We start from the raw sequence: 55088 nt of genomic DNA, 5'->3' as shown, positions 1-55088 counted from the left end.
CGCAATCGCATCAAACGCCAGATTCGGGAAAGCTTTCGCCTTCATCAGGCCGAGCTGAGTGGCTGGGATCTGGTCATCGTCGCTCGCAAGGGGCTCGCCGACCTGGATAATCAGGAGTTGGCCCGGCAGTTCGCCAAGCTCTGGCGCAAGCTGCTCAAGCAGCAATCGCGAGCCGCTGACGGAGCGGATAAAGCCAATGACTCCAATGCGTAAATTGGCCACCGCCCCCATCAAGCTCTATCGCTATGCCATCAGCCCGATGATGGCCAGCCACTGTCGCTTCTATCCCACTTGCTCCTGTTACGCACTCGAAGCCATCGAACAACATGGCCTCATGCGTGGTGGATGGCTTGCGCTATGCCGGTTGGGGCGTTGCCATCCCTGGAACCCCGGCGGTTACGACCCGGTTCCTCCTCCCAAAACTTCCAATTCCTCTTCGATGGCCGAGTAACCATGGATATCAAACGCTCGATCCTGCTCGTCGCCCTGGCAGTCGTCGCCTATCTCCTGGTTCTGCAATGGAACCAGGACTACGGCCAGACCGCACTGCCGAGCACGACGTCTACGACCCAGTCATCCACGCCGGCACTGCCCGAAACGTCCTCGAGCCCTGCCGCGGCGACCGATGTTCCGTCGGTCGCCAACAGCCAGCCGGAACAGAGCCTGGCCGCCGCGCAGCCAAGCCAGCAGTTGATCCGTGTGCGTACCGACGTGCTGGAGGTCGCCATCGACCCTCGCGGTGGCGATATCGTCGAGCTGCTGCTGACGCAGTATCCGCGCCGTCAGGATCGTCCGGACGTTCCGTTCCAGCTGTTCGAGCGCAGTGGCGAGCGTACCTATGAAGCGCAGAGCGGACTGATCGGCGATGGCCCGGATCAGGCCAACGGTCGGCCGTTGTACAGCAGTGCCAAAACGCAGTACACGCTGGACGAAGGCCAGGAACAGCTTGTCGTTGACCTGACCTACAGTGCCGACGGGGTCAACTACACCAAGCGCTTTACCTTCGAGCGCGGTGAATACGACCTGGGCGTGCGTTACCTGATCGATAACCAGAGCAACGAGCCCTGGACCGGCTACCTGTTCGGGCAGCTCAAGCGTGACAACAGCAGCGATCCGTCGTCGAGCACCGCGACCGGCACCGCGACCTATCTTGGCGCGGCGATGTGGACCAAGGAAGACTCCTACCGCAAGATTTCCCGCGGCGACATGGACGACAAGAGTCTGCGTGAAACCGTTCAGGGCGGTTGGATCGCCTGGTTGCAGCACTATTTCGTCACCGCCTGGATTCCGCAGCCTGACGACACCACCCAGGTGCAGACGCGCAAGGACAGCCAGGGCAACTACATCATTGGTTTTACCGGTCCCGCGGTGACAGTTGCCCCTGGCACCCAGGGCGAAACCGCCGCAACCCTGTACGCCGGTCCGAAGATTCAGGGCAAGCTCGAAGAACTTGCACCCGGCCTGCGCCTGACCGTCGACTACGGCATCCTCTGGTTCATCGCTCAGCCGATCTTCTGGCTGCTCAGCACCATCCACTCGCTGCTGGGTAATTGGGGCTGGTCGATCATCGTGCTGACCCTGATCATCAAGCTGGCATTCTTCCCGCTGTCGGCGGCCAGCTACAAGTCGATGGCGCGCATGCGAGCCGTATCGCCCAAGATGCAGGCGTTGAAGGAGCAGTTCGGCGACGACCGTCAGAAGATGTCGCAGGCGATGATGGAGCTCTACAAGAAGGAGCGCATCAACCCGTTGGGTGGTTGCCTGCCGATCCTTGTACAGATGCCGGTGTTCCTTGCACTCTACTGGGTGCTGCTGGAAAGCGTGGAAATGCGCCAGGCGCCGTGGATGTTCTGGATCACCGACCTGTCGATCAAGGATCCCTACTTCATCCTGCCGATCATCATGGGCGTGACCATGTTCCTGCAGCAGCAGTTGAACCCGACGCCGCCGGATCCGATGCAAGCCAAGGTGATGAAGCTGTTGCCGATCATCTTCACCTTCTTCTTCCTCTGGTTCCCGGCCGGTCTGGTGCTGTACTGGGTGGTCAACAACGTCCTGTCGATCGCACAGCAGTGGTACATTACCCGGCGGATCGAGGCGTCCGGCAAGACTGCCTGACCGTACCGAAAGCCAGCAAAACGCCCCTTGATTGGGGCGTTTTGCTATCCAGCCCTTTTTTGGAGGAGCGTCATGAGCCACGTTCGCGAAACCATTGCCGCCGTCGCCACCGCGCCTGGCCGAGGTGGTGTGGGCATCGTTCGGGTCTCAGGCCCGCGGGCGAAGCCGATCGCCATTACCCTCACCGGCAAGGAACCCATCGCGCGACATGCGCACTACGGCCCCTTCCACGATGACGTAGGCGAAGTCATCGACGAGGGAATCATGCTGTTCTTCCCGGGGCCGCATTCGTTCACCGGCGAAGATGTACTCGAGCTACAGGGGCATGGCGGCCCGGTAGTCCTGGACATGCTCCTGCAGCGCTGCCTGGAGCTAGGCGCTCGGCCTGCCAGGCCCGGCGAATTCAGCGAACGCGCATTTCTAAATGACAAACTGGACCTGGCACAGGCCGAAGCCATCGCAGACTTGATCGAGGCCAGCTCGGCACAGGCTGCGCGCAACGCGGTGCGCTCGTTGCAAGGTGAGTTCTCCCGACGGGTGCACCAGCTGGTCGAGCAGCTGATCGCCTTGCGGATATACGTCGAAGCCGCCATCGATTTTCCGGAAGAAGAAATAGACTTTCTCGCCGACGGCCATGTGCTGACCGAACTGCAGGAACTGCAACGATCACTGTCGCAGGTGCTGCGCGAAGCGGGACAGGGCGCGTTGCTGCGCGACGGCATGACGGTGGTCATCGCCGGCCGGCCCAATGCGGGCAAATCGAGCCTGCTCAATGCGCTGGCAGGCCGTGAGGCAGCCATTGTCACTGACATCGCCGGCACCACCCGCGACGTGTTGCGCGAGCACATTGTGATCGACGGTATGCCGCTGCACGTGATCGATACGGCCGGCCTGCGTGAAACGGACGACCAGGTCGAGCGGATCGGGGTGCAGCGAGCACTGGGCGCGATCGAGCAGGCCGACCGCGTGTTGCTGGTCGTCGACGCAAGCGCTCCGGAGGCCGCCGATCCGGCTTCCCTCTGGCCCGAGTTCCTCGACTGCCAGCCGCCGCACGGCAAGGTCACCGTGATCCGCAACAAGATCGATCTGACCGGGGAGTCGGCACTGCTACGCCTGGCTGACGACGGCCAGGCTACGGTCGCCATGTCGGTACGCGAGGGAGAGGGGTTGGAGCTGCTGCGCGAGCACCTGAAGGCCTGCATGGGCTTCGACCAGACGGCGGAAAGCAGCTTCAGCGCACGCCGCCGGCACCTGCAGGCATTGCATCTGGCCGACGAGCACCTGCGGCATGGCGGCGAGCAACTGGTTGGCGCGGGCGCCGGTGAGCTGCTGGCCGAGGATCTGCGATTGGCGCAGCAGGCGCTTGGCGAAATCACCGGAGCCTTCAGCTCGGATGATTTGCTTGGCCGGATCTTCTCGAGTTTTTGCATCGGCAAATAGCCGGTTGCCCGGGTGAGCGGGGCCGGGCAACGGCCCGCCGCTCCTGCAGGAGCCTTGTAGATAACTGGCCCTGAACACCGTCGATAAGCCTGTTGGCAACATGGTCGCCCACCTGCTTGTGGATAACGAGGTGTTTTACCCACAAGCCGTCAACCGGCTCCCCCCAATTCCCACGCAGATACCGCACAGAGTTTCTGAATGCTGGAAACCTTGTCCTGCGTGGTCTGTAATAGGTTATCCACAGAACGGGGGTTCAGTATAAGTAAACATATAAACAAGCTTTTCTTCTCTCTGACTTGTTTATTCATTTTGGGCCACAGCCCGTCCTTTGGTCATTTTTTGTGCAGAGCCCTTCATTCGAGCCTGCTAACTCCCTATACTTCGCGGCCTTCCCAGATCCCAACTCAACAGGCACGAGGTGCGTGTGGATTTCCCTTCCCGGTTCGACGTGATCGTCATAGGCGGTGGCCATGCCGGCACCGAGGCAGCCCTGGCCGCTGCGCGCATGGGCGTGAAGACCCTGCTGTTGACGCACAACGTCGAGACACTCGGACAGATGAGCTGCAACCCCGCGATCGGCGGTATCGGCAAGAGTCATCTGGTCAAGGAAATCGATGCGCTCGGCGGCGCCATGGCGACAGCCACCGACAAGGGCGGTATCCAGTTCCGCATCCTCAACAGCCGCAAGGGCCCGGCTGTGCGCGCCACGCGTGCGCAGGCCGATCGGATCCTGTACAAGGCTGCCGTGCGGGAAATCCTGGAAAACCAGACCAACCTGTGGATATTTCAGCAGGCGGCGGACGACCTGGTTGTCGAGCAGGACCAGGTCAAGGGTGTCGTGACACAGATGGGCCTGCGTTTCCTCGCGGACAACGTTGTTCTGACGACCGGGACCTTTCTCGGCGGACTTATCCACATCGGGTTGCAGAACTATTCGGGAGGACGCGCCGGTGATCCCCCTTCGCTCGCCCTGGCACGTCGCTTGCGGGAGCTGCCGCTGCGTGTCGGTCGTTTGAAGACCGGTACACCACCGCGCATCGACGGGCGCAGCGTGGATTTTTCGCAGATGACCGAGCAGCCGGGCGACACGCCACTACCGGTGATGTCGTTCCTCGGCTCGCGCGAGCAGCATCCGCCGCAGGTCAGCTGCTGGATCACCCATACCAACGCGCGCACCCACGAGATCATCGCCAGCAACCTGGATCGGTCGCCCATGTATTCCGGGGTGATCGAAGGCATTGGCCCGCGTTATTGCCCATCGATCGAAGACAAGATCCATCGCTTCGCCGACAAGGACAGCCATCAGGTTTTCCTCGAACCCGAAGGACTGACGACGCACGAGCTGTATCCCAATGGCATCTCCACTTCGCTGCCGTTCGACGTGCAGCTTGAGATCGTCCGCAGCATTCGTGGCATGGAGAACGCGCATATCGTTCGTCCGGGCTACGCCATCGAATATGACTTTTTCGATCCGCGAGACCTGAAGTACAGCCTGGAAACCAAGGTCATTGGCGGGCTTTTCTTCGCCGGGCAGATCAATGGCACCACCGGCTACGAAGAGGCTGGCGCTCAGGGGCTGCTGGCCGGTGCCAATGCAGCGCTGCGGGCGCAGGGGCGTGAAGCCTGGTGCCCGCGTCGTGACGAGGCCTACCTCGGTGTGCTGGTCGATGACCTGATCACGCTCGGCACGCAAGAGCCCTATCGCATGTTCACCTCGCGCGCCGAGTACCGCCTGATCCTGCGCGAGGACAATGCCGATCTGCGCCTGACCGAAAAGGGACGCGAACTGGGTCTCGTGGATGACACCCGCTGGGCGGCGTTCTGCGCCAAGCGCGAAGGCATCGAGCGTGAGGAGCAGCGACTGAAGAGCACTTGGGTGCGGCCCGGCAGCGCGGAGGGCACCGCGATCGCCGAGCGTTTCGGTAGCCCCCTGGTGCGTGAGTACAACCTGCTCAACCTGCTGGCGCGGCCGGAAATCGACTACGCCAGCCTCATCGAACTGACCGGCGATGCCGGCGCCGATCCGCAGGTGGCCGAGCAGGTGGAGATCAGCACCAAGTACGCCGGCTACATCGAGCGCCAGCGCGACGAGATCGAGCGTTTGCGCGCCAGCGAGAACATCGCACTGCCGGTCGACCTGGACTACCCCTCGATCTCCGGCCTGTCGAAGGAAATCCAGCACAAGCTTTCGCAGGCCCGCCCGCAGACGCTGGGCCAGGCCTCGCGTATCCCAGGGGTGACCCCGGCGGCAGTTTCACTGCTGATGATCCACCTGAAAAAGCGTGGTGCCGGACAACAGCTGGAGCAGAGCGCGTGAGCGAGGCGGTGACCCGAAGCCATGCCGAAGAGCTGGTCGCCGGTGCCCATGAACTGGGCATAGCGCTGTCCGAGCAACAGCAGCGGCAGTTGCTCGACTACCTGGCGCTGCTGATCAAGTGGAACAAGGCCTACAACCTGACGGCCGTCCGTGATCCGGACGAGATGGTTTCGCGCCACTTGCTCGACAGCCTGAGCGTGGTCCGCTATGTCGCCGAAGGTGGCGATCGCTGGCTAGATGTTGGCAGTGGCGGCGGCATGCCAGGTATACCGCTGGCCATCATGTTTCCCGAGCGGCGCTTCGTGCTGCTCGACTCCAACGGCAAGAAGACGCGCTTTCTCACCCAGGTAAAGCTGGAGCTTGGGCTGGGCAATCTCGAAGTGGTCCATGAGCGGGTCGAACGCTACCGTCCGGAGCAACCGTTCGTGGGGATCAGCTCACGGGCCTTCAGCGCGCTGGCCGATTTCGCTGACTGGACTCGCCACTTGGGCGACACCGACACGCGCTGGCTGGCGATGAAGGGCGTGCATCCGGAGGACGAACTGCAGGCGCTACCCGCGGACTTCGAACTGGAGCGTTGTCATGTGCTGCAGGTTCCAGGTTGCCAAGGCCAGCGCCATCTGCTGATACTGCGCCGCATTTCATGACCCTGGACAGACGCTGACATGGCCCGTGTATTCGCCATCGCCAACCAGAAGGGTGGTGTCGCCAAGACCACCACCTGCATCAACCTGGCGGCCTCGCTGGTAGCCACGCGTCGTCGTGTCCTGCTGATCGACCTCGACCCGCAGGGCAACGCCACCACTGGCAGTGGTGTGGACAAGCTCAACCTGGAGCACTCGATCTACGACGTGCTCATCGGCGACTGCAGCCTGGTCGATGCGATGCAGTTCTCCGAGCATGGCGGCTACCAGCTGTTGCCGGCCAACCGCGATCTCACCGCGGCCGAGGTCGATCTGCTCAAACTGCCGACCAAGGAGCATCGCCTGCGCGAGGCGCTGGCGCCGGTGCGCGAAAACTACGATTACATCCTCATCGACTGCCCGCCTTCGCTGTCGATGCTGACGGTCAACGCGCTGGCCGCCGCCGACGGGGTGATCATTCCGATGCAATGCGAGTATTACGCGCTCGAAGGGCTGACCGATCTGGTCGACTCGATTCAGCGCATCGGTCGGGCACTCAATCCGAGCCTGACGATCGAAGGCCTGCTGCGTACCATGTACGACCCGCGCAGCAGCCTGACCAACGATGTTTCCGAGCAGCTGCGCACGCATTTCGGCGACAAACTCTACGACACCGTCATCCCGCGCAATGTGCGCCTGGCCGAAGCGCCCAGCCATGGCATGCCGGCGCTGGTGTACGACAAGCAATCGAAGGGCGCACAGGCCTATCTGGCGCTCGCCGGCGAGTTGTCCCGTCGCCAGCGCAAGGCAGCACGCAGCGCCCTCGCATAAGGAATTTTCATGGCGACCAAGAAAAGAGGCCTGGGACGCGGACTGGACGCCTTGCTTGGCGGTGCCAGCGTCACGACGCTACAGGAACAAGCGGTCAAGGCCGATAGCCGAGAACTGCAGCATCTGCCGCTGGAACTGATCCAGCGCGGCAAGTACCAGCCGCGACGCGACATGGATCCGGCCGCGCTGGAGGAGCTGGCCAGCTCGATCCGTGCCCAGGGCGTGATGCAACCGATCGTCGTGCGCGCGATCGACGGCGGCCGCTTCGAGATCATCGCGGGCGAACGTCGTTGGCGCGCCAGCCAGCAGGCAGGCCTGGAAAAGATCCCGGCGATGGTGCGTGACGTTCCTGACGAAGCGGCGATCGCCATGGCGCTGATTGAAAACATCCAGCGCGAGGACCTCAATCCGATCGAAGAGGCCATTGCCCTGCAGCGCTTGCAGCAGGAATTCCAGCTGACCCAGCAACAGGTCGCCGACGCCGTGGGTAAATCGCGGGTTTCGGTAAGCAACCTGTTGCGCCTGATCGGCCTGCCCGAAGAGATCAAGACCCTGCTCGCCCATGGCGATCTGGAAATGGGCCACGCCCGGGCGCTGCTCGGCCTGCCAGCCGAGCAGCAGGTGGAAGGGGCGCGGCACGTTGTCGCACGCGGCCTGACGGTACGTCAGACCGAAGCGCTGGTCCGCCAGTGGCTCAACGGCAAGGAAGCACCAAAGGAGGCGCCGAAGGCGGATCCCGACATCAGCCGTCTGGAACAGCGGCTGGCCGAGCGGCTGGGCTCTCCGGTGCAGATTCGCCACGGAGCCAAGGGCAAGGGGCAGCTGGTGATTCGCTATAGCTCGCTCGACGAGCTGCAGGGCGTGCTGGCTCACATTCGTTGATACAAAATTTTTGTAGTGCCGGTCGGAAATAACTACCGGATAGTTGAACCGGTGGGGCCCTGCTCCTATACTCGCCGCGCTTTTTTGGGACTGCAGCCAGCAGCCAGGCGCATCTCGATACCGCGGTGGAATGCCGGTGAACATACGTAACAGGACACCCTTCCACCGTCAGCCAGCATTTCGAGGACTGCTCGTCCAGGCCGTTGCGGCCTTGGTCGGCACGCTGGCTTGCGGTGTTGTGTTTGGAGTCGTCGCCGGATACTCGGCGCTGCTCGGCGGCCTGATCGCCCTGTCGGCGAATGCGTATTTTGCGTACAAGGCCTTTCGTTACTTTGGCGCGCGTTCGACCCGGGCGATCGTCCAGTCCTTCTGGGCTGGAGAGATGGGAAAACAGATTCTGGCAGCAGCGCTCTTTGCGCTGGTGTTCGTGGGAGTACGACCGCTGGAGCCGGTTGCCTTGTTTGCCGGCTACGTGCTGGTGCTGGGCACCTCCGCGAGCGCACTCCTGCTGCTGAAAAACAATCCGAAGCATTGAGTATTGAGGCGCGCATATGGCGAGTACCCCGGCTGAATATATCCAGCATCACCTGCAGAACCTGACCTACGGCAAACTGCCTGCCGGTTACGAACGCGCTGATGGCTCCGTGCTCGACCAGGCTACCTGGACGATCGCCCAGACCGGCGCCGAGGCTCGTGAAATGGGCTTCATGGCGGTGCACCTGGACACTCTGGGCTGGTCGGTCCTGATGGGCCTGATCTTCATCCTGGTGTTTCGCTCCGCGGCCAAGTCCGCCACCGCCGGTGTGCCCGGCAAGCTGCAGAATCTCGTCGAGATGTGCGTCGAGTTCGTCGAGGGCGTGGTCAAGGACACCTTCCACGGTCGCAACCCGGTGATCGCACCGCTGGCGCTGACCATCTTCGTCTGGGTGTTCCTGATGAACAGCCTGAAGTGGATTCCGGTCGACTATATCCCGGGCATCGCCCATCTGGCTGGCCTGCCGGCCTTCAAGATCGTTCCGACCGCCGACCCGAACGGCACCTTCGGCCTGTCGCTCGGCGTGTTCATTCTGATTCTGTTCTACAGCTTCAAGGTCAAGGGCTTTGGCGGCTTCACCAAGGAACTGGCTTTCACCCCGTTCAACCACTGGTCGCTGGTGCCGTTCAACCTGTTCCTCGAGATCCTCGGTCTGCTGACCAAGCCGCTGAGCCTGGCTCTGCGACTGTTCGGCAACATGTACGCTGGTGAGGTGGTATTCATCCTCATCGCGCTGCTGCCGTTCTACGTGCAGTGGACCCTGAACGTACCGTGGGCGATCTTCCATATCCTGGTGATCCCGCTGCAGGCGTTCATCTTCATGGTCCTGACCGTGGTGTACCTCAGCTCTGCGCATGAAGACCACAGTCATGCCGAGTTGACCCCGTAAGGAACGTCCGGCCAACGCTAGTCCGCTTTACCCAACAAACCTTAAACCCCCCTTAGCTTCAGGAGCTTTACATGGAACTCGTCTACATCGCCGCTTCCCTCATGATCGGTCTGGGTGCTCTGGGCACCGGCATCGGCTTCGCCCTGCTGGGTGGCAAGCTGCTGGAATCCACTGCTCGTCAGCCTGAGCTGGCTCCGCAGCTGCAAACCAAGACCTTCCTGATGGCCGGCCTGCTCGACGCCGTACCGATGATCGGCGTTGGTATCGCGATGTACCTCATCTTCGTTGTCGCCGGTTAATCATTTTTCCGGTTTGAGATGGGGTTCGCCGGGCGAGCCCCGTCGCCGTGGAATGACTCCCGCGTTGAACGAGATAGCACGAGGTAAATCGCTGTGAACATTAACTTGACGCTGTTCGGTCAAACGCTCGCCTTCGCTATCTTCGTCTGGTTCTGCATGAAGTTCGTCTGGCCGCCTATCACGGCCGCCATGAACGCACGCCAGAAGAAGATCGCCGAGGGGCTGGATGCGGCAGGCCGTGCGCAGCAAGACCTGAAACTGGCTCAGGAAAAGGTGTCCAACACCCTCCGTGAGACCAAGGAGCAGGCTGCCCAGATCCTCGAGCAGGCGAACAAGCACGCCAATGCGATCATCGAGGAAGCCAAGCAGCAAGCCCGTGCCGAGGGTGAGCGGCTGGTAGCCGGCGCCCGCGCCGAGATCGAACAGGAAGTGAACCGTGCCAGGGACCAACTGCGCAGTCAGGTCGCGGCGCTTGCCGTAGCCGGTGCGGAGAAGATCCTGGAGTCCCAGGTGGACGCCAAGGTACACAACGAACTGGTCGAAAAACTGGCCTCCCAACTCTAAGCGAGGCAAGCGATGATCAATACCCAGACGCTTGCTCGGCCTTACGCGAAAGCCGCTTTCGAGTTTGCCAGCTCGGTCGACCAGACTCAGGCCTGGTCGAAAATGCTGAATCTGGCCGCCGTCGCTGTAGAAGTCCCCGAAGTCGATGCATTGCTCAACGATCCGCGCCTGACCAGCGATAGCAAGGTCGAGGCGCTGGTACGTGTGCTGGGCAACGACGCGGACGAAGCGTTCCGCAATTTCGTCAGGACCCTGGGCGAGAACGATCGCCTGGCCGTTCTGCCGACTGTGTGGGAGCTGTACGAGGACATCAAGGCGCAAGCCGAGAAAACGCTCGATGCAGAAGTCGAAACTGCCTACGAGCTCAGCAACGAGCAACTCCAAACCTTGGCTGCCGCCCTGTCCAAGCGGCTAGATCGCACCGTCAACCTCCAGCAGGCCGTGAATCCTGCATTGATCGGCGGCGTGGTCATCCGCGCTGGCGACGTGGTTGTCGACGGTTCGGTTCGCGGCAAACTGAGCCAGTTGGCCGAATCGTTGAAATCCTGATTTGAGGGTCATGGCATGCAGCAACTGAATCCTTCCGAGATTAGTGAAATCATCAAGCAGCGCATCGATAGCTCGAATGTCGCCGCTCAAGCCCGTAACGAGGGCACCGTCGTCAGCGTGTCTGACGGCATCGTACGTATCTACGGTCTGGCCGACGTCATGTACGGCGAAATGATCGAGTTCCCTGGTGGCATCTACGGCATGGCGCTGAACCTGGAGCAGGACTCCGTCGGTGCCGTGGTTCTGGGTAACTACCTGGGCCTGACCGAAGGCATGAGCGCCAAGTGCACCGGCCGTATCCTCGAGGTTCCGGTCGGTCCGGAGCTGCTGGGTCGTGTCGTCGACGCACTGGGCAACCCGATCGACGGCAAAGGTCCGATCAACGCCAAGCTCACCGATGCGGTCGAGAAGGTCGCGCCGGGCGTGATCTGGCGTAAGTCGGTCGACCAGCCGGTACAGACTGGTTACAAGTCGGTCGACGCCATGATCCCGGTCGGCCGTGGTCAGCGCGAGCTGATCATCGGTGACCGTCAGATCGGTAAGACCGCTCTGGCGATCGACGCGATCATCAACCAGAAGAACAGCGGCATCCGCTGCGTCTACGTGGCCATCGGTCAGAAGCAGTCGACCATCGCCAACGTCGTACGCAAGCTGGAAGAGCATGGCGCCCTGGCCAATACCATCATCGTTGCCGCCTCGGCTTCCGAGTCCGCCGCGCTGCAGTACCTGGCACCCTATGCCGGTTGCACCATGGGCGAGTACTTCCGCGACCGCGGTGAAGACGCGCTGATCGTCTATGACGATCTGTCCAAGCAGGCCGTGGCCTACCGCCAGATCTCCCTGCTGCTGCGCCGTCCGCCGGGACGTGAAGCCTACCCGGGCGACGTGTTCTATCTCCACAGCCGTCTGCTGGAGCGTGCTTCGCGCGTATCCGAAGAGTACGTCGAGAAGTTCACCAATGGCGCCGTGACGGGCAAGACCGGTTCGCTGACCGCGCTGCCGATCATCGAGACCCAGGCCGGCGACGTGTCCGCGTTCGTTCCGACCAACGTGATCTCGATCACCGACGGCCAGATCTTCCTCGAGTCCGCCATGTTCAACTCGGGTATCCGTCCGGCGGTCAACGCCGGTATCTCGGTATCCCGTGTCGGTGGTGCGGCGCAGACCAAGATCATCAAGAAGCTGTCCGGCGGGATTCGTACCGCACTGGCCCAGTACCGTGAACTGGCTGCGTTCGCGCAGTTCGCATCGGACCTGGACGAGGCGACCCGCAAGCAGCTCGAGCATGGTCAACGCGTCACCGAGCTGATGAAGCAGAAGCAATACGCGCCGATGTCCATTGCCGACATGTCCGTGTCGCTGTACGCCGCCGAGCGTGGTTTCCTGACCGACGTGCCGGTAGCCAAGGTTGGCGCCTTCGAGCAGGCCCTGATCGCCTACTTCAACCGCGAGTTCGCCGACCTGATGGCGAAGATCAACGTGAAGGGCGACTTCAACGACGAAATCGATGCAGGCCTGAAGGCCGGCGTCGAGAAGTTCAAGGCCACGCAGAGCTGGTAAGCCGCAGCGGGAGCCTCAGGGCTCCCGCCTGCTAACCCGAAAGGTGTCAAATGGCAGGCGCAAAAGAGATTCGCAGCAAGATTGCGAGCATCAAAAGCACGCAGAAGATCACCAGCGCCATGGAAAAGGTGGCGGTCAGCAAGATGCGCAAGGCACAGATGCGCATGGCTGCCAGCCGTCCCTACGCGGAGCGGATCCGGCAGGTGATTGGCCATCTGGCCAACGCCAACCCCGAGTACCGTCATCCGTTCATGGTGGAGCGTCCGGTCAAGCGTGTCGGTTACATCGTCGTGTCGTCCGATCGCGGTCTGTGCGGTGGCCTGAACATCAACCTGTTCAAGGCACTGATTCGCAGCATGAAGGAATGGCACGACCAGAAGGTCGAGGCCGACCTGTGCGTCATCGGCAACAAGGGTGCGAGCTTTTTCCGTAGCTTCGGTGGCAACGTCGTCGCGGCGATCGGCAACCTGGGCGAAGAGCCGTCGGTCAACGACCTGGTCGGCAGCGTCAAGGTCATGCTGGACGCCTTCAACGAGGGCCGGCTGGACCGCTTGTACCTGGTCTCCAACAAGTTCATCAACACCATGACCCAGAAGCCGACGATCGATCAGCTTCTGCCACTGGCTGAAGTCGAAGACGCACAGGCAGTGAAGAAGGGTCAGTGGGACTACCTCTACGAGCCGGATGCCCAGCAGCTGCTGGATGCCCTGCTGGTTCGCTTCATCGAGTCCCAGGTCTACCAGGCGGTAGTTGAGAACGGCGCAGCCGAGCAGGCCGCGCGGATGATCGCCATGAAGAACGCAACCGACAACGCCGGTGATCTGATCAGCGATTTGCAGCTGGTCTACAACAAGGCCCGTCAGGCTGCGATCACTCAGGAAATCTCGGAAATCGTCGGCGGCGCTGCCGCGGTTTAAGAACGGTTCAAATATTCAGAGGAACCAAACATGAGTAGCGGACGTATCGTTCAAATCATCGGCGCCGTTATCGACGTGGAGTTTCCGCGCGATCAGGTGCCGAACGTCTATGACGCGCTGAAAGTACAAGGCGCGGAAACCACCCTGGAAGTCCAGCAGCAGCTGGGCGACGGCATCGTCCGTTCCATCGCGATGGGTTCGACCGAAGGCCTCAAGCGTGGCCTGGACGTCACCAACACCGGCGAAGCCATCTCCGTCCCGGTCGGCAAGGCGACCCTGGGCCGTATCATGGACGTGCTGGGCAACCCGATCGACGAAGCCGGTCCCATCGGTGAAGAAGAGCGCTGGACCATCCACCGCGCTGCCCCTTCCTATGCCGAACAAGCCGGCGGTAACGACCTGCTGGAAACCGGTATCAAGGTAATCGACCTGGTCTGCCCGTTCGCCAAGGGCGGTAAGGTCGGTCTGTTCGGTGGTGCCGGTGTCGGCAAGACCGTGAACATGATGGAACTGATCCGTAACATCGCCATGGAGCACAGCGGTTATTCCGTGTTCGCTGGTGTGGGTGAGCGTACTCGTGAGGGTAACGACTTCTACCACGAGATGAAGGACTCCAACGTTCTCGACAAGGTTGCCTTGGTCTACGGCCAGATGAACGAGCCGCCAGGAAACCGTCTGCGCGTGGCGCTGACCGGCCTGACCATGGCCGAGAAGTTCCGTGACGAAGGCCGTGACGTTCTGCTGTTCGTCGACAACATCTACCGTTACACCCTGGCCGGTACCGAAGTGTCGGCACTGCTGGGCCGTATGCCGTCCGCGGTGGGTTACCAGCCGACGCTGGCCGAAGAGATGGGCGTTCTGCAGGAGCGCATCACGTCGACCAAGACCGGTTCGATCACCTCCGTGCAGGCTGTCTACGTTCCCGCGGACGACCTGACCGACCCGAGCCCGGCGACCACCTTCGCCCACCTCGACGCCACCGTCGTACTGTCGCGTGACATCGCCTCCCTGGGTATCTACCCGGCGGTCGACCCGCTCGACTCGACTTCCCGTCAGCTGGATCCGCTGGTCATCGGCCAGGAGCACTACGACACCGCTCGCGGCGTTCAGTACGTGCTGCAGCGCTACAAGGAACTGAAGGACATCATCGCCATCCTCGGTATGGACGAACTGTCCGAGCAGGACAAGCAGCTGGTATCCCGCGCGCGTAAGATCCAGCGTTTCCTGTCCCAGCCGTTCTTCGTGGCCGAAGTCTTCACCGGTTCGCCGGGCAAGTACGTGCCGCTGAAGGAAACCATTCGTGGTTTCGCCGGCATCCTCAATGGCGACTACGATCACCTGCCCGAGCAGGCGTTCTACATGGTCGGTTCCATTGACGAAGCCATCGAGAAGGCCAAGAAACTGTAACTGGCGCGCCCGTTCACGGGCGCTGTCCCAGCCTGACTGGCGTATGCCGGCCAGGCTGACTACCGAGGCATGAATATGGCTATGACAGTCCATTGCGACATCGTCAGTGCGGAAGAAGAGCTGTTCTCGGGGCTGGTGGAAATGGTCATCGCCCACGGGAACCTCGGTGACATCGGTATCCTGCCGGGCCACGCGCCGCTGCTGACCGATCTCAAGCCCGGTCCGGTGCGAGTGATCAAGCAGGGTGGCGAGGAAGAGATCTTCTACATCTCCGGCGGCTTCATCGAAGTGCAGCCGAACATGGTGAAGGTGCTCGCCGACACCGCGACGCGCGCCAAGGACCTCGACGAAGCGGCCGCCCAGGCTGCCGTCAAGGCTGCCGAGAAAGCGCTGCACGAGAAAGGTGCCGAGTTCGACTACGGCTCCGCGGCCGCACGTCTGGCCGAGGCCGCTGCCCAGCTGCGGACCATCGAGGCACTGCGCAAGAAGTACGGCCGTCACTGATCGGTCAGCGACTTCATCGCGTTCGAGTAAAAGGGTAGCCTTGGCTACCCTTTTTCTTTTTCTGTCACCCATGAAGCCGGCCTGGCTTCGTCGATTCAGGAATCCTTCATGTCGCTCGATATCGTCATTCTGGCCGCCGGCCAGGGCACCCGCATGCGTTCCGCCCTGCCCAAGGTCCTGCATCCCGTGGCCGGCAAGAGCATGCTGGCGCATGTCATCGATACCGCCCGGGCGCTGCAGCCGCGCAGCATCCAGGTGGTGATCGGGCACGGTGCCGAGCAGGTGCGCGAGCAACTTGGCGCCGATGACCTCAATTTCGTCCTCCAGGCCGAGCAGCTCGGCACCGGCCACGCCGTGGCCCAGGCGCTACCCCAGCTTGGCGCCGAGCGCGTGCTGATCCTCTACGGCGACGTACCGCTGATCCAGGCGCAAACCCTGGAGCGACTGCTGGCCAAGGTCTGCACCGACCAGCTGGCACTGCTGACCGTCGAACTGGCCGACCCTACCGGCTACGGGCGCATCGTGCGCGACGCGGCGGGCAAGGTGCAGGCGATCGTCGAGCACAAGGATGCCAGCGCCGAGCAGCGCGCGATCCGCGAGGGCAACACCGGCATTCTCGCCGTGCCAGGCCAGCGCCTGGGTGACTGGTTGGGACGTTTGTCCAACGGCAACGCGCAGGGCGAGTACTACCTCACCGACGTGATCGCCATGGCCGTTGCCGAAGGTCTGAGCGTGGCGACCGAGCAGGCATCCGATGCAATGGAAGTGCAGGGCGCCAACGACCGCATTCAGCTCGCCGAACTCGAGCGGCACTACCAGTGGCGCGCTGCGCGACAGCTGATGGCGCAGGGGGTCACGCTGCGCGACCCGGCGCGCTTTGACGTACGCGGCGAAGTCAGCGTTGGCCGCGATGTCAGCATTGACGTCAACGTGTTGCTCGAAGGCCGGGTGGTCATCGAGGACGGTGTGCAGATCGGCCCCAATTGCGTGATCAAGGACAGCACCTTGCGCCGCGGGGCCCAGGTCAAGGCCAACTCGCACCTGGAAGGCGCCGAGCTGGGCGAAGGCGCCGATTGCGGGCCTTTCGCCCGCTTGCGCCCCGGCACCCGGCTGGGGGCCAAGGCGCACGTCGGCAATTTCGTCGAGCTGAAGAATGCGACGCTGGGCGAGGGCGCCAAGGCCGGTCACCTGAGCTACCTGGGCGATGCCGACATCGGCGCCCGCACCAACATCGGGGCTGGCACCATCACCTGCAATTACGACGGCGCCAACAAGCACCGCACGGTCATGGGCGAGGACGTCTTCATCGGCTCCAACAGTTCTCTGGTAGCGCCCCTGGTTCTGGGTGAGGGGGCGACCACCGGCGCCGGCTCGACCATCACCGAGGACGTGCCGGCGCATAACCTCGCCCTCGGCCGCGGCCGCCAGCGCAATATCCAGGGCTGGCAGCGACCGGTGAAAGCCAAGCCCTGAGCCGACCAGCGCCGGCGGCCTGACGGTTGCGTCAGAAAGCGCCTTATGTTTTGATTCGCGCCATTAAATTTCGAATCGAAACTTAGCGATGTCGAAGCGCAACACACCGCAGCGCCGCCATGCCATTCTCGCCCTGCTCGACGAACAGGGCGAAGTCGGCGTCGACCAGCTCGCCCGGCGCTTCGAGACCTCCGAGGTCACCATCCGCAAGGATCTCGCCGCGCTGGAAAAGAATGGCCTGTTGCTGCGCCGCTATGGCGGCGCCGTCCCGCTGCCGCAGGAATTCATTGCCGATACCAGCCAGCCGGTTTCGCCCTGGAAGCAGGCCATCGCCCGTGCGGCGGTCGGCTGCATCCGCGAGCATGCGCGGATCATCATCGATTCCGGTACCACCACGGCGGCGATGATTCCGCAGCTCGGCCACAAGCACGGCCTGGTGGTGATGACCAACTCGCTGAATGTCGCCACGGCGCTGCGCGAGCTGGAGCACGAACCGGTCCTGCTGATGACCGGCGGTACCTGGGACCCGCACTCGGAGTCCTTCCAGGGGCAGGTCGCCGAGCAGGTCCTCAGGTCCTACGATTTCGACCAGCTGTTCATCGGTGCCGATGGCATCGACCTGGCGCGCGGCACCACGACCTTCAACGAGCTGCTCGGCCTATCGAGGGTCATGGCCGAGGTCGCACGCGAAGTCATCGTTCTCGCCGAGGCGGACAAGGTCGGCCGGCGTATTCCGAATCTGGAGCTGCCGTGGAGCAGCATCCACACGCTCATTACCGACGAGCGCCTCAGCGAAGAGGCGCGCACCAGCATTCAGGCCCGCGGCGTCAGACTGATCTGCGCGGCCCCAGAGCACCAGCAGGAGAATTGATCATGTGTGGCATCGTGGGCGCCATCGCCGAACGCAACATCACCGCCATCCTTCTCGAAGGCCTCAAGCGCCTGGAGTACCGCGGTTACGACAGCGCCGGCCTGGCCGTGCTGGACAGCCATGGCGAGCTGCAGCGCCTGCGGCGCTCGGGCAAGGTTGCCGAACTCGAGCAGGCGCAGCAGCAGGCTCCGCTGGTCGGCCGGCTGGGCATCGCGCATACCCGCTGGGCCACCCACGGCGCGCCGTGCGAGCGCAATGCCCACCCGCATGTGTCCGGCAGTGACCTGGCCGTGGTGCACAACGGCATCATCGAAAACCATGAAGCGCTGCGCAGCGAGCTCAAGGCGCTGGGCTACGTATTCGTGTCCGATACCGATACCGAGGTCATCGTCCATCTGCTCAATCACAAGCTGAAGACCTGCGCCGACCTGGCCACGGCGTTGAAGGATGCCGTCAAGGAACTGCATGGCGCCTACGGTCTGGCGGTGATCAATGCGCGCCAGCCGGACCGCCTGCTCGCTGCCCGCAGTGGCAGCCCGCTGGTGATCGGTCTCGGCCTGGGCGAGAACTTCCTGGCCTCCGACCAGCTGGCGCTACGCCAGGTCACCGATCGTTTCATGTACCTGGAAGAGGGCGACATCGCCGAGATCCACCGCGACAGCGTGCAGATCTGGGATATCGACGGCGAGCCGGTGCAGCGCGAGGTGGTGCAGTACCACGAGGGCGCCGAGGCGGCCGACAAGGGTGAGTACCGTCACTTCATGCTCAAGGAGATCCATGAGCAGCCGAAGGTCGTGCAGCGCACCCTCGAAGGTCGCCTGGGCGATCGGCAGGTACTGGTGCAGGCGTTCGGCCCGCAGGCCGCCGAGCTGTTCGCCAAGGTGCGCAACGTGCAGATCGTCGCCTGCGGCACCAGCTACCACGCCGGCATGGTGGCGCGTTACTGGCTGGAGGAGTTCGCCGGTATTCCCTGCCAGGTCGAGGTGGCCAGCGAGTTCCGCTACCGCAAGGTCGTCGTGCAGCCGGACACCCTGTTCGTCACCATCTCGCAGTCCGGCGAAACCGCAGACACCCTGGCCGCCCTGCGCAACGCCAAGGTTGCCGGCTACCTGGCGAGCCTGGCGATCTGCAATGTCGGCATCAGCTCTCTTGTGCGCGAATCCGACCTGACGCTGCTGACCCAGGCTGGTCCGGAGATCGGCGTGGCCTCGACCAAGGCCTTCACTACCCAGTTGGTCGGGTTGATGCTGCTGACCCTTGCCCTGGGCCAGGTGCACAACAGCCTGCCGCCGGGTGTCGAGGCCACGCTGGTCGAAGAGCTGCGGCGCCTGCCCACGCGGCTGGGCGAGGCGCTGGCGATGGACACGACGGTGGAGAAGATCGCCGAGCATTTCGTCGAGAAGCACCACACGCTGTTCCTCGGTCGCGGCACCCAGTATCCGGTGGCGATGGAAGGTGCGCTCAAGCTCAAGGAAATCTCCTACATCCATGCCGAAGCCTATCCGGCCGGCGAGCTCAAGCACGGCCCGCTCGCCCTGGTCGACGCGGACATGCCGGTGGTCACCGTGGCGCCGAGCAACGAGCTGCTGGAAAAGCTCAAGTCCAACCTGCAGGAAGTGCGCGCCCGCGGCGGTGAGCTGATCGTCTTCGCCGATGGCGAGGCCGGCTTCGACAATGGCGAGGGCATCTTCCTGGTGAAGATGCCGCATATTCACGACGCCTTGGCGCCGATCCTCTACACCGTGCCGCTGCAGCTGCTGTCGTACCACGTCGCCGTGCAGCGTGGCACTGATGTCGACCAGCCACGCAACCTGGCCAAGTCGGTAACCGTGGAGTAAGGCGCTCGCTTCAGCAGAGGGCCGTTTGATGCTCAGCTGCGCACCAAGATCGCCTACAACGGGGAGCGTGCCAACGGTCATGGCAAGAAGGTCGACGACGAGCAATGCCCGAGCAGAGAAAGCCAACTCTTCGGCGTGGCTGATCCTGTGAGCGAGGGCAGCATAGCGTCAGGAGAATTCCAACAATTGGGTGAGGGAGAGGGTGATGGGGACGAGCATGAGCGGCTTGCAGATCGCTTCTCGCTGCTCCGAGAGATTCTTGAACAAATCACCCAAGAGTCTGGAGTTGCGCTGGTAGCACTGGAAGTGAGGCCTCTGCCGCCCGTTCCACGTTGCAGCTACCACATGATTGATCACGAAAAATCACGCTGCTATCTGCTGGCAAGGTTCAAGCTGCAAAACGGCGATCAACGCTACCTTCTAGAAATAGATACCTCAGACAACCGGAAGACCATGTCAACGCGGATCATGGGCTTCAAAGCAGGTGTTGAGGCAGGAAAATGCATAGACAGGATCTTGAGGGAGACAGTGAAAGGCTCGTTGCGTTGGCCAGGCACCATGGCGAAGTACTGTGAGCCTTTGCACTCTGTGCATCACCCGAAAGAAAGCTCATCTGGGGCCAACCATGCCCGGGTGTTCGACTGGAAGCAGCGGATACGCGCGGCCCTAGGCTGATTGCAGAATACACCGCAGTTCGGCTGCGATACATCTTGTCGCGCACTGCGTGCAGCCTCCCCGAAACTGCCCGGAGCCGTGCCAAGGCGATATAGGCCCCTTGGGAGTCGGCAAGACGCATCTGGCCATCGCACTGCGCTATCGGGCGGCGCAGTGCGGCATCAAGACCCGCTTCATCACTGCGGCCGACCTTGGTGCCGCAACTGGGCGCGGACCAGCGTAACCGTCCGGGCATCCCGGCTGGCTTGACCCCGCCAAGCTAAGAGATGGTGGCAGTTCGTGGATGCCGTTTCCCGGGTGCACGCGATCCGAGACCACGCGATCAAGCAGGAAAACGAGCACCTGGGCTTGCCTGACTGACCGCAGGCCGGCGACGACAAGGTGGAAAAGTTCGGCGTGTGGCTCTGGCGGCAACGATCCCGCGAAGGGCGGACGGTGCTTGAGCTGTTGAACGTAAGCGTGCGGGCAAACCGTCTTGCGCGACTATGCCGGATGCCACCTATGCGGCAGCAGCTCTGCAATCTCACTCGCCCGCTGCGTCGGCAACCGTGTCAGCACATCCTTGAGATAGGCATACGGATCGTGCCCATTATTACGGGCGGACCGGATCAAACTCATGATCGCAGCAGCGCACTTGAGCATGCGATCCCGCGCCGAGCATTTGAGAAGGCAACGGGATGAACGCTAGCTGGATAGCCGTGGTTTTCTGGGTATGTAGCCGAATCCATTTGTGGACGAGGTTGGCATTGAGGCTGTAGCCCAAGGCGATGTTTGCGATGGAGGCACCGGGTTCAGAACACTCCTGAATGACCTGGGCCTTGAAAGATTTGCTGTAGGTACGGCGCTGAGGGGGCATGGAAAATCCGCTTGATGGGCCATGGCCTTCGGCGGCGGTGTCGGGAAGGTGTGTTGGCCGGACGGATACTGTTGAACTACGTTGTCTGGGGCAACGGAAGTGTTTCGGCCCGACTCTGGAACGCGATCCGCAGCGACGACTGGGCAATTCCGCACATTGGCCTGAGCAGCCTCGGGGAAATCGTCGGCTGGGCGCGCCCAGACGAGTTTCCGCCAAGGAACATGCAGACGAGCAAGGGGCTGCGGGCACTCGGCTATAACGTGAGGATCGGTGTTTGATCGAGGCGCCTGTGGCACACGCAGGCTAGCCAAGCTAGGCTCTGTCCATGGCCGGATCGGGCCGCCCCGCTGCGCCTTGCCTGAGCATTTGACCTGCATCAATGGGGCGGCAGAACGCTGTGCATTGACCCTTGAGTTTTTCCTGAAAGGCGCAATGTCTTGCAAGAATTTCCTTGGCCGGAACCGCAAAGCGGCGCGGTTGGAGAGGGTGAAATGAAAGCGCACCTGCAGGTGATTTTCACGCTCGATGAATTGGCAGCGTACTTGAAAGTCGGCAAGCGGACGCTTTATCGGCTCGCGCGCACGGGGAAATTCCGGCTTTCAAGGCGGGCGCGGCGTGGCGGTTTCGTCAAAGCGAAATCGATCAGTGGATCAATGATCAGACCCAAGCCGGGGAAAAGAAGGAGGTGGTGCGCAGAGATGAGCAGCAGTCATCGGAACATCCCGTATCGCCTGGGCGCGCTGTCCGTCGCAGCAGGCGAAAGGATTGAGTGATTCTTCATTTTTCTTTTTTCTGGAGGTGTGACATGGATATTGATTTCAAGAAGTTGGCTCCCTGGAACTGGTTCAAAAAAGAGCAGGAGGAGCAGCAAACCGTCTCTTCACTGCCAGTGCAACGCAATGACCTACCGGCGGCGAGCGGGCCAGTCAGCCCGATCCTGCAACTGCATCGCGAGATCGACCGGCTGTTCGATGATGCGTTCCGGGGCTTCGGCTTTCCGGCGCTGGCCATGCCGCGGCTGCCATCCGATTGGTCGGGCATGCTGAAGCCGGCCCTGGACATCCAGGAAACCGACAAGCAGTACAAGATTGCCCTGGAAGTGCCCGGTGTCGAGGAGAAGGACATCCAGATCACCCTCGACAACGACGTGCTGATGGTGCGTGGCGAGAAGCGCCAGGAACAGGAGAAGAAGGAAGGTGGCTTCCACCGTGTGGAGCGCTCCTACGGCAGCTTTCAGCGTGCCTTGAACCTGCCTGACGACGCCAACCAGGATTCGATCAAGGCATCGTTCAAGAACGGGGTGCTCACGGTCACGATCGACAAGCGCGAGGTCAGCGCGCCGAAGCAGGGACGCTCGATCCCGATCAACGGCTGACGTCGCCGGCTCGTTCGTCACAAGAAAAACCCGGCACGAGACGAGGTGTCGCGGCTCGCGATGCCTCGTGCCTCAACCTTCTCAGGAGCATCAGCATGGCCAGAAAACAATGCCAGGTCTGCGGCCAACCCGCCACCGTGCGGGTGGAAGCCAATCTCAACGGTCGTCACAGCACCATGCTGTTGTGCGACGACCATTACCGCCAACTGGTGCGCCAGCAAAAGCGCACCGTCTCGCCGCTGGAAGCCTTGTTCGGCTCGCGCAGCGGCCTGTTCGAGGACTTCCTCGGCAGTGACTTCTTCCGCATCGGCGACGACGCGACGCCCTTTGCCGCCGATACCGATGACGTGGTCGATTCCGTGTTTGGCGAACCCGCCGCCGCAGGTTCGGGTGCACCGCGCCGGCGCGGCAGTGGGCTGGCCAGCCGCATCAGCGAACAGTCGGAAGCCCTGCTGCAAGAGGCCGCCAAACACGCTGCCGAATTTGGCCGCTCCGAGGTGGATACCGAACATCTGCTGCTGGCGCTGGCCGACAGCGACGTGGTCAAGACCATCCTGGGTCAGTTCAAAATCAAGGTCGATGACCTCAAGCGGCAGATCGAGTCCGAGGCCAAGCGCGGGGACAAGCCGTTCGAGGGCGAGATCGGCGTGTCGCCGCGCGTGAAGGATGCGCTCAGCCGCGCCTTCGTGGCCTCCAATGAACTCGGCCATTCCTATGTCGGTCCGGAGCATTTCCTGATCGGTCTGACCGAGGAAGGCGAAGGGCTGGCCGCCAACCTGCTACGCCGCTACGGCCTGACGCCGCAGGCGCTGCGCCAGCAGGTAAGCAAGGTGGTCGGCAAAGGGGCCGAGGATGGCCGCGCCGAGACGCCGACCAACACGCCCGAGCTGGATAAATACTCGCGCGACCTCACCAAGATGGCGCGCGACGGCAAGCTCGACCCGGTGATCGGCCGCGCGCAGGAGATCGAGACCACCATCGAGGTGCTGGCCCGGCGCAAGAAGAACAACCCGGTGCTGATCGGCGAGCCGGGCGTGGGCAAGACCGCCATCGTCGAGGGGCTGGCGCAGCGCATGGTGGCGGGCGAAGTGCCCGAGACGTTGCGCGACAAGCGCCTGGTGGAACTCAACATCAACGCCATGGTGGCTGGCGCCAAGTACCGCGGCGAGTTCGAGGAGCGCGTGCAGAAGGTGCTCAAGGAAGTGACCGAGCACCAGGGCGAGATGATTCTCTTCATCGATGAGGTGCATACCATCGTCGGTGCCGGCCAGGGTGGCGGCGAAGGCGGGCTGGACGTGGCCAACGTGTTCAAGCCGATGATGGCGCGCGGCGAACTGAACCTGATCGGCGCCACCACGCTTAACGAGTATCAGAAGTACATCGAGAAGGACGCCGCGCTGGAGCGTCGCTTCCAGCCGGTGATGGTGCCCGAGCCGACGGTAGCGCAGACCATGATGATCCTGCGCGGCCTGCGCGACACCTTCGAGGCGCACCACAAGGTCAGCATCACCGAGGATGCGATCATCGCCGCCGCCGAGTTGTCGGACCGCTACATCACCGCGCGCTTTTTGCCTGACAAGGCCATCGACTTGCTCGACCAGGCGGCCGCACGCGTGAAACTGTCGGCCACAGCCCGCCCGGTGGCGGTGCAAGAGCTGGAGTCCGAACTGCACCAACTGCGGCGTGAGCAGGACTATATGGCCTCGCGCAAGCAGTACGACAAGGCCGCAGAGCTCGGCAAGCGCATCGAAGCCAAGGAGGCCGAGCTCAAGAAGCTGATCGAGGACTGGGAGCGGGAGCGGGCCTCCGGCAGTGCCGAAGTCAAGGCCGAGCACGTGGCCCAGATCGTTTCGCGCCTGACCGGTATCCCGGTCAACGAGTTGACGGTGGAAGAGCGCGAAAAGCTGCTGCACTTGGAGCAACGGCTGCACGAGCGCCTGGTGGGACAAGACGAGGCGGTACGCGCGGTGGCGGATGCGGTGCGGCTGTCGCGCGCGGGGCTGCGCGAAGGCAGCAAGCCCGTGGCCACGTTCCTGTTCCTGGGCCCCACCGGCGTCGGCAAGACCGAGCTCGCCAAGGCGCTGGCCGAATCGGTCTACGGCGATGAGCACGCCCTGTTGCGCATCGACATGTCGGAATATGGTGAACGCCACACCGTGGCGCGGCTGGTGGGCGCGCCTCCGGGCTATGTCGGTTACGACGAAGGCGGTCAGCTCACCGAGAAGGTCCGTCGCAAGCCCTACAGCGTGCTGCTGCTCGACGAGATCGAGAAGGCACACCCCGACGTCTACAACATCCTGCTGCAGGTGTTCGATGATGGCCGCCTCACCGACGGCAAGGGCCGGGTGGTGGATTTCACCAACACCATCATCATCGCCACGTCCAACCTGGGTTCGGACATCATCCAGCGACGGCTGAAGGCGCGCGGGGCGGCCGGCGAGGAGTACGAAAAGACCAAGGCCGAGGTGATGGACGTGCTGCGCGGCCACTTCCGTCCCGAGTTCATCAACCGCATCGACGAGATCATCGTCTTCCATGCGCTGGGCAAGGAGGAGATTCGCCACATCGTCGGCCTGCAGCTCGATCGCGTGGCACGCAGCGCCGCCAGCCAGGGCGTGACGCTGACCTTCGATCAGACCCTGATCGATCATTTCGCGGAAGAAGGCTACAAGCCGGAGTTCGGTGCGCGTGAACTCAAGCGCCTGATCCGCAGCGAGCTGGAAACCGCGCTGGCACGCGAGATGCTCGGCGGCGGAATCGGCAAGGGCGATCACGCCAGCGCACGCTGGGACGACAAGGCCGAACGCGTGGTGTTCGAACGCCATGAGTCACCGCAGACTCCGGCCGAGCCAGAGCAGCCGGATGCCGCGAAGGCGGCCGAGGCGCCGCATGGCGACGCGGGTAAGGGCTCTCGCAAGAAGAAGTCGGCGAGCGACGCGTCTTAATGTTGGGAGAGGCTGCCGTGTCCGATCCCATCGGCCTGGCATGGGCAGCCTCCCTGGCCTCGATCGCGGTGGCGGTCGTGTCCGCGGGTCACGCGGTCGTCTACAAGCGTGATCCGCGGTCGGCCACGCCGTGGGGGCTGCTCATCAGCGGCTGCACTGCCCTCCCGCTCGCTGGCCATCCGTTTGCGTGACGGCGCGGCCCGTCTGTTCACCTGATCCTCTGGCGACTCGACTTTCGAGGAACACGGCCCATGGAAAAAAAGAATCAATGGAATACCGGCTACTGGATCGTTGCCCTCCTGCTGTTGTTGAGTTTGCAGAGCTACTGGCAGACGGCGAAAACCGTCGAGCCGGTGCCCTACAGCGAGTTCGAGAAGGCGCTGGCCGAGGGTCGCGTGGCCGAAGTGCTGGTGTCGGATCGTACGGTGACCGGGCGCCTGAAGTCGCCGGACAGCCGGGGCAAGACGACGATCGTGGCAACGAGGGTCGAACCCGATCTTGCCGATCGCCTGTCGAAGTACGACGTGCCCTATGCCCGCGTGGTGGAGAGCACCTGGCTGCGCGATGTGCTGTCGTGGATCCTGCCAGCGGTAGCCTTCTTTGGCGTCTGGTTCTTCCTGTTCCGCCGCTTCGCCGAGAAGCAGGGCATGGGCGGGTTTCTCAACATCGGTAAGAGCCGCGCCAAGGTGTTCGTGGAAAAGAACACCGGTGTGACGTTCGCCGATGTCGCGGGGGTGGATGAGGCCAAGGCGGAGCTGGTCGAGATCGTCGATTTCCTGAAGAATCCGCAGGACTATGGCCGTCTCGGGGCGCGCATCCCCAAGGGTGTGCTGCTGGTGGGGCCGCCCGGCACCGGCAAGACCTTGCTGGCCAAGGCGGTCGCCGGTGAAGCGGGCGTACCGTTTTTCTCCATCTCGGGTTCGGAATTCGTCGAGATGTTCGTCGGCGTGGGCGCGGCGCGGGTGCGCGACCTTTTCGAGCAGGCCCGCGGCCAGGCGCCGGCCATCATCTTCATCGACGAGCTCGACGCGCTGGGCCGTGCGCGCGGCGTCGGCAGCCCGATCGGCGGTCATGACGAACGCGAGCAGACGCTCAACCAGTTGCTGACCGAGTTAGACGGTTTCGATGCCTCCGTGGGGCTCATCATTCTGGCCGCGACCAACCGGCCCGAAATCCTCGATCAGGCGCTCTTGCGCGCCGGCCGCTTCGACCGTCAGGTGCTGGTGGACCGCCCCGACAAGAAGGGCCGGCTCGACATCCTGAAGGTGCATGTCAAGAAAGTCACGCTGGCACCCGAGGTCGACCTCGAGCAGGTGGCCGCGCTGACCACCGGCTTCTCGGGGGCGGATCTGGCCAATCTGGTCAACGAGGCGGCGCTGGCCGCGACGCGCCGCCGCTCGCAGGCCGTGGAGCTGCAGGACTTCACCGCCGCCATCGAGCGCATCGTGGCGGGGCTGGAAAAGAAAAACCGCGTGCTCAACCCCAAGGAGCGCGAGACCGTGGCCTATCACGAGATGGGCCATGCGCTGGTGGCGCTGGCGCTGCCGGGCACTGACCCGGTGCACAAGATTTCCATCATCCCGCGTGGCATCGGTGCCTTGGGCTACACCCTGCAGCGCCCGACCGAAGACCGTTTCCTGATGACGCGCAGCGATCTGGAACACAAGATCGCCGTGCTCCTGGGCGGACGCGCGGCCGAGAAGCTGGTGTTTGGCGAACTCTCCACGGGGGCGGCCGACGACCTGGCGCGGGCCACCGACATCGCCCGCGACATGATCACCCGCTTCGGTATGGACGAAGGCTTGGGCTACATCGCCTTCGAGGCGCAGCGGCCGCGCTTCCTCGACACGCCCGAGTTGGCCAGCGGCGGCTGCCGGGTGGCGGAATCGACCCAGGCGCGCATCGATCAGGCCATCCGCGACATCGTGATGGGCGTGTTCGAGCGCGCCTACGGGATTCTCGACGCCAACCGCGCGGTGCTGGAGCGCTGTGCCCGCGAGCTCCTGGCGCGGGAAACCCTGGATGAAGCCGATATCCGCCGCCTGACCGAGGGGCTCCAGCGCGCCACCCCGGCCACGGCGGCCGAGGCGGCGCTCCCCTCATCCTCAACACCTTCAGGAGCCTCGACATGAGCGACAGCCTGCACATCGTTTGCCCGCATTGCCAATCCGTCAACCGCGTACCGGCGGGCAAACTCGCCGACCAGCCTAACTGCGGCCGTTGCCAGCAGCCGTTGTTCACGGGCGCGCCCATTGAGCTGACCACGGCGACATTCACGCGCCACGTGGAGCGCAGCGACATTCCTCTGCTGGTCGATTTCTGGGCCCCCTGGTGCGGCCCCTGCAAGATGATGGCGCCGCAGTTCCAGCAGGCCGCGCGCCTGCTGGAACCCAAGGTACGGCTGGCCAAGGTCGACACCGAGGCAGAGCCTCAATTGGCCACCCGCTTCGGCATCCGCAGCATTCCGACCCTGGCGCTGTTCCGGGGCGGGCGGGAGATCGCGCGTCAGGCCGGCGCCATGGGGGCACAGGACATCGTGCGCTGGGCATCCTCGGCTGTGGTGAGTTGAGGGCCGATGCAGGACTTGCTCGGTACGACGCTGATTCTGCTGGTCGCCTGCAGTCTGGCGGCTGCGTTGACGGCCAGGCTGAATATCCCGACCTTGCTGGGTTATCTGCTGGTCGGTGTCTTGCTGGGCCCTCCGGCCACGGCCTGGATCATGCCGGGACCGGCGCTGAATTTCCTGTCCGAGCTGGGGGTGGCGCTGCTGCTGTTCATGGTCGGGCTGGAGTTCTCGCTCGGTCATTTCTGGCTCACCCGCAAGACCGTGCTGGTGGCCGGGACACTGCAGCTGGCGATGGTCGCCGCACCGGTGGCGTTGGCTTTGCTGTGGCTGGGGCTGCCGCTCGACAGCGCCGCACTGCTGGGCGCGGCGGCGGCCATGTCGTCGACAGCGCTGGTCAGCCGGCAGCTGGCCGATCAGGGCGAGTTGACCACACGCCACGGCCGCGGCGCCATTGCCGTGCTGGTGTTCCAGGATCTGGCCAGTGTGCCCTTGCTGGCGCTGCTGGCGATCTGGGCGCGCGGCGATGCTCCCGGGCTTGGCCGTGTGCTTGGGGAGGTGGCGGGCGTGCTGTTGCTGTTTGCCGTCTCGGCGGTTGCGTCGCGCCGCCTGTTGCATGGCTTGCTGGGCTGGGTGGCGCGGCAGGGGCACGAAGAGTCCTTCGTGCTGGTCTCGCTGAGTCTGGTGGTGGCGGCTGCGGCAGCGGCCCATGCACTGGGTGTGTCGGCTGCGCTCGGTGCCTTTCTTGCCGGCATGGTGCTGGGGGAGAGCGATTTCCGGCACCACATGGAAAACCACCTCAAGCCCTTTCGTGATGTGCTGTCGGGCCTGTTCTTCGTGACCATTGGCCTGCAGCTGGACACCGCGCAGATCGTGGCCGCACCGCTGGCGGTACTGGGTTGGCTGTTGGCCTTGGTGCCTCTCAAGATGGGGCTGAACTTTCTGGCGCTGCGCGCAACCCGCCTGTCGGCGCTCGACGCCTGGCGCGCAGGCATCGTGCTGGGTCATGGCGGCGAGTTTGCGCTGCTGCTCCTGGGCATGGTCATGCAGCAGCACCTGATCGCCGCCACCATGGTGCAACCGATGCTGGTGGCGCTGGTGTTGAGCATGGGGTTGGCACCGCTCCTGATCCGACACCATGACCGATGGGCGCGGGCTTTCAGCCGCTCGGGCGCACTCGGTCAGCCACCGCAGGCCGAAGAAGGCGAAGTCGCCGAGCGGGCGCGGTCGTTGCGCGACCATGTGATCATCTGTGGGGCGGATGACGTCGGGCTGCTGCTGAGCCGAACGCTGCGCCTGGCAGGCATACCGCATTTGCTGCTGGAATCGGACCGCCAACGGGTCGAAGCGGGGCGTGCGATGGGGGTGCCGGTGTCGTATGGCGATGCCAGTCGGCTCGACACCCTGGCCGCCGCCGGATTGGCCCATGCCCGCCTGGTGGTGCTGACGTTTGCCCGTCCGCAGACGGCCCTGCGTATCGCTCAGGCGGTTCTCGACCGCCGCCTGAGCTTGTCCGTGGTGGTGGCCACTGAGCGCGTAACGGATGCCCAGCTTTTGCGTAATCTGCCCAATGTCAGACTGTACCCGTTGTACCTGGCTGCGGGACTCGGACTGGCCGAGCAGGTACTGTTGATGTTGGGCATCAACGCCGACCAAGTCGACCACCGGATCGAGGAATTACGGCAGACACTCAGTGAGTCAGGTGGGGATAGACCATGAACGGGCCGACCATTTGGCTGATGGTGTCGCTACTTGCCAATATTGGCATGGCGGTTGCGCTATGGCGTTTTGTTCGTACCAATCGCCAGAGGCGTGACGAGCTGAAGCATCGCAAATCGATGACAAGGAACGGATCGCCATCGCCCTGGAGGGCGCAGGGCTGGGATTCTGGGAGTGGGATATCGCTACCGACAGCTTCAGGCTTTCTGCCCGCAGTCTGGCGATGTTCGGCTTGACCTCCGACGAGGAGGTTGGCGCCACCCATGCCGCATGGCAAGCGCGTATTCACCCGGAGGATTTGCCGGTCGTTCTGGCAAAGGTGCGCGCTTACCAAGAAAACCCGTCGGAGCGATTGGAGTGCGAGTACCGCGTTCGTCATCGATCTGGCGTTTGGATTTGGGTGCTGGATCGCGGCCGTTGGCTGGGTGACGCGGGCAGGCAACTGATAGTCGGCACTCTGCTCGACATCTCTTCTCGCAAGGAAATGGAGCAGCAGTTGCTGCGTATGGCGATCACCGACCCCTTGACCGGCTTGTCGAACCGGCGGGCTTTTAACGAACGATTACAGCTGGAATGGGAGCGCCTCAAACGCAGCCCCGAGATACAAACAGCACTTGTGCTCTGCGACATCGATCACTTCAAGCGTATCAATGACACCTATGGACACGGATGCAGCGATGAGGTGCTTAAGCACTTTGCTTCACGGTTGAGGGAACATGTTCGCGCAACCGACATGGCTGCCCGGATTGGGGGGGAGGAATTCGCTGTGTTGTTGGAAGCGGCATCGATAGAAGACGCCCAAGTATGGGCGGAGCGATTTCGTCAGGACACTGCGGCGACAGCGGTGGTGTGTGGAGAGGTGTCGATCAGCTATAGCGCCAGCATGGGGGGGGCTCTCCTTGACCCCCGTTTGCACTCTGTCGAGCAGGTGATGCAGCAGGCGGACAGCGCGCTCTACCAGGCAAAAAGACAAGGGCGCAACCAAGTTGTGGGTGCACAAGTATTTCAGAATTGAGAGGAGTGGCGATGAAGGAAAAGCAAGCAGACCCGATCAAAACATTTCGCGCCCAATGGGCAGTGATGACGTTCTACGAGCGCTTCGAACAGGTGATCGCGCTCGCGCTGTCCGCAATCATTGCCGTGATCATCGTGGTCTCGCTGCTGCAGCTGATCTCGATCGTCTTCAGCCTGCTGATCATTGATGCGTTCAATCCGCTCGATCACAAGGTCTTCCAGACCGTGTTCGGCATGATCATGACGCTGCTCATCGCCATGGAGTTCAAGCATTCCATCGTGCGGGTGACCTTGCGGCGCGACAGCATCATCCAGGTCAAGACGGTGATCCTGATCGGGCTGATCGCCCTGGCGCGTAAATTCGTGATCCTCGACCCGGAGACCGGCCCCGCCAAGGTCGCGGCGCTCGCAGGCGCGACACTGGCCCTCGGGGCGACTTACTGGCTGCTGCGCGAGCGCGATGACCGGACAGCCGGGGAAAGCTCAGATGATCAGTCGTGATCTGCGCCACGCGCAGAATGTCGGCGCGCGGCATCGCTGGCTCAATCGCCTGCAAACCGCGCTGTTGGTGCTGACCCTGCTCGGGATTGCCGCCGTCGCTGGCAGCCTGCTGTTGGGTGACGGCGGGCTTTGGCTGGCGCTTGCGGCCGCGGGGTTCACCCTGCTGCTCGAACCGGCGGCCGCCTCCGGGCTGACCTTGCGGCTGTATGGCGCACGCCCCCTGCACCCGGATGAAGCGCCCGATCTTTGGGCTGTGTTGCGCGAACTGGCGGCGCGGGCCGGGCTGCCTGCCGTGCCGGTACCGCACTACGTGCCCAGCGGGGTCGTCAACGCCTTCGCCACCGGTTCGAAGCATCACGCGGCCATCGCGCTGACCGACGGCCTACTGCGTAGCCTCACGCCCCGCGAGTTGACCGGCGTGCTCGGCCACGAAATCGCGCATATTGCGAACGAGGATTTGCGTGTCATGGGCTTGGCCGATTCGATCAGCCGGCTCACCCATCTTCTGGCCTTGTTGGGGCAGCTTGCGATCGTGCTCAGCTTGCCAGCGTTATTGCTTGGAGTCACGGAAGTCAATTGGCCCGCGTTGCTTCTACTGGCGGTCGCGCCACAGCTGGCCTTGCTGGCTCAGTTGGGCTTGTCCAGGGTGCGCGAATTCGACGCCGACCGGCTCGCTGCCGAATTGACCGGCGACCCGCACGGGCTGGCCTCGGCGCTCGCCAAGATCGAGCGGGTGAGCCGCTCCTGGCGCGCCTGGCTGCTGCCCGGATGGGGCAATCCGGAACCCTCCTGGTTGCGCACGCATCCGGCGACGGCTGAACGCATTGAGCGCTTGCTGGAACTTGCTCCGCCGCCCGCGATGCCGCCGTTTCCATCGGCCCGTTTCGTCCCCGAGGTGACCGTATCACCACGTCCGCCACGCTGGCGCACCGGCGGCCTTTGGCGCTGATTTCAACATGGAGAATGACGTGACCTACCCCGACCCCTACAGCCGCCCGGCGCCGGATCGATTCATCCGGCGCTGGCTCGTCATCACTGGCTGCATCGCCGCACTCATGCTGCTGTGGCAGTTCCTGCCCGCCATCGAAGCCTGGTTCAGTCCCCACGAAACGCAGGAGCGCACGGTGACGCCGCGCGGCGACCTGGCCGCCGACGAAAAAACCACCATCGAGCTGTTCGAGAAATCGCGCGGGTCGGTGGTTTACATCACCACGGCGCAACTAGTGCGTGACGTCTGGTCCCGCAATGTCTTTTCCGTGCCGCGCGGCACCGGCTCCGGCTTCATCTGGGACGATGCCGGCCACGTGGTGACCAACTTCCACGTGATCCAGGGGGCATCGTCTGCCACGGTCAAACTGGCCGACGGTCGCGATTATCAGGCCGCGCTCGTTGGCGCCAGTCCTGCGCACGACATCGCGGTACTCAAGATTGGCGTCGGCTTCAAGCGCCCGCCGGCGGTGCCGGTGGGCACCAGTGCCGATCTCAAGGTGGGGCAAAAGGTCTTTGCCATTGGCAATCCCTTCGGGCTCGACTGGACGCTCACCACCGGCATCGTCTCGGCGCTTGACCGCACCCTTTCCGGCGACGCCAGTGGCCCGGCCATTGACCACCTGATCCAGACCGACGCCGCTATCAACCCCGGCAATTCCGGTGGCCCGCTGCTCGATTCGGCTGGGCGGCTGATCGGCATCAATACCGCCATCTACAGTCCGTCTGGCGCCTCGGCCGGCATCGGCTTTGCGGTGCCGGTCGATACCGTCATGCGCGTGGTGCCGCAACTCATAAAGACCGGCAAGTACATCCGTCCGGCGCTGGGCATCGAGGTGGATGAGCAGCTCAACGCGCGTCTGCAGGCGCTGACCGGCAGTAAGGGCGTATTCGTATTGCGCGTGACGCCGGGCTCGGCGGCGCACAGGGCCGGGCTCGTCGGCGTCGAGGTCACCGCAGGCGGCATCGTGCCCGGCGATCGCGTTATCAGCATCGACGGTATCGCCGTCGACGACGTCACCACATTACAGGCCCGGCTAGACGACAAGAACGTTGGAGATGTTGTTGTCTTGTTAGTGGAGCGGGCCGGCAAGACTCGCGAGATGCTTGTGGAACTACAACCGGGAGTTTGATGGAAAGTGGGTCATGGATCTGCACAGCGAAGCAGCCAAGCGACTTCAGCCTTGCGCCGAACTACGAGCCCTAGCTAGTGCAGTGGGGGGAAGGCTGTTTAGGTTAAATGGATATAAGGGAGTCATTTTTGATTGTGTTTTTAAAAGAAGGTGTTGATTTTTTTGGGTAAGCATTTAGGGCGTCCAAGGGTTGGAGCAGTTGGCACGGATGAGAGAGCTCAATGCTCGCTAGGGATTGGATCTATGTGTTTTTTCTGACTGACTGCTTACGTGTTGGAACGGGCAACATCGGAAAAGGATGAATCTTTATTTTCACCATTTACCGTATTTTTCGAGCCTGGGCGAAAATTAGGATGATACTTTAGCGCCCTTAATCATTCTCCCATGAAAGGCAAAACGATCCAGTCTCGGGTGTAAGTGCTCACAACATACTGATATAAAAGGGATTTTTTATGAATAGGAGAGCGCGCGACGTTTCTCTCTGTTTTTAGGGTTAGGATGAAACTTTATTTGCATCCCACAGCCGCTGCCGTCGCCGCGCTCGCCTGTTCCTGGCGGGCGGCCTCGGCGAAGCGGGCGAACAGGACGACTGCGGCGGCCTGCATGCTCGCCATGTCGCAGGCCGCGGCGCGGCGCTGCAGGCTTTCCAGAAAACGGGGCCACAGCGGCGCCGTATTGCCATGGCTGAGGTAGCGAAGCGGCTGGTCGGGATCGGCCCGACGAACCCGTTCGGTCAGCACGCGGCCGCCCAGGCGAGAGCCTTCGAGCACATAGAGCAGGCCCCACAGTGCACCCTCATCCGCGGGGCGATCGATCACCAGAGCCGGCGGCGGCATGACCGCGAGATCGGCCAGGTCGGCACGCAAGGCCGCGCTGCGCCGGCGCTGTGGCCAGTCCGCCAATAGCTGGGCGGCCTCGGCTTCGTCGAGCACCTGTTCCAGCGGCAGCAGTACGCGCGCATGCGCGCACAGAAAGCCCCGGTAACCTGCCGCCTCGGTCAGCTGGAAGGCTGAGAAGGCCCGGTCGACCTGCTGGTGCATCGTCGCGGTGGCCTGGCGCAGGTGCTGCCGGCAATCCATCAGACCGGGCTCCGCTCAAGCAGGGCCTGCATCAGTTTGTCCGCCAGCTGTTCCTCGCGGAAGGGCTTCTGCACTACCACCGCGCCGTCGAGGCCGAGCTCGCCGAGTTCGGCATAACCGGTGATGAACACGACCGGCAGCCGCGCATAGTGGCTGCGAACGCGGCGCGCCAGCTCGCCGCCGTTCATCGCCGGCATGGCGAAGTCGGCCAGCAGCAGGTCGACGCTCACGCCATTTTCCAGGAGCTCCAGCGCCTTTGCGCCGCTGTCGGCTTCGATCACCGAATAGCCGAGCGTATCGAGCATCTGCGCCGTCACCTCGCGCACCGTCTGGTCGTCGTCGACCAGCAGAATGGCGTGGCGCACGGACGGCGCCGGCGGCCGTGCGGGATGGTCCGCGTTCTCCGCCACGGCCAGCGTGCTGCAGGCCCGTGGCAGAAAGACCTTCACCGTGGTGCCGACTCCGGGCTCGCTTTCGATGCTGGCGCCGCCGCCGGACTGCTTGGCGAAGCCGAACACCTGCGCCAATCCCAGCCCCGAGCCCTTGCCGACTTCCTTGGTGGTGAAGAAGGGCTCGAAGGCCTTGCGCAGCACCTCGTCGGTCATGCCAGTACCGTTGTCGCTGACGGCCAGCACCACGTAATCGTCCGGCAGCGGATCTTCCGGGCGCTCGGCCGGCCGGGTCAGGCTGATATTGCCGGTTCGCAGAACGAGCTGCCCACCGCTGCCCATCGCATCGCGCGCATTGATCGCCAGGTTGAGGATGATCATTTCGATCTGGGTCGGGTCGACCATCGCCGGCCAGAGGTCGGCTGCGGCGTCGACACTGATGCTGACGCTGCCGCCGAGCGAACTCTGCAGCAGGTTGAGCATGCCGGTGATGGTGTCGTTCAGCCAGATCGCCTTGGGCGCCAGCTGCTGCCGCCGGGAAAAGGCCAGCAGCTGGCTGGTCAGCATGGCGCCACGCTCGCCGGCGTCGCGAATGTACTGCAGGCGCGCCAGCGCCTTGGTCGACGGCGCACCGCTCTCCAGGTCGTGCTTGAGGAAACTGGTGCTGGTCAGGATCACCGTGAGCAGGTTGTTGAAATCGTGCGCCACGCCGGCGGTCAACTGGCCGACCGCCTCCAGGCGCTGCATCTGCTGCAGCGTCTCTTCCATGCGCTCGCGTTCGCCGATCTGTTCGAGCAGTTGCCGGTTGGATTCGGCAAGCTTGTCGATGGTGGCGATCTCGCTGGTGATGTCACGTGCCGCCGCATACATGTGCCCGGCGTCCGGCACGGCGTTCCACGACAGCCAGTGATAGCTGCCGTCGGCGTGGCGCAGGCGATTGACGAAGCGATTGCTGACCTGGCCGCTGGCGATGCTGGCGGTTTCCTCGAGCGTCGCCTGGACGTCATCGGGATGCACCAGGTCGCTCAGCGGGCCCTGCAGCAACTTTTCCCGCGGCCAGCCCAGCGTGCTCTCCCAGGCAGGGTTGAGCGCGATCGGTGTGGTGTCGAAGCGGGTGACGGCGAGCAAATCACGCGACAGATCCCAGGTACGATCCCGCTCGCGAGTGCGCTCCTGAACGCGCTCACCGAGCTTCTCGTTGAGCTGCTTGAGGGCCTCGGTGGCGAGCTTCTGCTCGGTGATATCCATCACCACGCCAACGAAGCGCACGCAACGGCCGCTCTCGAAGAAGGCCTGGCCGCGGGTTTCCAGCCAGCGCACGCGGTCGTCCGGCAGGCAGACGCGGTACACCTCCGCGTAGTCGCGGTCGTTCTGCCGGGCAATCGCCGCTTCGATGCGCCGACGCATTCGGCCGATGTCGTCGGGATGACAGAGCCGTTCGAACGTGGCCATGCTCACCGGCTCATCGACCGTCAGGCCGAACATGGCGCGACAGCGCTGGTCCCAGATCAGCGTGTCGCTCTGTGGCTCGTAATCCCACATGCCCAGGCGCGCCGCGTCGACCGCCAGCCGTGCGCGTACCTCGACTTCGCGCAACGCCTGCTCGGCCTGCAGCCGGCGACGCCGCTCGTTGACTTCGGCGACGGCACGTTCCACTGCCTTGGGCAGGAACGCCAGGTTCTGCTTGAGCACGTAGTCGATGGCGCCGGAGCGCATCATGTTCACTGCATGCTCTTCGCCGTAGACCCCGGAGAGAAAGATGAAAGGCGTCTGTGGCGCCAGTTCGCGGGCCAGTTCCAGCGCCTGCGCGCCGGAGAAACCCGGCAGGATGAAGTCGGCCAGCACCAGATCGAATTCGCGTTGCTGCAAGGCCCGCACGACACCGTCGTGGTCGTAGGCCAGTTCGGTGTCGAGCACGAAGCCGCTACGTTCGAGCGTGATCTGCGCCAGCTCCGCGTCGTAGGGGCTGTCCTCGATGAACAGGATTTTCAGGTTCTTGGTTGCAGGCATTCGCCATCATGTCGCAGAGCATGCACGCGGCGGAAAAGGGTTAACGAGGGTTCTGGTTGGCGCGCTTGTAACGCGGTGAGCCCGGTGGCGGCTCGTTGAGTACGGCCCAGAAGATCCCGAGGTCGGAGATGGCGGCGACGAAATCCTTGAATTCGACCGGCTTGACCACGTAAGCGTTCACCCCAAGTTCGTAGGCTCGGGCCAGGTCCGGTTCCTCGCGCGAGGAGGTCAGCATCACCACCGGAATGCTGCGCAGCGTCTCCGAGGTGCGCACGGTCTGCAGCACTTCGAGGCCATCGACTTTGGGTAGCTTCAGGTCGAGCAGCATCACCGCCGGATTGCCCTCCGGGCGGTCGGCATGGGCGCCGCTGCGCTGCAGGTAGTCCAGCGCCTCGGCACCGTCGCGCATGATGACGACGTCGTTGGCCAGCTGGCTGCGTTCCAGCGCGATCAGGGTCAGCTCCAGATCGTGTGGGTTGTCTTCGACCAGCAGAATGGGTTTGAGCATGGCGGTTTCGTCAGGCTGTAGAGGAATAGTTGAGCTTGGGTAGCGCGAAATAGAAGCTAGCACCGCGGTTCGGTTCGCCTTCGGCCCAGACGCGGCCGTCATGGCGCTCGATGATCCGGCGAACGCTCGCCAGGCCGATGCCGGTGCCTTCGAATTCTTCCATCCGGTGCAGGCGCTGGAAGACGCCAAACAGCTTGTTGGCGTACTGCATGTTGAACCCCACGCCGTTGTCGCGGACATAGACGATCACTTCGCCGGGGTGCTCCTCGGCGCCGATCTCGATCACCGCCTGCTCGCGCGTACGGGTGTATTTGATGGCGTTGCCGATCAGGTTGCTCAGGGCCATGTGGATGAACGCGGCGTCGGCGACGACCACCGGCATCGGGGACAGGCGCCAGTCTATCGCGCGACCCTGGCAGTCCGGCTCCATCTCCAGACGGATGGACTCCACCAGCGCCGCGAGATTGACGTCGGACAGGCGCAGCGCCGAGCGACCCATCTGCGAAAAGCTCAGCAGGTTGTCGACCAGGGTGCCGGCGAAGCGCGCCGACTCGGCGATGTTGTCGAGGAAGCGCACGCCGCGTTCGCTCAGCTTGCTGCCCTCCATTTCGCCGAGCAGCTCGGCGTAGCCGGCGATGTGCCGCAAAGGCGCGCGCAGGTCATGTGACACGCTGTAGGAGAAGGCCTCGAGTTCCTTGTTGCTCTTGCGCAATTCGCCGGCCAGCTGGGCCAGCTCCTCGGCCTTGCGCAGTACGATGCCGAGCACCGCGTTGCGCAGCTCCAGCGCACCCTCCAGCTCGACCGCTTCCCAGGGCTCGGCAAAGCCGCGCAGGGTCTCCTGCCAGCGGGCGAAGCTGTGGCGCGGCGACAGCGCGCCGGTACTCGGGTCGACCTGTTTTTCCGGCTGCCCGGCCCAGTTCACCGTCTGCACCTGCTCGGCACGGAACCACACCAGGTAGTGCGCATGCAGCCGGGAAATCGCGATCGCCAGCAGGCCGGCCGAGTGCTCGGCGATTTCCGGCAGCTCGGGCAGGTCGCGGCGGAGGTTGTCGCTGTGATAGATCAGCTGCTGCGAATCGGTCGACAGCCAGCGCGCCAGCGCCTGCAACTGCTCCTCCGTTGGGTGTTGCCAAAGGTCTGGTAGTCGTCACCGGCGATCACCGCCGCACCGCTGGCGCGGGCGAACTCCAGGACCACGTCCGGCAGGCTGCGGAAACCCTCGACCACGCTGTCGCGATCGGCCATCGCGGCCAGCAATTGCACGACCTGCCGGCGCAGCTCGAGCTTGCGTTGCGCCAGCACTGCCGTTTCCTTGGCTTCGATCTGCAGCGCCAGGATGCGCCCGAGCAGTTCGCAGGCGGTACGCGTCTGGTAGCTGACCTGGCGCGGGCTGGCATCGTGGCAGGAGATCAGGCCCCAAAGCTGGCCGTCGACCAGGATCGAGAGCGACATCGAGGCCAGCGTGCCCATGTTGCGCATGTACTGCAGATGCACCGGAGACACGCTGCGCAGCGCGGCGAAGCTCAGATCCAGCGGTGCGCCGGTTTCAGGATTGAGCGGCGGTACCATCCGTGCGGGGCGGTAGTTGGCGTCCTGGATCACGCGGATCAGGTTGGTGCAGTACAGCCGGCGCGCCTGGGCCGGGATGTCCGCCGCCGGGAAGCGCAGCCCCAGATAGCTCGCATAGCCCGGGTCGGCCTCCTCGGCCAGCACCAGGCCGTTGCCCTCGGCATCGAAGCGGTAGATCTTCACCCGCCCGAAGCCGGTGATGCGCTTGACCTCGCGTACCGCCAGCCGGCACAGCGCGTCGAGATCGCGCGCATTCTCCAGCTCGGTGACGAAGGTGCGCATCATCGGGTAGAGGTTGTCATAGGCGTCGTCCGCGCGGCTGGCGCAGACGAACTCGATGATCAGTTGGCCGGCGAAGCGATGGGCCATCAGGGCAAAGCGCTCCTGTTCGCCGTCAGGCAGGTCGAAGCACAGGTCGCGCAGATGGAAGGGATTGTTGTCGTCGTCGCTGAGCGCCTGCAGTCGCGGCGCCAGCTCCAGGCCAGGGAACAGGGTCTCCAGGCGCTGGCCGAGCAGCGCCTCGGCAGGCTTGCCCAGCCACTGCTGGACGTTCTCGCTGGCCTGGATGACCTCCAGCAGCGGCTCGCCGAGCACCAGCAGGAAGCCGTGCGACTGGATGCTTCCGGGGATGTGGATCGGCTCGTCGGCGCAGTGAGCGATGGCCTGTTCGAGGCTCTGGACGTGACGGGTGACCATGGTGTCTCCTTTCGGCCGGGCACGCACCCGAGCGGGTACCGGGCGATGGCGGCCTCGGGTGGGGCAACAGCATGGGACGGCACATGCACTGTCGCGAAATGGCGATAAAAGGCGACCACTGTAACGTGCCCGGACTGGCTGGCCAATCAAAGGCGGCGTATAAACGGGCGCCTGACGAAAGCAGCCCGGTCCGATGGCGCATCTGGCGCCAAGCCCCGTCGTTGGACGACGCTTTTGCCTGTTCATTCCCTGAGCCGAGCGAGACAACCGTGGAAGACGTCATTGAACAGCTACGAGAACTCAACGAGCCGGTGCCGGTGCCGCTGGAGCTGCCCGACGACGACCTGCTGGTGGAGATCGAAGAGCAGCTGCTGATCAACCTGCCGTTCGGCCTGCGCGAGTTCCTGCTGCAGGTCAGCGATGTGGTCTATGGCCGGCTCGAACCGGTCACCGCAACCGATCCGCAGTCGCACACCTTTCTGCCCGAAGTGGCGGCCAACGCCTGGGACGCCGGCGTACCGCGCGATCTGCTGCCGATCTGCCAGGATGGCCTGGATTACTACGTGGTCGACCTCGAAGGCGAGGTGACGCTGTTTAGCGGTGAGTCTGCCGAGCTCACCGAGCAGAGCTGGGAAAGCGTCTGGCACTGGGCGCGCGATGTCTGGCTGCAGAGCTGAACCGGCATGCTGAGCCTCGGCAACCTGAGCCTGTTCCTGCTGCTGGCGGCGTTCGCCGCCTGGTTCTGGCACGCGCACGGCATCCGCGAGCGGGCTTTGACGGCGGTGCGCCGGCATTGCGAGCGCGAGGACGTCGAGCTGCTCGACGGCAACGTGGCCTTTCGCCGCTTCGCCCTGGTGCGCGATGCCCGCGGCCAGCGCCGGCTGGCGCGCCTGTACGGGTTCGAATTCACCGTGACCGGCGAGCAGCGTCATCAGGGCTGGGTCACCATGTATGGCGGCAAGCTCGGGCGTATCGAGCTGCAGGCCCACCCGGTGCGTGAGCCGACAGCGGCCGAGCAGGGGCGCGTCATCCAGCTCGACGAATGGCGTCGGCGGCACTAGCCGGCTGCAGGCCCTTCCGCTGCCTGGCGACAGGCGGTCAGTTCGCGGCGTAGCGCTGCTTCGTCGACGGGCTCGGCAAAGATCAGCTCCAGCCGCGAATCCCTGCGCCACTCACTGGGGCGGAATTCGACCGCGGTGCCCTGCAGCGCATTGGCCGACAGCCAGCCCGCTTCGGCATGCACGATCAGCTTGGCGCGCTGCCAGCCCCAGCGGGCCAGCCATTGCCGCAGGCGCTCGAGATCGAAGCGCTGTGAAGGGTGCCAGCGCCAGCCGATGCTCCAGCCTTCTGCGGCGTGCCCGCTGTGGCAGATCGGTTCGCCCGGGTCGAGCCACAGATGGCCCGGCACCGGGCCCACCTGCGGCAGTTTCGAGGATGCCTGCGCGCTGACCGCCTGTGCGGTGCTACCGGGCAGGTATCGGAGCGGCAGCCGCCCGTGCTCGGTCCAGTACAGTGGGCGCGGCCCCAGCGTTCGCGCAAGCGCTTCGCGCGCCTGTGCTTCCAGCGTTTCGCTCTTGTTCAGCAAGACCAGCCCGGCCTCGTCCAGCGCCGCCTGCTGCGTGTCGGCCAGCGGCTGACCGGCCGCCAGCGCTGCTGCATCGAGCACCACCACCGGTGCTTGCACGCTCAGCAGGCTTTGCCAGGGTGGTTCACGCAACTGGCGCAGCAGTGCGCCCGGGTGCCCAAGCCCGGAAGGTTCGATGAACAGACGCTGCGGCCGGGCGCGGCGCAGCAGGCGCGTCAGGCCAACCTGGAAGGGCACGCCGTTGACGCAGCACAGGCAGCCGCCGGCGACTTCGTGCAGGGTCACACCGTCGCCGACACTATCTTCGAGCAGGGCGGCATCGAGGCCGATCTGGCCGAATTCATTGATCAGCACGGCCCAGCGCTCCGCTGCCGGCCGCTGGGCCAGCAGATCGCGCAGGAGGCTGGTCTTGCCAGCGCCCAGCGGGCCGCAGATGACGTGCGTCGGGATCTGTTCGAACATGCGGCTATGGTGCCCGGCAGAGCCCCGTCGGGGAAGGGATTCGTGCAGTGTGTGGCGCGCCGCCCCTGCCTGGCTCGACAGCGGGCGCGACAGGCCCTAGAGTCGCGCCGTTCGCCCTGGAGTCGATGATGCGTAGCCTGCCACTGCTGTTGCTGTTGTCCGTGACGTTGCCGAGCGGTTCGGTTCTCGCCGATGCCTGCATCATCAGCAGCCGCGCCAAGGGCGTGGAAGTGGAGCTGTGCCAGGAGAACCGCAGCATTCCCCGCGAATTGTTTCGTTCCGGTTATTGCCAGCCGCAGCTCGTCGATCAGCAGGTGGCGGTGCGCTTCGTTGCGAGTTGTCCGAACGGCGCCTTTGGCATCTGTCGTAACGCCCAGGCCGCCAACCTGGCCTATCGGCAGGACGTGCATTATTACGGCGTGGCCAGTGATGCGCGCTTTCTGCGGCCGGCCTGCGAGCAGCAGCCGGGCGCGCGCTGGGAGTCACCCCAGCGCTGATCGGCCAGCAGGTTCCACGTGAAACCTCAGCGAGCCGGCTTCAACCCGCCGCAATCGGCGCCCAGCCAGCGGCCGCGCGATTGCATGCGCGTGCGTTGCGGCATGCCTTCGCCGCTGTGCTCTGTTTCCACCTGGCTGACGAACTCGCGCTCGCTGATGAAGCGGGTCTCACCCTGACCGCGGGCGTCCGGGCATTCGAAGCGGAACTTCCAGACGCTGTCGCTGCGCTCGGTGATCTCCTGACGGCAGGCCGGGTCGTCGCTGAAGGGCAGTTCCTCGGCCTGCACCTGCGCTTCGCTGAGGCAGATGCGCATGCCCTGGCCGCCCAGCTGCATGCCATGTTCGGCAAGCATGCCTTCCATCATCTTCTTCTGCTCGGGCGGCATGCCCTTCAGTTGCTCGAGCATTTCCTGCATGCCCGGCATCTGCTGACCGTCGACCTGCACGTCACTGCTGGTGAATTCCCACAAGCCCGGCAGGATGGGCGCGGCCTCGGCGGTCGCGGTTAGGAACAACAGGCTGGCCAGGCAGAGTGAACGATGCATGAAGGCGGTCTCCGTGATTGGGCTGCACTGAGCCTAGCCGAGATTGGCGCCACGATTGCGCCGAGGGCGACCAGCGAGCCGTGAGCCGGGGCGCGTACGGCTGGCCGGCAGGCATGCGGCTGTGTGCCGGGCAGGCGTGGAAGGGCAGGCGAGGCGGTGGCCATCCACCCGTGGGCAGCCCAGGGGTGGAAGCACCGCCCGATCCGGCGGGCGTGGTGACCCGCGGCAGATCAGGACGCTCCGGGGGCGGCGAGCTCGCAGCTCCAGAGCTCCAGCGCAGGCTGGTCCGCTTGTGGCGGGCCCAGCCATTCGCTCATCGCGTGGCAACGCTGGTCGAAGCACAGTTGGTAGTCCCCCGCTTCGGGGGTTCGCCCCACACGCAGGGGTTGCAACGGCGGCATCCGGCGCTGGTAGTGCCAGGCCCCGTCGCGCAGTTCGGCGTCATCCGGGATTTCCATCCCGGCGCCAGAACCCTTGACCCGCGCTTCGCCGAGCAGCAGCCCGCTCGGCGTCACGCGGTAATCCTCTTCCCAGCGGATCTTCTCGATGGTGTGGTTCCACGCCAGGGTGAAGTCGGCGGTCGGCAGCTGCGCCCAGACCGCCCCCGCCAGGCCGAGACAGAGGCCGATCATGCGGCAACCGGCTCGGCACGGCGGGCGCGCCAGACGTGCTGAACGAGGAACAGCGCACCGAGGGCAAAGCCGATCTCGTCGCTGATCGGCATCGACATGATCATCGCCACACCGGCGGCAAACGCCAGGGCGCGCTCCCACCAGCTCAGCGAGCGTTCCAGGTGGCCGGTGAACACGGCGCCCCACAGACCGATGGCGAAGGCCGCCTTGAATAGGATGTAGAACGTCGCGGCCCAGCTGTCGCCCTGCATCATCAGCGCCGGCTCGTAGACCGCCATGAATGGCACGATGAAGCCGGCGATGGCGATGCGGATCGCCCACAGGCTGATCTTCAACCCGCGCTCCTTGGCGATCGGCGCGGCGGCGAAGCAGGCCAGGGCCACTGGCGGCGTGAGGTCGGCCATGATCCCGAAGTAGAAGACGAACATGTGCGAGACGATCAGCGGCACGCCCAGATCCAGCAGCGCGGGCGCGGCGATGGAGCTGGTGATGATGTAGTTCGGGATCGTCGGGATGCCCATGCCGAGGACCAGGCAGGTGAGCATGGTCAGGATCAGCGAGATGAACAGGTTGTCGCGGCCGATCGCCAGGATGTAGCCGGCAAAGGTCGAGGCCACGCCGGTCAGCGAGACGATGCCGATGATCACCCCGACCAGCGCACAGGCGATGCCCACCGGCACCGCATGGCGGGCGCCTTCGACCAGCGCATGCAGGCAGATGGTCAGGGTCTCGCGGCCACCCTTGATGAACCAGCACACCGCCACCAGCACTGCGATCACCGCGAAGATGACGCCGATGCCGAGCTGGAAGAAGCCGGCGCAGAGCAGGCCGAGGGCGATCCAGAAGGCGAAGCGCATGGCCTTGGACGACACCCGCAGGATGATCGCCGAGCCGAGGATGACGATGGCGGTCAGCGCCAGGCCGATGGTGCCGGCGAACATCGGCGTGCGGCCGGAGAACAGCAGCCAGACCAGCACACCCAGCGGGATCAGCAGGTACCAGCGTTCCTTCACCGCGGCCATGGCGTTGGGGCATTCATCCTTCGGCAGACCGTGCAGCTTGGCGCGCTTGGCTTCCAGGTGAACCATCCAGAACACCGAGCCGAAGTAGAGCAGCGCAGGCAGCAGGGCGGCCTTGGCGACTTCGACGAAGGGCACGTTGATCGTCTCGGCCATGATGAAGGCCACGGCGCCCATCACCGGCGGCATGATCTGGCTGCCCATCGAGGAGGTCGCTTCGACGCCGCCGGCGAAGGCCGGGCGATAGCCGAAGCGCTTCATCAGCGGAATGGTGAATTGCCCGGTGGTGACCACATTGGCCACGCCCGAGCCGGTGATGGTGCCCATCAGCGCCGAGGACACCACCGACACCTTCGCCGGGCCGCCGAGCTTGTGGCCGAACAGGCCCATGGCGAAGTCGGTGAACAGCTTGATCATGCCGGCCTGCTCGAGGAACGAGCCGAACAGGATGAACAGGAAGATGTAGGTGGCCGACACATAGGTCGGCGTGCCGTACAGGCCTTCGGTCCCGAACGACAGCTGGTTGACGATCTGGTCCAGGTAGTAGCCGCGGTGCGCCAGGTCGCCCGGCAGGTACTCCCCGAACAGGCCGTAGCCCAGGAACAGGGCGCAGATGATCGGCAGGGCGATGCCCATCACCCGTCGCGCGGCCTCGAATACCAGCACGATCAGCGTCAGGCCGACGGCCATGTCGAGTGGGGTCAGGTCGCCGGAGCGCTGGATCAGATCGGCTTCGAAATACCATTGGTAGATAAAGGTGCCGAAGCCGGCCAGGCCGAGCAGCCAGGCCAGGGGCTGGAATGGCCGGCCGTCGCCGCGGGCGGGGTAGCAGAGGAACACCAGCAGCAGCAGGAAGCCGACGTGCCCGGCACGCAGCACCTGGCTGGTCACCGGATGGAACGCCGCGGTGACGATCTGGTAGATGGAGAACAGCAGCGCGACGTAGAACAGCGCCCTGGGCCATTCGCTGGGGCTGGCGTGCAGCCCTTTGCTTTCGCTCATGGAATCGGATCTCTTGCTGGAAGGTGCCTGTAGAAGCAGGTTTGCCGACGAGACCACGCGGGCAAGCCTGCTTGTACAGCCGGGAGGGGCGCGCCGCCCGTGCGGCGGCCCCTGTGCTCGGCGCGGGTCGGCTTACTGGAGCGCGCCGACTTCCTTGTAGTAGCGCTCGGCGCCCGGGTGCAGCGGGATCGGCAGGTTCTTCGTGGCGTTTTCCAGCTTGATGTCCTTGGCCGCGGCGTGGGCGTTGCTCAGCGCCGGCAGGTTCTCGAACATCAGTTTGGTCATCTGGTAGACCACGTCGTCGGCGACCTTCTCGTGGGTGACCAGGATGTTGGTCACGGCCACGGTCGGCACGTCGGCGTCCTGACCGTCATAGGTGCCGGCCGGAATGGTGCCCGGCTGGTAGGCGGCGTTACCGATCTTCGTCACCACCGCTTCGGGGATGGCGACAAAGGTCACCGGCATGGTGCTGGCCAGGTCGCGAATGGCGGCCATGCCCAGGCCCGAGGACTGCAGGGTGGCGTCCAGCTGGCGGTTCTTGATCAGCTCGACCGATTCGGCATAGGGCAGGAATTCGACGCGGCCCATGTCCTCGTAGGTCAGGCCGGCGGCCTTGAAGATCGCGCGGGCGTTGAGCTCGGTACCGGACTTCGGCGCGCCGACCGAGATGCGCTTGCCCTTGAGGTCGTCCAGCGTCTTGATGCTCGAATCGGCACTGGCGACGATCTGGATGTAGTTGTTGTAGGTGCCGCCGAGCGCGCGCAGACGCTTGAGCGGTGCCTTGAAGCCGGCGTCCTCGACGCCGTTCCAGGCATCGGCCACCGAATCACCCAGGGCGAACGCCAGCTCGCCGCGACCGGCCTGCAGCAGGTTGAGGTTTTCCACCGAAGCCTTGGTGGCCTGCACCGAGGTCTTGGCACCCTCGATCTTGTCGAACTGCTGCGACAACGCCACACCGATCGGGTAGTACACCCCGCTGGTGCCCCCGGTGAGGATGTTGATGAAGGTTGGCGCGGCAACGGCGGCGGTGCTGGCGGTGAAGGCCGCGGCGGCTGCGAGCAGCCCCAGGCGCTTGGTCAGTCTCATGGATGCATCTCCGTTTCGTTTTTATTGATGGCGCCAGCGCAGAGCCGGCGCAGTAAGCCGTTGCGCAACGACAGGAAGGGGCGGCGGAAGGACAGGCCGGTTCGCTGGCAGCGCTTCTTGTCGTTGGAGGATCGCATCGAGCTGTTCTAGGCATAGCAGAAGCCATGCCAGCCTGCCCGGATGCTCTGGGATGGCGCTTTGGCGGCACGCGCGCGCAAGCGATCGGCAAGAATCCGCCGATTGCCGGGTGGGCGTCGGCAGAATCCCGCGCATCGGCCCGGCCGTCAGGGTGCTTGCGCCTGCTGCACGGCCCGCTAAAGTGGCGCCACTGTATTTGCTGGAGGTCTGCCATGCGCGTGCTGCCGCTGGTCTTGCTGCTGCTCTGCGCCGGCCTGGCGTGGGCCGCCCCTGCGCCCTATTACAAGTGGCAGAGCAAGGTCGACGGCACCGTCATCTGCCGGCAGAGCTCGCCCGGTGAAGGCTGGGAGCGCCTCGACGGCCGGCCGTACCGCGACCTCAACTGCACCCTGCCGGCCGGTCGCATCGAGCGGCCCGAGGGCGTACCGGGTTTCCGCCCGCAGCCGGGGCGCTGACCCGGCCCGCCGAACCCTCAGCGGCCGCCGAGCCTGTCGTCGATCAGCGCCAGCAGGCGCACGACGCTGTCGGCCAGCGCCGTCGAGTTGTCCAGCGTGATGCAGTCGTCGGCCGCCTGGGCGAATAGCGCGTTGCGCGCCAGGCGTGCCTCGATCTCGGCGGGAGTCTCCCGGCCGCGGGCCAGCAGGCGCTGGCGCAGGACCTCATCTTCCACCCCGAGCAGGATCGCCAGCAGGTCCGGGTAGCGGCGTCGGGCTTCGGGCAGGTGGCCGCGTGAGCCGTTGACCAGCACATGCTCGCCATTCGCCAGCCAGGCATCGATCCGGGCGGGAATCCCATAGGCCAGCCCGTTGGCCCGCCAGGCCAGGGCAAACGCCTGCTCGGCCTCCAGGCGCTCGAACTCGGCAAGGGTCACCGCATGCGCCGCTTCGCCAACCGCCTCGGCCGAGCGGGTGATGACGCGGCGGGCAATCCGCACCTGGCGTGCGGCCAGCGCTTCGCGGGCGGCTTCGAGCAGGCTGTCCTTGCCGGCGCCGGACGGGCCGATCAGATAAATCAGGCGGCCTTGCATCGAGGGGCTCCGGAATGGGGGCGGGCGGGCAGTATAGAGGCCGGCCCGGTCGCCGTGGAACGGGCCCGGTGGTGTTCAGGCCACCGCCTCGAGCGAGGGCCCGATGCGTGTCGTGCGGGGCAGGCCGAGCACCTCGCCGTCGGCGCAGAACAGCGCATCCAGCCCGCGCGGTGCAATGTCGTGCCTCGCACGTTGTGGCCAGAATGCGGCCGGCACCGGGAGGCCGACCAGCCGCTGCCCCTCGATGCCCGGCCCGCGCCAGGCCAGCGCCGGCCCGCGCTCGAGGCGCTCGAGCTGAACCAGCAGCGTGCAGGATTGTTCCGGGCAGCGCTCACTGCCGTGGTAGAAGCCGCTCAGGTCCTCGAGTGCGGCGCCATCGAGCAGGGCGAACAGCGCCTCGTCGCGCGCCTCGACCAGCGGGCAGTCGCAATGGAAGGCCAGGTTGGCGCGGATCGCCGCCGTATCGAAGGCCGGCGCCAGCCAGAGTGGCGTGTGCCGGTCCAGCAGGCTCAGGCACAGGGCGTAGGTTGCCGGCTGCAACGGGGCGGGTGCCGGCACCGGGGCCAGCGCATGGCGCGTGCCGGGGCGGGCGAGGGCGGTGAATGCGGCGCGAAAGCAGCGTTGTGCCTCCAGCACGGGATCGTCGAAGGCCGGCTGCAGCAGGCCGGAAGGTAGCGGGCGGTTCATCGGTCGTCATCTCAGCGGGGAGGCGGGTGCGCCGGCGTCGAAGGGCGCTGGCAGGGCCGCCATGCCAGACGCTAGCGCAGGCGTGTTGCAGGCCGGCGACCGCGAGGTGACGGCGCGATGACGTCCTGGGCGAACAGCGCACGCAAGGCTTTGCCTGTTCGGCGAACGCCCCTAAGCTGGAGCCCGTTTATCTCGTGGCCCTGCCCTACAGCAGCGGCCCGCCCGCCACAGAGGAAGACCCATGACCCAGAAGATCGTATTCATCACCGGCGCCACCTCCGGCTTCGGCCGTGCCACCGCCCGCCGTTTCGCCGAAGCCGGCTGGGCGCTGGTGCTGACCGGGCGGCGCAGCGAGCGTCTGGAAGAACTGCGCGAGGAACTCTCGGCCAAGGTGCCGGTGCACATCGCCACCCTCGATGTGCGCCACGCCGGCGCCGTGCGCGACGTGGTCGAGCAATTGCCGGAGGCGTTCCGCCAGGTGCGTTGCCTGGTCAACAACGCCGGGCTGGCGCTGGCGCCGCAGCCCGCGCAGCAGGTCGACCTGCAGGACTGGCACACCATGATCGACACCAACGTCACCGGTCTGGTCAACGTCACCCATGCCCTGCTGCCGACGCTGATCGGCACCGGCGCGGGCGCCAGCATCGTCAACATCGGCTCGGTGGCCGGCCACTGGCCCTACCCGGGCGGGCACGTCTACGGCGCGACCAAGGCCTTTGTCGAGCAGTTCGGCTACAACCTGCGCTGCGACCTGCTCGGCACGGGCGTGCGTGTCACCGACATCGCGCCGGGCATGGCCGAGACCGAGTTCACCCTGGTCCGCACCAAGGGCGACCAGGCGGCATCCGACCGGCTCTACCGCGGCACCACGCCGCTGACCGCCGAGGACATTGCCGAGCAGATCTTCTACGTCGCCACCTTGCCGGACCACATCAACATCAACCGCCTGGAAGTGATGCCCACCCGCCAGGCCTGGTCGCCGTTCAACATCGACCGCGACCAGTAAGCGGGCGTCTCAGCCGCCGAGCAGCGCCTCGAGTTCGCTGCTGCTCGGCACCTTGCCCTCGACGAGGATCTCCTCGTCCACCGCCAGCGCCGGGGTGCGCAGTACGCCGGCATCGATGATGGCGTTGACGTCGGTGACCTTCTCCACCGCGAACGCCAGGCCCAGGCGCCGCGCCGCGGCCTCGGTGTTGAGGGTCAGCTGCTGGCACTTGGCGCAGCCGGAGCCATAGATGGTCAGTTTCATCGCGTTCTCCTCAGAACAGTTGGCCGTAGAAATAGCCCGTGAGCGTGGCCATCGCCACCACCAGCAGGCAGTACACCAGGGTCTTCTGCGTGCCCAGCACGGTGCGGATCACCAGCATGTTGGGGATCGATAGCGCCGGGCCGGCCAGCAGCAGCGCCAGCGCCGGGCCCTTGCCCATGCCGGCGCCGAGCAGGCCCTCGACAATCGGCACCTCGGTCAGCGTGGAGAAATACATGAAGGCGCCGAGCACCGCGGCGATCAGCGTCGAGGCGAGGCTGTTATCGCCCACCGCCCAGGCCACCCAGTGCGAGGGGATCAGCCCCTCGTGCCCCGGGCGCCCGAGCAGCAGGCCGGCGATCAGCACGCCGCCGAGCAGCAGCGGCACGATCTGCCGGGTGAAGTCCCAGCTCTGCGCGACCCATTCCTGGCCGGCGGCGTTCTCGCGGCTGGCCTGCAGCATCAGCCCGCCGATGCCGATCAGCATCGCCAGCTCCGGCCACTGCGGGCGCAGCAGCGCGGCCAGCCCGACCAGCACGGCGAGCACCAGCAGCGGCCCGGGTGCCCACTGCCAGCGACGCACCAGCAGCAGGCCGAGCAGCGCGGCCAGCAGCGCGGTGATCGGCCATTTCCAGGCATGCACGGCCATCCAGGCGGCGCTGTCGGCCTGCGCCCAGTTGGCGAACACCAGGATGCCGATCATCAGGCCGAACAGCGCCACCACGTCGCCCAGCGGATGGCCCGCCTCGTCGCTGGCGAAGCCGCGCTTGCTGCTGGCGGCGCGGGCGCTTTCCTCGCGCCGGTAGAGCAGCTGCATGATCGCGCCGATCAGCACCGAGAAGAGGATCGCCCCCACCGCGCGGGCGATGCCCAGTTCGGCGCCAAGCACCTTGGCCGTCACCACGATGGCCATTACGTTGATCGCCGGCCCGGCGTAGAGAAAGGTGATCGCCGGCCCGAGCCCGGCGCCGCGGCGATAGATGCCGCCGAACAGCGGTAGCACGGTGCAGGAGCATACCGCCAGCAGGGTGCCGGACAGCGAGGCGACGCCAAAGGCCACCGGCTTCGGCGCGCTCGGCCCGAGGTGGCGCATCACCGCGCCCTGGCTGATGTATACCGCCAGCGCGCCGGCAATGACGAACGCCGGCAGCAGGCAGAGGATCACGTGCTCGCGCGCATACCACTGGGTCAGCCGCAGCCCCTCGAGCACGGCATTCTCGAAGCGTGGCTGGCCCAGCGGCAGGAAATAGATCAGTGCGAACAGCGCGCACATGCCGAGCAGCAGGCGCGCCTGCCCGCGTTGCTGATGCCAGAAACCGAGCAGATGTGCGAACAGCGAAGGCTTGCCGGGCTGGCCCTGGGCAGCCGGCAAGGCCGGTTCTGCGGGGCGATCTGCTGACGGTTCGGACATGGGCACCCCCGGCGCCGCTCTGTCTGGCGGCGCATGCTTGCTGATGATGGGTGTCAGCCTAACGCGCGGCGGCGGGCCGTCCATTGATCCAGGCAGGGTTCGAGCGCGTGGCTAGAAGGCGAACTGCGTCTGCACGGTGTAGCCGCCCTGTTCCGGCAGCACGGCCAGCGAGTAACGCGGCGCCGCGCCGGGCTCGAGCAGCAGGTTGAAGGCGAAGTTGGAGACGAAATTGCCGAGGGCGATGCCGGCCAGGACGTCGGTCGGGTAGTGCTGGTCGGCTTCGATGCGCGCCAGCCCGGTCAGCCCATCCAGCGCATGCAGGCCAACCTTGGCGGCGTCGCGCAGGGCCGGGTCCATGTCGATGTAGTCCAGGTTGCGCCGGGTCATGGCGGTCTGCGCCGCGCTCGTCGCGCCGTGGCGGGAGGGAAAGGCGTCATCGGGGACGCCGTCGGGACGATCACGCCCGGAGGCTTCCTTGATCTCGCCGCTCAAGGCATCCACCGCGCCCTTGCTGGCGACGAACACGGCAAGGTTTTCCGCTTTCCAGGCCAGCGCATCGGTGAACGTCTCGCCCTCGGGGGCGGCGGTCAGGGCGCTGGCGGCGTAGAGGAGGGTGCTGGCCGTGAGCAGGTCGTTGCTGGCGTCTTCGCCATCCGCGCCGAACAGATAACCGTGCTCTGCCGCCGAGCGTTGCCAGGCATGGTCCCAGCCGCCGGCGGCGATGATCGCGGCGCCGGCGAGGGGGACCCAGGTGCCGCCGTCGAGCGCGGCGCGGCTGGCCGAGTCGGTCCAGTGCTGCCAGGAGCCCAGGTCGCCGGCCAGGCAGAGATTGCTGGCGCCAAGCAGGCTCGCGGCCAATAGCAGGCCGGACCAGGGACGGGCGAAGCGGGGCAGGGAAACGTGGGGGCGCATGGTGGAGGCCGAGGCGGGAGCGGGCGGCCAGGTTAGCCGTCAACGGATCAAGGATTCGTCAAAGGCGGGTGAAGAAAGCGTCAAGGCGCCCGGCGGGCAGCGGTTCGGCGCGAACGGCCGTATTCCCCAACGCGTATGGAACCGCCGCCAGGTTCACCCCAAGCATTGAGTTGACAGGGTTTACACCATATATGGTTTTCCGTATGTTCTGCCGTGCCCGCGTGGTGAATCGACGGCGCGGGCGGTACCGACCGATTTCCGACCGCGGCCCTGGCCGCGAATGGCCATGACGATGACCGAACACCTGACCCCGCCGCTGCTCTGCAAGGCCCTGGCCGACGAGACCCGTGCGCGCATCGCCCTGTTGGTCGCCCGCGAGGGCGAGCTGTGCGTCTGCGAGCTGGTCGGCGCGCTCGGCGAGAGCCAGCCAAAGGTTTCGCGCCACCTGGCCCAGCTGCGCAGCGCCGGCCTGCTCGCCGACCGTCGCCAGGGCCAGTGGGTCTACTACCGGCTGCACCCGGACCTGCCGGACTGGGTGCACGAACTGCTCACGCTGATGCTCGATTCCAACCGCCACTGGCTCGACCCGCAGGCACGCCGGCTGGCGGGGATGAGCGAACGCCCCGGCCGCGCCTCGCTGTGCGGCTGAAACCACCGGAGCCGCCATGCACGATCTACCCAACTTCGATGCCGAGCTGCTGCAGCAGCCAGACCTGCAACGGCTCGGCGCCGCCGATGAGCCGGCGCACCCGCCGCGCATCCTGCTGCTCTACGGCTCCTGCCGCGAGCGCTCCTACAGCCGCCTGCTGACCGAAGAAGCCGCGCGCCTGCTGCAGGCCTACGGCTGCGAGACGCATATCTTCGACCCCTCCGGCCTGCCGCTGCCGGACGATGCGCCCGATACGCACCCCAAGGTGCAGGAGCTGCGCGAGTGGGTGCTCTGGTCCGAGGGCCAGGTGTGGTGCTCGCCGGAGCGCCACGGTGCGATGAGCGCGGTGTTCAAGGCGCAGATCGACTGGATCCCGCTGACGCTCGGTGCGCTGCGCCCGACTCAGGGCAAGACCCTGGCGCTGATGCAGGTCTGCGGTGGCTCGCAGTCGTTCAATGCGGTCAACCAGATGCGCGTGCTCGGCCGCTGGATGCGCATGTTCACCATTCCCAACCAGTCCTCGGTGGCCAAGGCCTACCTGGAGTTCGACGAGGCCGGGCGCATGCAGCCCTCGGCCTACTACGACCGGGTGGTCGACGTGATGGAGGAGCTGGTCAAGTTCACCCTGCTGCTGCGCGGGCGTGCCGACTACCTGGTCGAGCGCTATTCCGAACGCAAGGAGTCGGCCGAGGCGCTGTCGGCGCGGGTCAACCAGCGTTCGATCTGAACGGAGCGGCCTGATGCTGAAGACCTTTGCCCTGTTCGCCTTCACCGCGCTGGCGGAAATCGTCGGCTGTTACCTGCCGTACCTCTGGCTGCGCCAGGGCAAGAGCGCCTGGCTGCTGCTGCCGGCGGCAGTCTCGCTGGCGCTGTTCGCCTGGCTGCTGTCGCTGCACCCGACCGCGGCCGGGCGGGTGTATGCGGCCTACGGCGGCGTCTACATCGGCGCGGCGATCCTCTGGCTGTGGCTGGTCGACGGCATAAGGCCCACGGGCTGGGATCTGCTGGGTTCGGCCGTGGCCTTCGCCGGCATGGCCATCATCATCTTCGCGCCGCGTGGCGCCTGATTCGAGGAGCGCTTCAATGACCATCAAGGTAGGCATCAATGGCTTCGGCCGCATCGGGCGGCTGGCGCTGCGCGCGGCCTGGGGCTGGCCGGAGCTGCAGTTCGTGCAGATCAACGACCCGGCCGGCGACGCGGCGACCCACGCCCATCTGCTCAACTTCGATTCGGTGCACGGCCGCTGGCAGCACGAGGCGGGCAGCGACGGTGACGGCCTGCTGATCGACGGTCAGCGCATCCGGGTCACCGCGAACAAGGCGATTGCCGATACCGACTGGTCCGGCTGCGACCTGGTGATCGAGGCCAGCGGCAAGATGAAGAGCGTCGCCGTGCTCGAGGGTTACCTGGCGCAGGGCGTCAGGCGCGTGGTGGTCAGCGCGCCGGTCAAGGAGCCGGGCGCGCTGAACGTGGTCATGGGCGTCAACGACGGGCTGTTCGACCCCGCCCGGCACCGCATCGTCACCGCCGCGTCCTGCACCACCAACTGCCTGGCGCCGGTGGTCAAGGTGATCCACGAGAACCTCGGCATCCGCCACGGCTCGATCACCACCATCCACGACCTGACCAACACCCAGAGCATCCTCGACCAGCCGCACAAGGACCTGCGCCGCGCCCGCGCCTCGGGGATGAGCCTGATCCCCACCACCACCGGCTCGGCCACCGCCATCGCCGAGATCTTTCCCGAGCTGCGCGGGCGGTTGAACGGCCACGCCGTGCGCGTACCGCTGGCCAACGCCTCGCTCACCGACTGCGTGTTCGAAGTGGAACGCGCCACCACCGCCGAGGAGGTGAACCAGCTGCTCAAGTCCGCGGCCGAGGGCGAGCTCAAGGGCATCCTCGGCTACGAGGAGCGCCCGCTGGTGTCGATCGACTACCGCACCGATCCGCGCTCGTCGATCATCGACGCGCTGTCGACCCTGGTGGTCAACGGCACTCAGGTGAAGCTCTACGCCTGGTACGACAACGAATGGGGCTACGCCAACCGCACCGTCGAGCTGGCGCGCAAGGTCGGCCTGGCCGAGTGAGGCGCAGGGTGGGAAGCGGCCTCCGGCCTTTTTCACCCAAGACCTTGGCGGTGGGAAATCGCTGCGCGAGTTTCCCACCCTACGCTGGCTTTCGGGATCGGTGCGCAGCCGATCGCGGGCAAGTCCACTCCCACACGGCGCCTGCCCTCACGGACTCGTAGGGTGGAAAACGGCCCTAGGCCTTTTCCACCTGTCTCCACCCCAGGCCAGGCCGGACTTACTTATGCACGCTCTCACCCGCCTCTCTCCCGAAATCCGCCAGTACCTCGTGGTTACCGGCAACTACTGGGCCTTCACCCTCACCGACGGCGCGCTGCGCATGCTGGTGGTGCTGCATTTCCACGGCCTGGGCTACAGCCCGCTGGCGATCGCCGCGCTGTTCCTGTTCTACGAGATCTTCGGCGTGGTCACCAACCTGGTCGGTGGCTGGCTGGGCGCGCGGCTGGGGCTGAACCGCACGATGAAC

At 64.9% G+C, this 55088-nt stretch carries 57 protein-coding genes and 4 pseudogenes (2 of these 61 running past the window's edge); 45 read left to right on the top strand and 16 right to left on the bottom strand.

The window, feature by feature from the left end; translation table 11 throughout:
- The 22 genes and pseudogenes from rnpA to CL52_RS20950 form a co-directional block, all read left to right on the top strand.
- A protein-coding gene (gene rnpA, locus CL52_RS20295) for a ribonuclease P protein component (protein ID WP_102847923.1) crosses the window boundary here: on the top strand, positions 1 to 213 show its 3' portion. Its footprint begins 183 nt before the window's first position; only the last 213 of its 396 coding nucleotides appear in the window; its start codon lies beyond the left edge, outside the window; the stop codon is at positions 211 to 213.
- Positions 206 to 451, top strand: coding sequence for a membrane protein insertion efficiency factor YidD (yidD, locus tag CL52_RS20960; protein WP_074519951.1), 246 nt, complete (start codon positions 206 to 208; stop codon positions 449 to 451). The genes rnpA and yidD overlap by 8 nt, the downstream gene beginning before the upstream one ends.
- Positions 452 to 453: 2 nt before the next feature.
- Positions 454 to 2118 carry a membrane protein insertase YidC gene (yidC, locus tag CL52_RS20290; protein ID WP_041110354.1) on the top strand — a complete coding sequence of 555 codons (1665 nt, stop codon included), beginning with the start codon at positions 454 to 456 and terminating at the stop codon, positions 2116 to 2118.
- Between the two features lie 72 nt (positions 2119 to 2190).
- The gene (mnmE, locus tag CL52_RS20285) at positions 2191 to 3558 is read left to right on the top strand and encodes a tRNA uridine-5-carboxymethylaminomethyl(34) synthesis GTPase MnmE (protein WP_041110353.1); all 1368 of its coding nucleotides are present in this window, start codon (positions 2191 to 2193) and stop codon (positions 3556 to 3558) included.
- Between the two features lie 424 nt (positions 3559 to 3982).
- Positions 3983 to 5875, top strand: coding sequence for a tRNA uridine-5-carboxymethylaminomethyl(34) synthesis enzyme MnmG (mnmG, locus tag CL52_RS20280; protein WP_041110352.1), 1893 nt, complete (start codon positions 3983 to 3985; stop codon positions 5873 to 5875).
- Positions 5872 to 6522, top strand: a complete 651-nt coding sequence (gene rsmG, locus CL52_RS20275; protein ID WP_041110351.1) for a 16S rRNA (guanine(527)-N(7))-methyltransferase RsmG — start codon at positions 5872 to 5874, stop codon at positions 6520 to 6522. The genes mnmG and rsmG overlap by 4 nt, the downstream gene beginning before the upstream one ends.
- 18 nt (positions 6523 to 6540) lie before the next feature.
- Positions 6541 to 7329 carry a ParA family protein gene (locus CL52_RS20270; protein WP_041110350.1) on the top strand — a complete coding sequence of 263 codons (789 nt, stop codon included), beginning with the start codon at positions 6541 to 6543 and terminating at the stop codon, positions 7327 to 7329.
- Between the two features lie 9 nt (positions 7330 to 7338).
- Positions 7339 to 8211, top strand: a complete 873-nt coding sequence (locus CL52_RS20265; protein ID WP_041110349.1) for a ParB/RepB/Spo0J family partition protein — start codon at positions 7339 to 7341, stop codon at positions 8209 to 8211.
- A 136-nt stretch (positions 8212 to 8347) separates the two neighbouring features.
- A complete protein-coding gene (locus CL52_RS20260) occupies positions 8348 to 8746 on the top strand; it encodes a F0F1 ATP synthase subunit I (RefSeq protein WP_369806177.1) in 399 nt (132 codons plus the stop codon).
- Between the two features lie 16 nt (positions 8747 to 8762).
- The gene (gene atpB, locus CL52_RS20255; protein ID WP_043222813.1) at positions 8763 to 9635 is read left to right on the top strand and encodes a F0F1 ATP synthase subunit A; all 873 of its coding nucleotides are present in this window, start codon (positions 8763 to 8765) and stop codon (positions 9633 to 9635) included.
- Between the two features lie 71 nt (positions 9636 to 9706).
- The gene (gene atpE / locus CL52_RS20250; RefSeq protein ID WP_041110347.1) at positions 9707 to 9934 is read left to right on the top strand and encodes a F0F1 ATP synthase subunit C; all 228 of its coding nucleotides are present in this window, start codon (positions 9707 to 9709) and stop codon (positions 9932 to 9934) included.
- Between the two features lie 93 nt (positions 9935 to 10027).
- Positions 10028 to 10498 (top strand): F0F1 ATP synthase subunit B, encoded by a 471-nt coding sequence (locus CL52_RS20245; protein WP_041110346.1) that lies wholly within the window; start codon positions 10028 to 10030, stop codon positions 10496 to 10498.
- 12 nt (positions 10499 to 10510) lie between these two features.
- Complete coding sequence (locus CL52_RS20240) at positions 10511 to 11047, top strand: F0F1 ATP synthase subunit delta (RefSeq protein ID WP_043222810.1); 537 nt, start codon at positions 10511 to 10513, stop codon at positions 11045 to 11047.
- Between the two features lie 15 nt (positions 11048 to 11062).
- The gene (gene atpA, locus CL52_RS20235; protein ID WP_041110344.1) at positions 11063 to 12607 is read left to right on the top strand and encodes a F0F1 ATP synthase subunit alpha; all 1545 of its coding nucleotides are present in this window, start codon (positions 11063 to 11065) and stop codon (positions 12605 to 12607) included.
- 50 nt (positions 12608 to 12657) lie between these two features.
- Entirely contained in the window at positions 12658 to 13524 is an 867-nt protein-coding gene (gene atpG, locus CL52_RS20230; RefSeq protein ID WP_041110343.1) for a F0F1 ATP synthase subunit gamma, read from the top strand.
- A 30-nt stretch (positions 13525 to 13554) separates the two neighbouring features.
- Positions 13555 to 14931 (top strand): F0F1 ATP synthase subunit beta, encoded by a 1377-nt coding sequence (gene atpD / locus CL52_RS20225; protein WP_041110342.1) that lies wholly within the window; start codon positions 13555 to 13557, stop codon positions 14929 to 14931.
- Positions 14932 to 15006: 75 nt separating this feature from the next.
- A complete protein-coding gene (locus CL52_RS20220; RefSeq protein WP_041110341.1) occupies positions 15007 to 15435 on the top strand; it encodes a F0F1 ATP synthase subunit epsilon in 429 nt (142 codons plus the stop codon).
- 108 nt (positions 15436 to 15543) lie between these two features.
- Positions 15544 to 16908, top strand: coding sequence for a bifunctional UDP-N-acetylglucosamine diphosphorylase/glucosamine-1-phosphate N-acetyltransferase GlmU (gene glmU / locus CL52_RS20215; protein ID WP_043222806.1), 1365 nt, complete (start codon positions 15544 to 15546; stop codon positions 16906 to 16908).
- A gap of 88 nt (positions 16909 to 16996) precedes the next feature.
- Entirely contained in the window at positions 16997 to 17779 is a 783-nt protein-coding gene (locus tag CL52_RS20210; protein ID WP_043222804.1) for a DeoR/GlpR family DNA-binding transcription regulator, read from the top strand.
- A 2-nt stretch (positions 17780 to 17781) separates the two neighbouring features.
- Positions 17782 to 19617 carry a glutamine--fructose-6-phosphate transaminase (isomerizing) gene (gene glmS, locus CL52_RS20205; RefSeq protein WP_043222802.1) on the top strand — a complete coding sequence of 612 codons (1836 nt, stop codon included), beginning with the start codon at positions 17782 to 17784 and terminating at the stop codon, positions 19615 to 19617.
- A gap of 147 nt (positions 19618 to 19764) precedes the next feature.
- Positions 19765 to 20292 (top strand): Tn7-like element transposition protein TnsE, encoded by a 528-nt coding sequence (locus tag CL52_RS20955; RefSeq protein ID WP_224109160.1) that lies wholly within the window; start codon positions 19765 to 19767, stop codon positions 20290 to 20292.
- A gap of 91 nt (positions 20293 to 20383) precedes the next feature.
- Positions 20384 to 20485 (top strand): annotated as a pseudogene (locus tag CL52_RS20950) (ATP-binding protein); the annotation flags it as partial.
- Positions 20486 to 20775: 290 nt separating this feature from the next.
- Here CL52_RS20950 and CL52_RS21215 read toward each other — a convergent pair.
- Positions 20776 to 20928 (bottom strand): annotated as a pseudogene (locus tag CL52_RS21215) (transposase domain-containing protein); the annotation flags it as partial.
- Positions 20885 to 21148, bottom strand: a complete 264-nt coding sequence (locus CL52_RS21210; RefSeq protein WP_043222796.1) for a transposase — start codon at positions 21146 to 21148, stop codon at positions 20885 to 20887. The gene CL52_RS21210 and the pseudogene CL52_RS21215, both read right to left, overlap by 44 nt.
- 14 nt (positions 21149 to 21162) lie before the next feature.
- Between CL52_RS21210 and CL52_RS21205 the strand changes: the two genes are divergently transcribed.
- The 12 genes and pseudogenes from CL52_RS21205 (at position 21163) to CL52_RS20135 (ending at position 33385) form a co-directional block, all read left to right on the top strand.
- On the top strand, positions 21163 to 21426 hold the full coding sequence (locus CL52_RS21205; protein WP_041771899.1) for a hypothetical protein: 264 nt from the start codon (positions 21163 to 21165) through the stop codon (positions 21424 to 21426).
- 213 nt (positions 21427 to 21639) lie between these two features.
- Positions 21640 to 21921, top strand: coding sequence for a helix-turn-helix transcriptional regulator (locus tag CL52_RS20185; protein ID WP_425288336.1), 282 nt, complete (start codon positions 21640 to 21642; stop codon positions 21919 to 21921).
- Positions 21922 to 21953: 32 nt separating this feature from the next.
- A complete protein-coding gene (gene hsp20, locus CL52_RS20180; RefSeq protein ID WP_013984531.1) occupies positions 21954 to 22523 on the top strand; it encodes a small heat shock protein sHSP20 in 570 nt (189 codons plus the stop codon).
- A gap of 95 nt (positions 22524 to 22618) precedes the next feature.
- Positions 22619 to 25468, top strand: coding sequence for a heat shock survival AAA family ATPase ClpK (gene clpK, locus CL52_RS20175; protein WP_043222790.1), 2850 nt, complete (start codon positions 22619 to 22621; stop codon positions 25466 to 25468).
- A gap of 17 nt (positions 25469 to 25485) precedes the next feature.
- Positions 25486 to 25644, top strand: a pseudogene (locus tag CL52_RS20170) (cardiolipin synthase); the annotation flags it as partial.
- 75 nt (positions 25645 to 25719) lie between these two features.
- Positions 25720 to 27600: an ATP-dependent zinc metalloprotease FtsH gene (gene ftsH, locus CL52_RS20165; RefSeq protein WP_043222785.1), complete on the top strand. Its 1881-nt coding sequence runs from the start codon at positions 25720 to 25722 to the stop codon at positions 27598 to 27600.
- The gene (gene trxC, locus CL52_RS20160; RefSeq protein ID WP_041110300.1) at positions 27597 to 28037 is read left to right on the top strand and encodes a thioredoxin TrxC; all 441 of its coding nucleotides are present in this window, start codon (positions 27597 to 27599) and stop codon (positions 28035 to 28037) included. The genes ftsH and trxC overlap by 4 nt, the downstream gene beginning before the upstream one ends.
- A gap of 6 nt (positions 28038 to 28043) precedes the next feature.
- Complete coding sequence (locus CL52_RS20155) at positions 28044 to 29750, top strand: cation:proton antiporter domain-containing protein (protein WP_043222783.1); 1707 nt, start codon at positions 28044 to 28046, stop codon at positions 29748 to 29750.
- Positions 29751 to 29865: 115 nt separating this feature from the next.
- Positions 29866 to 30765 carry a GGDEF domain-containing protein gene (locus tag CL52_RS20150; RefSeq protein WP_312358532.1) on the top strand — a complete coding sequence of 300 codons (900 nt, stop codon included), beginning with the start codon at positions 29866 to 29868 and terminating at the stop codon, positions 30763 to 30765.
- 11 nt (positions 30766 to 30776) lie between these two features.
- A complete protein-coding gene (locus CL52_RS20145) occupies positions 30777 to 31265 on the top strand; it encodes a phosphate-starvation-inducible PsiE family protein (protein ID WP_041110297.1) in 489 nt (162 codons plus the stop codon).
- Positions 31252 to 32214, top strand: coding sequence for a zinc metalloprotease HtpX (locus CL52_RS20140; protein ID WP_013984524.1), 963 nt, complete (start codon positions 31252 to 31254; stop codon positions 32212 to 32214). Before CL52_RS20145 ends, CL52_RS20140 begins: the two co-directional genes overlap by 14 nt.
- Before the next feature lie 19 nt (positions 32215 to 32233).
- Positions 32234 to 33385, top strand: a complete 1152-nt coding sequence (locus CL52_RS20135; RefSeq protein WP_003116645.1) for a S1C family serine protease — start codon at positions 32234 to 32236, stop codon at positions 33383 to 33385.
- 506 nt (positions 33386 to 33891) lie between these two features.
- On the opposite strand, the gene CL52_RS20130 is transcribed toward CL52_RS20135, so the two are convergent.
- The 4 genes and pseudogenes from CL52_RS20130 to CL52_RS20115 form a co-directional block, all read right to left on the bottom strand.
- Complete coding sequence (locus CL52_RS20130) at positions 33892 to 34464, bottom strand: biliverdin-producing heme oxygenase (RefSeq protein ID WP_102847922.1); 573 nt, start codon at positions 34462 to 34464, stop codon at positions 33892 to 33894.
- Entirely contained in the window at positions 34464 to 36863 is a 2400-nt protein-coding gene (locus CL52_RS20125) for a PAS domain-containing hybrid sensor histidine kinase/response regulator (protein ID WP_043222779.1), read from the bottom strand. Before CL52_RS20125 ends, CL52_RS20130 begins: the two co-directional genes overlap by 1 nt.
- Positions 36864 to 36903: 40 nt before the next feature.
- Positions 36904 to 37371, bottom strand: coding sequence for a response regulator (locus CL52_RS20120; protein ID WP_041110296.1), 468 nt, complete (start codon positions 37369 to 37371; stop codon positions 36904 to 36906).
- A 10-nt stretch (positions 37372 to 37381) separates the two neighbouring features.
- A pseudogene (locus tag CL52_RS20115) lies at positions 37382 to 39636 on the bottom strand (ATP-binding protein).
- A gap of 269 nt (positions 39637 to 39905) precedes the next feature.
- Here CL52_RS20115 and CL52_RS20110 point away from each other — a divergent pair.
- Together CL52_RS20110 and CL52_RS20105 are read left to right on the top strand one after the other, a co-directional pair.
- The gene (locus tag CL52_RS20110) at positions 39906 to 40313 is read left to right on the top strand and encodes an SMI1/KNR4 family protein (protein ID WP_041110294.1); all 408 of its coding nucleotides are present in this window, start codon (positions 39906 to 39908) and stop codon (positions 40311 to 40313) included.
- A gap of 6 nt (positions 40314 to 40319) precedes the next feature.
- A complete protein-coding gene (locus tag CL52_RS20105) occupies positions 40320 to 40697 on the top strand; it encodes a DUF3301 domain-containing protein (protein WP_043222776.1) in 378 nt (125 codons plus the stop codon).
- On the opposite strand, the gene CL52_RS20100 is transcribed toward CL52_RS20105, so the two are convergent.
- Positions 40694 to 41683: a CobW family GTP-binding protein gene (locus tag CL52_RS20100; protein WP_043222773.1), complete on the bottom strand. Its 990-nt coding sequence runs from the start codon at positions 41681 to 41683 to the stop codon at positions 40694 to 40696. The genes CL52_RS20105 and CL52_RS20100 overlap by 4 nt on opposite strands.
- Positions 41684 to 41811: 128 nt before the next feature.
- Here CL52_RS20100 and CL52_RS20095 point away from each other — a divergent pair, with 128 nt between their 5' ends.
- Positions 41812 to 42180: a hypothetical protein gene (locus tag CL52_RS20095; RefSeq protein WP_043222771.1), complete on the top strand. Its 369-nt coding sequence runs from the start codon at positions 41812 to 41814 to the stop codon at positions 42178 to 42180.
- Between the two features lie 26 nt (positions 42181 to 42206).
- Here CL52_RS20095 and CL52_RS20090 read toward each other — a convergent pair whose 3' ends face one another.
- From CL52_RS20090 to CL52_RS20075, 4 genes are all read right to left on the bottom strand, one after another.
- Positions 42207 to 42725, bottom strand: a complete 519-nt coding sequence (locus tag CL52_RS20090) for a DUF3617 domain-containing protein (protein ID WP_052264607.1) — start codon at positions 42723 to 42725, stop codon at positions 42207 to 42209.
- A gap of 230 nt (positions 42726 to 42955) precedes the next feature.
- Positions 42956 to 43357: a DUF1850 domain-containing protein gene (locus tag CL52_RS20085; RefSeq protein ID WP_041110290.1), complete on the bottom strand. Its 402-nt coding sequence runs from the start codon at positions 43355 to 43357 to the stop codon at positions 42956 to 42958.
- Entirely contained in the window at positions 43354 to 45378 is a 2025-nt protein-coding gene (locus CL52_RS20080; protein ID WP_043222769.1) for a TRAP transporter permease, read from the bottom strand. Before CL52_RS20080 ends, CL52_RS20085 begins: the two co-directional genes overlap by 4 nt.
- Before the next feature lie 132 nt (positions 45379 to 45510).
- Positions 45511 to 46464 (bottom strand): TAXI family TRAP transporter solute-binding subunit, encoded by a 954-nt coding sequence (locus tag CL52_RS20075; protein WP_041110288.1) that lies wholly within the window; start codon positions 46462 to 46464, stop codon positions 45511 to 45513.
- Positions 46465 to 46814: 350 nt separating this feature from the next.
- Here CL52_RS20075 and CL52_RS20070 point away from each other — a divergent pair, with 350 nt between their 5' ends.
- Positions 46815 to 47057: a hypothetical protein gene (locus CL52_RS20070; RefSeq protein ID WP_043222766.1), complete on the top strand. Its 243-nt coding sequence runs from the start codon at positions 46815 to 46817 to the stop codon at positions 47055 to 47057.
- A 17-nt stretch (positions 47058 to 47074) separates the two neighbouring features.
- Here CL52_RS20070 and phnN read toward each other — a convergent pair whose 3' ends face one another.
- Both phnN and phnH read right to left on the bottom strand, forming a co-directional pair.
- Positions 47075 to 47629 carry a phosphonate metabolism protein/1,5-bisphosphokinase (PRPP-forming) PhnN gene (gene phnN / locus CL52_RS20065; RefSeq protein WP_043222762.1) on the bottom strand — a complete coding sequence of 185 codons (555 nt, stop codon included), beginning with the start codon at positions 47627 to 47629 and terminating at the stop codon, positions 47075 to 47077.
- 75 nt (positions 47630 to 47704) lie between these two features.
- Complete coding sequence (phnH, locus tag CL52_RS20060; RefSeq protein WP_043222760.1) at positions 47705 to 48316, bottom strand: phosphonate C-P lyase system protein PhnH; 612 nt, start codon at positions 48314 to 48316, stop codon at positions 47705 to 47707.
- Between the two features lie 241 nt (positions 48317 to 48557).
- Here phnH and CL52_RS20055 point away from each other — a divergent pair, with 241 nt between their 5' ends.
- Entirely contained in the window at positions 48558 to 49322 is a 765-nt protein-coding gene (locus CL52_RS20055; RefSeq protein WP_043222757.1) for an SDR family NAD(P)-dependent oxidoreductase, read from the top strand.
- Positions 49323 to 49331: 9 nt separating this feature from the next.
- Here CL52_RS20055 and CL52_RS20050 read toward each other — a convergent pair whose 3' ends face one another.
- The 3 genes from CL52_RS20050 to CL52_RS20040 all read right to left on the bottom strand — a co-directional run bounded on the left by CL52_RS20050 (position 49332) and on the right by CL52_RS20040 (position 51885).
- On the bottom strand, positions 49332 to 49565 hold the full coding sequence (locus CL52_RS20050; protein WP_043222756.1) for a thioredoxin family protein: 234 nt from the start codon (positions 49563 to 49565) through the stop codon (positions 49332 to 49334).
- A 10-nt stretch (positions 49566 to 49575) separates the two neighbouring features.
- Positions 49576 to 50973, bottom strand: coding sequence for a permease (locus tag CL52_RS20045; RefSeq protein WP_082042006.1), 1398 nt, complete (start codon positions 50971 to 50973; stop codon positions 49576 to 49578).
- 111 nt (positions 50974 to 51084) lie between these two features.
- On the bottom strand, positions 51085 to 51885 hold the full coding sequence (locus CL52_RS20040; RefSeq protein ID WP_082042005.1) for a phosphatase PAP2 family protein: 801 nt from the start codon (positions 51883 to 51885) through the stop codon (positions 51085 to 51087).
- Here CL52_RS20040 and CL52_RS21250 point away from each other — a divergent pair.
- From CL52_RS21250 to arsJ, 6 genes are all read left to right on the top strand, one after another.
- The gene (locus tag CL52_RS21250) at positions 51884 to 52054 is read left to right on the top strand and encodes a hypothetical protein (protein ID WP_158485403.1); all 171 of its coding nucleotides are present in this window, start codon (positions 51884 to 51886) and stop codon (positions 52052 to 52054) included. The two genes, CL52_RS20040 and CL52_RS21250, sit on opposite strands and share 2 nt — an antisense overlap.
- A gap of 123 nt (positions 52055 to 52177) precedes the next feature.
- On the top strand, positions 52178 to 52534 hold the full coding sequence (locus tag CL52_RS20035) for a metalloregulator ArsR/SmtB family transcription factor (RefSeq protein WP_043223372.1): 357 nt from the start codon (positions 52178 to 52180) through the stop codon (positions 52532 to 52534).
- A gap of 16 nt (positions 52535 to 52550) precedes the next feature.
- Complete coding sequence (gene arsH, locus CL52_RS20030) at positions 52551 to 53261, top strand: arsenical resistance protein ArsH (RefSeq protein WP_043222752.1); 711 nt, start codon at positions 52551 to 52553, stop codon at positions 53259 to 53261.
- A 13-nt stretch (positions 53262 to 53274) separates the two neighbouring features.
- Complete coding sequence (locus CL52_RS20025) at positions 53275 to 53601, top strand: YnfA family protein (RefSeq protein WP_043222751.1); 327 nt, start codon at positions 53275 to 53277, stop codon at positions 53599 to 53601.
- A 16-nt stretch (positions 53602 to 53617) separates the two neighbouring features.
- Positions 53618 to 54622 carry an ArsJ-associated glyceraldehyde-3-phosphate dehydrogenase gene (locus CL52_RS20020; protein ID WP_043222749.1) on the top strand — a complete coding sequence of 335 codons (1005 nt, stop codon included), beginning with the start codon at positions 53618 to 53620 and terminating at the stop codon, positions 54620 to 54622.
- A gap of 223 nt (positions 54623 to 54845) precedes the next feature.
- Positions 54846 to 55088, top strand: the 5' portion of a protein-coding gene (gene arsJ, locus CL52_RS20015) for an organoarsenical effux MFS transporter ArsJ (RefSeq protein ID WP_043222747.1). 978 nt of this gene lie beyond the right edge of the window; the window shows 243 of its 1221 coding nt (coding positions 1–243); its start codon is at positions 54846 to 54848; its stop codon lies off the right edge, out of view.

The organism is Stutzerimonas balearica DSM 6083, from assembly GCF_000818015.1.
GTDB classification, from domain to species: domain Bacteria; phylum Pseudomonadota; class Gammaproteobacteria; order Pseudomonadales; family Pseudomonadaceae; genus Stutzerimonas; species Stutzerimonas balearica.
Note: the sequence above shows the minus strand (reverse complement) of the source record. Positions and strands in the feature narration are given on the sequence as shown.

Excerpts from the sequence above, each read along its gene's own strand:
- atpB (WP_043222813.1), top strand. The coding sequence starts at position 8,763 with ATGGCGAGTACCCCGGCTGAATATATCCAGCATCACCTGCAGAACCTG.
- yidD (WP_074519951.1), top strand. The coding sequence starts at position 206 with ATGCGTAAATTGGCCACCGCCCCCATCAAGCTCTATCGCTATGCCATC.
- mnmE (WP_041110353.1), top strand. The coding sequence starts at position 2,191 with ATGAGCCACGTTCGCGAAACCATTGCCGCCGTCGCCACCGCGCCTGGC.
- CL52_RS20080 (WP_043222769.1), bottom strand. The coding sequence starts at position 45,378 with ATGAGCGAAAGCAAAGGGCTGCACGCCAGCCCCAGCGAATGGCCCAGG.
- CL52_RS20055 (WP_043222757.1), top strand. The coding sequence starts at position 48,558 with ATGACCCAGAAGATCGTATTCATCACCGGCGCCACCTCCGGCTTCGGC.
- CL52_RS20265 (WP_041110349.1), top strand. The coding sequence starts at position 7,339 with ATGGCGACCAAGAAAAGAGGCCTGGGACGCGGACTGGACGCCTTGCTT.
- atpE (WP_041110347.1), top strand. The coding sequence starts at position 9,707 with ATGGAACTCGTCTACATCGCCGCTTCCCTCATGATCGGTCTGGGTGCT.
- CL52_RS20105 (WP_043222776.1), top strand. The coding sequence starts at position 40,320 with ATGCTGAGCCTCGGCAACCTGAGCCTGTTCCTGCTGCTGGCGGCGTTC.
- CL52_RS20220 (WP_041110341.1), top strand. The coding sequence starts at position 15,007 with ATGGCTATGACAGTCCATTGCGACATCGTCAGTGCGGAAGAAGAGCTG.
- hsp20 (WP_013984531.1), top strand. The coding sequence starts at position 21,954 with ATGGATATTGATTTCAAGAAGTTGGCTCCCTGGAACTGGTTCAAAAAA.
- atpG (WP_041110343.1), top strand. The coding sequence starts at position 12,658 with ATGGCAGGCGCAAAAGAGATTCGCAGCAAGATTGCGAGCATCAAAAGC.
- CL52_RS20210 (WP_043222804.1), top strand. The coding sequence starts at position 16,997 with ATGTCGAAGCGCAACACACCGCAGCGCCGCCATGCCATTCTCGCCCTG.
- atpA (WP_041110344.1), top strand. The coding sequence starts at position 11,063 with ATGCAGCAACTGAATCCTTCCGAGATTAGTGAAATCATCAAGCAGCGC.
- CL52_RS20085 (WP_041110290.1), bottom strand. The coding sequence starts at position 43,357 with ATGATCGGCCTCTGTCTCGGCCTGGCGGGGGCGGTCTGGGCGCAGCTG.
- clpK (WP_043222790.1), top strand. The coding sequence starts at position 22,619 with ATGGCCAGAAAACAATGCCAGGTCTGCGGCCAACCCGCCACCGTGCGG.
- CL52_RS20095 (WP_043222771.1), top strand. The coding sequence starts at position 41,812 with ATGCGTAGCCTGCCACTGCTGTTGCTGTTGTCCGTGACGTTGCCGAGC.
- CL52_RS20145 (WP_041110297.1), top strand. The coding sequence starts at position 30,777 with ATGAAGGAAAAGCAAGCAGACCCGATCAAAACATTTCGCGCCCAATGG.
- trxC (WP_041110300.1), top strand. The coding sequence starts at position 27,597 with ATGAGCGACAGCCTGCACATCGTTTGCCCGCATTGCCAATCCGTCAAC.
- CL52_RS20075 (WP_041110288.1), bottom strand. The coding sequence starts at position 46,464 with ATGAGACTGACCAAGCGCCTGGGGCTGCTCGCAGCCGCCGCGGCCTTC.
- CL52_RS21210 (WP_043222796.1), bottom strand. The coding sequence starts at position 21,148 with ATGCCCCCTCAGCGCCGTACCTACAGCAAATCTTTCAAGGCCCAGGTC.
- CL52_RS20035 (WP_043223372.1), top strand. The coding sequence starts at position 52,178 with ATGACCGAACACCTGACCCCGCCGCTGCTCTGCAAGGCCCTGGCCGAC.
- CL52_RS20070 (WP_043222766.1), top strand. The coding sequence starts at position 46,815 with ATGCGCGTGCTGCCGCTGGTCTTGCTGCTGCTCTGCGCCGGCCTGGCG.
- CL52_RS20025 (WP_043222751.1), top strand. The coding sequence starts at position 53,275 with ATGCTGAAGACCTTTGCCCTGTTCGCCTTCACCGCGCTGGCGGAAATC.
- CL52_RS20050 (WP_043222756.1), bottom strand. The coding sequence starts at position 49,565 with ATGAAACTGACCATCTATGGCTCCGGCTGCGCCAAGTGCCAGCAGCTG.
- CL52_RS20120 (WP_041110296.1), bottom strand. The coding sequence starts at position 37,371 with ATGCTCAAACCCATTCTGCTGGTCGAAGACAACCCACACGATCTGGAG.
- CL52_RS21205 (WP_041771899.1), top strand. The coding sequence starts at position 21,163 with ATGGGCCATGGCCTTCGGCGGCGGTGTCGGGAAGGTGTGTTGGCCGGA.
- CL52_RS20270 (WP_041110350.1), top strand. The coding sequence starts at position 6,541 with ATGGCCCGTGTATTCGCCATCGCCAACCAGAAGGGTGGTGTCGCCAAG.
- glmU (WP_043222806.1), top strand. The coding sequence starts at position 15,544 with ATGTCGCTCGATATCGTCATTCTGGCCGCCGGCCAGGGCACCCGCATG.
- CL52_RS20140 (WP_013984524.1), top strand. The coding sequence starts at position 31,252 with ATGATCAGTCGTGATCTGCGCCACGCGCAGAATGTCGGCGCGCGGCAT.
- phnH (WP_043222760.1), bottom strand. The coding sequence starts at position 48,316 with ATGAACCGCCCGCTACCTTCCGGCCTGCTGCAGCCGGCCTTCGACGAT.
- glmS (WP_043222802.1), top strand. The coding sequence starts at position 17,782 with ATGTGTGGCATCGTGGGCGCCATCGCCGAACGCAACATCACCGCCATC.
- CL52_RS20040 (WP_082042005.1), bottom strand. The coding sequence starts at position 51,885 with ATGCGCCCCCACGTTTCCCTGCCCCGCTTCGCCCGTCCCTGGTCCGGC.
- CL52_RS21250 (WP_158485403.1), top strand. The coding sequence starts at position 51,884 with ATGGTGGAGGCCGAGGCGGGAGCGGGCGGCCAGGTTAGCCGTCAACGG.
- CL52_RS20020 (WP_043222749.1), top strand. The coding sequence starts at position 53,618 with ATGACCATCAAGGTAGGCATCAATGGCTTCGGCCGCATCGGGCGGCTG.
- CL52_RS20045 (WP_082042006.1), bottom strand. The coding sequence starts at position 50,973 with ATGTCCGAACCGTCAGCAGATCGCCCCGCAGAACCGGCCTTGCCGGCT.
- ftsH (WP_043222785.1), top strand. The coding sequence starts at position 25,720 with ATGGAAAAAAAGAATCAATGGAATACCGGCTACTGGATCGTTGCCCTC.
- CL52_RS20155 (WP_043222783.1), top strand. The coding sequence starts at position 28,044 with ATGCAGGACTTGCTCGGTACGACGCTGATTCTGCTGGTCGCCTGCAGT.
- CL52_RS20125 (WP_043222779.1), bottom strand. The coding sequence starts at position 36,863 with ATGCCTGCAACCAAGAACCTGAAAATCCTGTTCATCGAGGACAGCCCC.
- CL52_RS20130 (WP_102847922.1), bottom strand. The coding sequence starts at position 34,464 with ATGGATTGCCGGCAGCACCTGCGCCAGGCCACCGCGACGATGCACCAG.
- CL52_RS20185 (WP_425288336.1), top strand. The coding sequence starts at position 21,640 with ATGAAAGCGCACCTGCAGGTGATTTTCACGCTCGATGAATTGGCAGCG.
- yidC (WP_041110354.1), top strand. The coding sequence starts at position 454 with ATGGATATCAAACGCTCGATCCTGCTCGTCGCCCTGGCAGTCGTCGCC.
- atpD (WP_041110342.1), top strand. The coding sequence starts at position 13,555 with ATGAGTAGCGGACGTATCGTTCAAATCATCGGCGCCGTTATCGACGTG.
- CL52_RS20240 (WP_043222810.1), top strand. The coding sequence starts at position 10,511 with ATGATCAATACCCAGACGCTTGCTCGGCCTTACGCGAAAGCCGCTTTC.
- CL52_RS20100 (WP_043222773.1), bottom strand. The coding sequence starts at position 41,683 with ATGTTCGAACAGATCCCGACGCACGTCATCTGCGGCCCGCTGGGCGCT.
- arsH (WP_043222752.1), top strand. The coding sequence starts at position 52,551 with ATGCACGATCTACCCAACTTCGATGCCGAGCTGCTGCAGCAGCCAGAC.
- phnN (WP_043222762.1), bottom strand. The coding sequence starts at position 47,629 with ATGCAAGGCCGCCTGATTTATCTGATCGGCCCGTCCGGCGCCGGCAAG.
- CL52_RS20090 (WP_052264607.1), bottom strand. The coding sequence starts at position 42,725 with ATGCATCGTTCACTCTGCCTGGCCAGCCTGTTGTTCCTAACCGCGACC.